The organism is Streptomyces sp. NPDC028298 (assembly GCF_055565895.1).
In genome coordinates, this window is the sequence record NZ_JBVHTL010000002.1 from 153236 (window position 1) to 208624 (window position 55389).

Below are 55389 nucleotides of genomic sequence, written 5' to 3' on the forward strand. Positions count from 1 at the left end.
AGGGGGGGGGAGGGGGGGAGGGAGGAGGGGGGGGGGAGGGGGGGGGGGGGGGGGGGGGGGGGGGGGGGGGGGGGAGGGGACCCCCCCCCCCCCCCCCCCCGCCGCGTCGTTCCCCTCCGGTCCTTCGACTACCCGGCCCGGCTCGCGCTACCCCTGGGTCCCCTCGCCCTGCAACCGGCCCAACTGGCTCTGGAACCAGTCGAGTCGGGCCTGGAGGAGAGCGGCCTCCGCGACCAGCTCGGGCACCCCGAGACCGGCCGCGGCGCCCGCGAGGCCGACCGCCGCACCCCCGGGACCGGCCAGGACGTCCCCGGGACCGGCCGCGACTCCCCCGGGGCCTTCGACGCCGGCCACGGGAGCGCCGCCGGCCCGGACCCGCAGACCCTCACCGGCCAGCCGCGCGAAGGAGGCGAGCGAGAGCGACGTACGACCGCGCACGCAGCCCGCGCACGCGGCACTCAGGGCGCGCCAGCCCGGACGTCCCCAGCCCGCGTCCGCCAGCGCCGCGGCCGGGGCGCCGCAGCCGCAGGGGCCGACGGTGGCGCCGCGGACCCGCTGGCGGGCGTAGCGGAATCCCCGCTCGAAGCGGATGTAGGCGCCGAGGACGGAGACTTCCAGGAGCACGGCGGCCCGGTGTTCGGCGGTGCACAGCATCGCCTCGGCGACGGCGGACTCGTGCACGCAGTGGAAGCCGCAGTCGCAGCGGCGGTTCGGGGCGCGGTGCCGCCGTCCGTAGACACAGCGCGCGTCGTCGAGTACTCCGTACGGCAGCGCGCCGCCCAGCGATACGCCGGTGAACCCGGCCCGGATGCCGTCCTGGGACAGCACCGGGTGGGCGATCTTGTATCCGGTCGGCGGCTCCGTCGGGCGTTCCTCGGGGAGCCGCAGCCTCATCGTCCGGCCGGAACCTCTTCGACCGGGGCCGCCTCCGACTCCTCGACCAGGTCGGGGAGTTCGGCGATCCCCGAGGTCTCCTCGTGGGTGCGAACCTGTTCCTCCGCCACTCCGGTGGCGAGTGCCTTGCCGAGCCTCATGACGCCTCCCGCGGTACCGACGAATGCCGTTCAGGTCATGGTGACCCATGACGCCCCGGTTTGGCACCAGTGCCTCGTTCATCCCCGCACCCGAACTATGTAGCACTCGTTGACGACATCTCGTAGAAGATTTAAGTGGAGCTTCACAATGGAGTGGCCGACACTACGTTCATGACCGCTCCGAGGACCGCTCCCGCGACCGCCGCCTCCGCCGCCCCGCCCGGCAGGCCCCTCCCCGCGACCCGGCCCGCCGCCCCCTTCGGCCGCGCCCTGTGCGCGATGGTCACGCCGTTCACCCGGGCGGGCGAGCTGGACGTCGACGGGGCGCGGCGGCTCGCCGCCCGGCTGGTGGCCGAGGGCTGCGACGGGCTGGTGCTGTCCGGGACGACGGGTGAGTCGCCGACCACGTCGGACGCCGAGAAGGAGACGCTGGTGCGGGCGGTGCGGGAGGCCGTGGGCGACGACGTGTCCATCGTCGCGGGGGTCGGGACGGCCGACACCCGGCACACCGTGGAACTGGCCGCGGCGGCCGAAAAGGCCGGAGCGGACGGGCTGTTGGTCGTCGCGCCGTACTACAGCAGGCCTCCGCAGGACGCGGTCGAGGCGCACTTCCGGGAGATCGCGGACGCCTCGGGGCTGCCGCTCATGCTGTACGACATCCCGGGGCGCACCGGGACACGGATCGAGCCGGAGACGATGATCCGGCTCGCGGGGCATCAGCGGATCGTGGCCGTGAAGGACTGCGCGTACGACCTGCTCGGCACCCAAAAGGTTTTGGCCGACACGGAGTTGGCGTACTACGCGGGCTGCGACGAGTACGTCCTCGCGCTGTACGCGATCGGCGCGGCCGGGTACGTCAGCACGGTGGCGAACGTCGTGCCGGGCCTGATGCGGGCCGTGCTCGACGCGTTCGACGGCGGCGACACGGCGGCGGCCGGGCTGATGCGGCGGGCCCTGCCGCTGATCGAGGCGATGATGGCGGCCGGCCTGCCGGGCACGGTCACCGCGAAGGCGCTGCTGGCCGCGCTCGGGCTGCCGGCGGGCCCGGTCCGGGCACCGCTGCGGCCCGCCGACCGGGAGACGGCCGACGGGCTGCGGGCGGTGCTCGCCCGGGTCACGGACGATGCCGTCGTGGCCTAGGGCGTGTCGGACGAGGGTGTCGGACAAGCCCCGCGGAGCGGACCACCGATGTCGACTCAGCGCTCGGCAAAGAGGGGCTCCCAGCGCCCCACCGTGCCGTCTGTGCCCTTGAGGAAGCCGCTGAGAGGCACCTCCTTGTCGCTGCCGATGGTGACCAGCACCAGCCGATTGTGGAACTCGTTCTTGTCCCCCTTGGCGATGTCCCAGGCGATCAGGGACCTGTCGTCGGCCCAGGCGAGGAGCTGCTGGCCACGGACCTCGGCCAGGTGCTTGCCGGTGCGCGGGTCGAGGATCCACGAAGAGGTGTGCCACTTCTCGCCCGCGAACTCCCCGGCGAGCCGGGTGCCGTCCGGCGAGAGTCCGGCCCCCATGAACCAGGGGCGGTACCGCTCCGCGTCGGGCACGCTCACCTCCCGGCCGGACATGTCGTAGAAGCGGTCGCCGGGCGTGACCGACTGACGGCCCGTGACGGTCTTCCCGTCGCGGCAGAACCCGAAGTCCTGGCGTGCCTGGATGTCGTTGCCCTGGTTGTCCCGGACGATGCCCACATCGGCCCAGGAGCCCTTTCCCGACGCCACGCCGAAGACGTAGAACCCGGTGCGGGAGGGCTTCACCGACACGGGGATCCTGTCGATGTTGTCCATCTTGATCTGCCGGTCGGGATCATCCCCGTACGTCGTCGCCACGAGCCTCGTGCCGTCGTGGGAGAACTCCAGCCCGCCCACCGGGTGGTCGACCGGAATCCACCGCGCGACCTCGCCGCTCGTGAGATCGAGCAGCCCGATCCGGTGCACCGGCAGATGCCGCTCCAGTACGGCGGCGGTCCGCAGACCCGGGGCCACGGCAACCCACGACCACCGGCTGTCCTTCTTGTAATGGCCGGACTTCGGATCGAGCAGCCAGTACGTGCGCACCCTGACGCCCTTGTGGATGCCGTCGTGGACGCTCCGCCAGTCCGTCTTCTGGGTGTAGTACGCGGCCAGCGCCGTTCTCCCGGCCGCGACCAGCGAGCGCACCGGTGACTGTGCCGGGTGCGCCGAGGGCGTCGGGTGCGTGGCGGCCGGTGTGGGGTCCACCGTGCCCGAGGGCCGTACGTCCTGTCTGCCGGGGTCCAGGCCCGGCACCGCGATCAGGGCGGTGAGCACCGCGGCCGCGGCGACAGCGACCGATGCCAGGCGCCGGGTCCGTCGGCGCCGGCGGACGGCGAACACGCGGTCGGCGAATCCCGGCGGTGTGCGCTGGTCGTCCTCGGCCTGCTCCCGGAACGTGTCGCGCAGAAGTTCTTCGACGTTCACCGGTGTACCTCCACGGGCGAGAAGTCACGGGCCGGCGGCTGCGGTTCGTTCCCGGGGCCGAGCGCGGCCAGTTCGGGGGCGAGCGTCCGCAGCCGGGCGAGCGAGCGATGGGTCGTGGAGCGCACGGTTCCGACGGAGCAGCCGAGGAGCCGTGCCACCTCGGCCTCGGGCAGGTCCTCGAAGTAGCGCAGGACGAGCACCGTGCGCTGCCGCGCGGTGAGCCGGGCCAGCGCACCCCGCATGACGATCCGCAGTTCGGCGGCCGCCGAGGCGTCCGTGGCGGGGGTCGCGGGGCCGGACGTCTCGGGCGGTTCGGCGACGCTCAGCTCCCGTCGCGGCCACTTCAGCCGCCAGCGGCTCACCTGCTGCCGGTACAGGATCCGCCGTACGTACGCCTCGGGTTCGTCGATCCGGTTCCAGCGGCCCGCCACCTTGATCAGCGCGTTCTGCAGCAGGTCCTCGGCCGCGTGCCGGTCTCCCCCGCTGAGGAGCACCGCCGTCTTCAGCAGCGCGGACGACCTGTTCGCCACGAAGTCCCGGAAGGTCTCATCCGCTTCGGCATCCATCGTCACCTTCTCGTCCCCGGTGGCCCCTTGTGACCCACCCCTGTGATCCTGGTGACGCGCGCCGCCACCCCCCGCTATGTCTCCGGGACGAGAAAATCACGCCCGCCCCCGCCGCCCGCGTCCTCTACGGTGACCGGATGAGCCGACCGCTGCTGTTCCTCGACGTGGACGGCCCGCTGAATCCGTACGCGGCCCAGAAGGAACGCAGGCCCGCCGGGTACACGACGATCCGCGTGGCGTTGCACCCCGGACGGCCGCTGCGGGTCTGGCTCCACCCCGGCCACGGCCGCACCCTCCTCGCCCTCGGCTACGAGCTGTGCTGGGCCACCACGTGGATGGACGCGGCGAACCGCTGGATCGCCCCGGTGATCGGCCTGCCCGAACTGCCCTGGGTCGACTTCACCGGCGCCCTGTTCACCGAGCGGCCCGACGGCGTCCACTGGAAGACGGAACGCATCGTGTCCTACGCCGCGGGCCGCCCGTTCGCCTGGGTCGACGACGAACAGACCCCGCCCGACGAACGGTTCGTGACCGCCCACCACCCGGCCCCGGCCCTCCTGCACCATGTGAACCCCCGCGTCGGCCTGAGCGAACCGGACTTCGAGGCACTGAGTGAGTTCGCGTCCGGGCTGTGAGACCACCGGCGTTCGGCCGCGGGCGCCGGACCGTGCGCCGGTGGGCCGTGCGCCGGCGGGTCCGGTGCGGGGTCCGTTCGGTCCGGCCGGGGCCGCTTGTCGTGCACGGTCCCTGGACGGGGCTCACACGGTGAGGTGCCGCTCGGCTCCGGGGCCGTCGGCGGTCGCCGGCTCGGCTGTGATGCCGTGCTGCTCGTCTTCGGGGCGGCCCTTCTTGGGCAGCAGGAAGGTGATCGCGAGGAAGACCACCAGCAGGCATGCCTGGACGATCAGCGCGCGGTGGAAGCCGCCGGTGAAGTCACCGGTCCTGGCCCGGGCGAAGAACACCGAGCCGAAGACCGCGACGCCGATGGAACCGCCGACCGCCTGGACCGCCGACAGGACGCCGGAGGCGGATCCGATCTCGTCGTCGTCGACCGCGGCCAGGATGAAGCCGAACAGCGCGGCGATCACCATGCCGGCGCCGACGCCCGCCACCGCCACGCCGGGAACGATGTCCCCCACCGAGAACGCGGCGGCATCGAGGCCGTCGAGCTCGAACCACAGCACGGCCGCGCCGACGAGCTGGACCAGCGGTCCGATCTGCAGCACCTTGCGGCCGATCCTGTCCGCGAGGAACGCGCCGCTGACCGCGCCGCCGATCGCGGTTCCCACCGCGAGCGGCAGGTTGCCCAGTCCCGCTTCACCGGCGGTGAAGTGCCGGCCGATCTGGAGGAACAGGGTCAGCACGAGCTGGGTGCCGATGAGCCCGCCGAAGAACAGGGCGATGCCGCCGAGGCCGACGGTGAAGGCCGGCTTGCGCAGCAGGCCCGGGGTCACCAGCGGCTCGCGGCCCGCGGCGGCCGTGCGGCGCTGCTGAAGGGCGAAGAGGGCGAACCCGGTCACCGAGGCGGCCATGGACAGCCACGTCCACAGTGGCCAGGCGTCCTCCTGCCCCTGGTTCAGCGGCAGCACCAGCAGAGCGCAGGAGATCACGACCAGGGCGGTGCCGGTCATGTCGACCCGTACCGTGCGGTCGCCCGCTCTCCTGGGCACGAACCTCGCGGCGACGATCAGTGCCGCGATGCCGATGGGCAGGTTGACCAGGAACACCGACCGCCAGCCCAGGCCGAGGAAGTCGCCCTCGATGAGGAAGCCGCCCAGGACCGGGCCGACGATGCCGCCGAGGCCGAGGACGGGTCCGAAGATCGCGAAGACCTTGGTGAGTTCGGGCCCGGAGAAGTTCTCCCGCAGCAGGCCCAGGCCTTGGGGCAGCAGCATCGCTCCGGCGACGCCCTGCAGCAGGCGGAAGGCGATCAGCGACGCGATGTCCGGCGCGACCGCGCACAGCAGCGAGGCCGCGGTGAAGGCCGCGAGTCCTGCCAGGAACATCCGGCGCCGACCGTAGCGGTCGCCGAGCCGCCCGCCGAGCACCAGACCGGCGCCCAGGGTGAGGGCGTAGCCGCCGATCACCCACTGCAGTCCGACGGAACCGGCGCCGAGGGACTGCTCCAGGTCCGGCCCGGCGACGTTGACGATCGAGGCGTCCAGGAGATCCATGATCTCCGCGACGATCATCACCGCCAGGATCAGCCACCGCCGGCGGTAGGGCTCGGTCGTCTCGTCGGGAGTGGGGGACGGGTCACGCACGCCAGATACCTCCATGGTGAAGTAATTCCATCATGAAGGTAAAGTGGTGCCGGTAGGTTGTCAAAGCGGGACGGCCGTGCGGACCGCGTGACAGGAGGGAAGGGCGGAGGCGTGGAGGAAGCAGTGCGTGACGGTGTCGCGGAGCAGCGTGAACGGCTGATGGAGTCGCTGAGGATCTACGGCGGCCACTACGCCGAGCTCAGCCGGCGCTTCGCCGCCTGGCTGGGCCTGCACTCCACGGACGCGACCGCGGTCCTGGAGATCGCCGCCGCCGAGGAGCGCGGCACTCCCCTGTCACCGGCGCGGTTGAGCGAGCGGATCTCCCTGTCCACGGGCGCCACCACCGCGCTGCTGAACCGCCTCGAAACGGCGGGGCACATCACGCGGGCCCGCGAGCACTCCGACCGGCGCATCGTCACGCTGCGCAGCGGCGGGCACATCCAGGAGCGGGCGGACGAGTTCTTCGGCCCCCTCGCCCACCGCCTCGACGCCGCGATGTCGCCCTACCCGCCCCGGTTCCTGGAACAGGTCGAAGCGTTCATGACCACCCTGAACACCACGATGGACGCCCACCTGACAGAACAGGACGCGGCCACAGCACGCTCCCGCCACACCCCTCACGACCGAACTCCCTGACCGACTGGCTCCCTCACCAAAACTGCTGTCACGAGGCGCCCTCGACAGCGGTCGGGACCTCGTCGACGCTGATAGGCATGGAGGACAGCGCGGTGTGGGCCGCGGCCTTGGTTCGGGATGAAGAGGTCATGTCGAGAGCCATAGTTGGAGAACGTGTTGATCTCCGGCTGCAGTTGCGGTTGCGGTTGCACCAGGAGCATGGCTGGCTGAGGCAGCTAAGTTGAGACTGTGGAAGAAGTGGACGCGATCACCATCAGACTCACGCGCGATCAAGCGTTCGTACTGTCTGACTGGCTCTACCAGGCGATGCTCAAGTCCGATGACCTTGCGGGGATCATCCACGACCGAGCCGTCTGGTCACCGGTCTATGCGATCTCGGGCACGTTGGACACCACGCTGAGCGAGCTCTTCATGGCCGACTACGGCGCACGACTGGAAGCAGCCAAAGCCCGTCTCCGCGGCGACCTGTATGGCGGGGACAGCGAGTCGACGTCGCCAGGCGAGGGCGGCTGAGGCAGGCGCCCGAAGCCCCCGCCCGCTGCCGCACCACTCGCGCACCAGATCGGGCGGGGAACCGCGGGGACTCATGGTGAAGAGAGGCCGGTCCGCGGGTTCCTTGCTCTGAGTGTTCGCCCAGGTCAGTGGTCGAACCGACCGCAAGGACTAGGTCTGGGACGGAGCCGGACGCTCAAACCCAAGGGGGCCGAGCCAACGATCGAAGCACTGGGCCTCGTCTTCTCGATCACCCTCGACGGTCAGTCACTCACAGGCAGCAGCGATCATGTGCGCGTCGGCCTGGCGAAGCACCGCTATCCAGCACGGCTGTGGTGCCCGCCCTGACCGCTGCGCCCAACTCGCCCGTACGCCCCTTGCCAGTCGCGGGCTTGGTCTGCTGGAAAATATCTGCTCCGAACCCTTGCCAATCGACGGTCATGGCGTCCTGTGTCAGCCCGTACACCCGCCCCACAGTCCGGTCGGTATTGCCGTCATCGCACTTGACCCTGATGACGTGCAGTCCGTCCTCTTTGGAGGCTTTGCCTCGACAGTGGTGTTTGCCGACCAGTTCAACTCGCCGGCCATCGATGAGGAGCCTGACGAAGCCTCCGCGGTCGAGGTAGACCCAGTTGCCGGTGAGCGCCGGATCGACTTCGTCATTGGTCCCCGAAGCGCCGCCACGCCCTGACATCAGCGGCTGACACCAACAAGCACGAACAACGGCGGTCGCGACCGGACCTCAGCGGCTGATCGGTCGAGGCGCACAGGCGGTTGGCTGACGCTGGTAGGGCCCTGTGATCGACCTGACAATGATGAGGCTCCAGTCCCAAGCCCAACAGATGATGTCCCCGTGGATCACCTTCCTGTAGACGTACGCGCAGCACTGCGCCTCTTCGCCTTCTACATCGCGAATGGCACCCTCGACGTGGATCTCTTGGAGGGCATCGACTACCGGCCTCAGCTCATGGCGTTCGGCTCTCCGTTGGAGCAGGTCTTTGCGATCTTCGCCAATGTCCTGCAGGTGGACGAAAACGGAGAAGTCCTGAACGAAGGGGACGCCCAGTACCGTGCTGCGCAATGGGTCCGCTCGTACTGCGATCCGAGCTACCGAGTGGAGCCACCGTTCGAGCGTTGGGAGACCGAGCTGCACGGGCCGTGACGGCAGTACCGCAGCGAAGTACCGCAACCACAGCACCCGACCACGACCGGACTCGGACTTCGCTTTGAGCTACGGGATGGGAAGTGCCTGGTGGATCGCGGGACCCATCAGGTGCGGAACTGAGTACCCGTACTCATGCTCCGCCTTACGCGCGTGGGCAAGGTGGCGCCTATGGAATTACCCGTCGCCCCTCCAGCCTTCGATGCCACCACCGGCTCCAGACAGCGGCGCCGTGTGGACCGGGGTGCCGACATCGCAGCCGGCTGCGGTCTGGTGCTCTTGGAACTGATCGCCCTGGCGGTGATCTTCGGGCTCTGGTTCCTGTCCGGCTTCAATCTCGACCCGGAGAAGACCGTCGCGAACGATCCCTTGTGGGGCTATCTGGTCGCCGCCGGCGGAGTCGGAGTCCTCGCCATCGCGGCGGCCGTGACAGCCGCCTGGGTCGACGCCGTCGTGACGGTGGCCACCCAAGCTGCTATGGCCGTCTTGATCTTCACCGTCTTCTTGGGCGGAAGTGAAGTCCAGTCTCACCAGGATCAGTTGTGCCACGACGTGCCGTCAGCGGCCAGTTGCGAGGGCCGTGGCTGAGACCGTGTGCCGCCGTCTCGGTATCCGTCTCATTCAGCAACTTCCGGAGCGGCCCAGTTCGCATCGGACTGCGCGTGAACTGGCAGACGCCGCCTGCGGGCTGGGACGGTCGGCTGCAGGGTGTTCGGCAGGCGCTCTGGGGCGACCCTCTAAGATCATGGCCCCAACGTCGTTCTACAGCAGGCAAGTTCACGGACTGCCCGATTCGGCGGAAGCTCAGGGATCATGATCACTCTCCCCGAAGCCGCCCCGCCGACCTTCGCCTTCATCACCGGGAGACTGTGTGAGACGCGTTTCGACAGCCGTCCTGGCTCTGGCCCTGGCTGCCCTGCTCGCAGGGTGTGCGCAGATGGGACCCAAGCCGGCGCACACCAGGTCGCCGGGGGAAGCGGCCTGGTACGAGAGCACCAAGAAGCAGCAGCGGGAGTACTGCGCCGCATACCGGGCTCACGACCCACAACACCCCATCCACGTCCCCTCGTTCGCCTCGGCCATGTCCGAGGACGAGTTCGCCGACGACTTCTACAGCGCGGTGAAGAAGAAGTGCACGCCGACCTGACGGAGCACATGCGCTGTGCGGTGGTGGGACGTGCAGCAACCACCCCGGTCTCTTGCCGTCCCGCCAGGGCCTCGCAGCGACCGGTTTGACCGTCGCTGACCGCACTGGCCGGGGCTACGGATCAGAAGGCCGCTGACGTCCACGGCGCGGGACGGGCGTCACCTCCCCCCGGTCAGGGGGAGGTGGGGGCGCGGGTGCGGGCCGTAGGGATAGAGCCACGGGCTCCAGTCGCCTTCCTGGAGGCAGGAGATCGCGATGAGTGCGTCAGTGGCGTTCTTGCAGCGTGGGTTGCGTGCCGCGAAGGACGCGATACGGGGTCGCTGCGTGAGCAGCCAGTCGGCGACGGTTCGAGGGTCGCCGTCGTACCACCACACGAAATTGAACTCCTCCCACAGGAAGGCCGTCCCCCAGCCCAGTGACAGTCGGACGAGGCCGGCGTCCGCGGCGGGGCCGGAGAGGCCGGCGATGTGGTCCAGCCACGGCTGCAGGCCGACCGTGGCGTGGGCGACGCCTTCCACGAGGTCGCTGATGTCCTCCGGGGACCGGCCGTCGGTGAGGGCGAGGGCGAGCAGTGCCCGGAACGCCTGCTCGACCGCGGTGCGCTCGGCGGCCGGCCAGCCGATCAGGTCGGCCCCGTAGCGGCCGAGACCGCTCAGTTCACGGGCCGGGTCGGCACCATGGCCTTCCGGGCCCCAGTGACGCAAGGCGCGCGGCATGAGGCGGCGCCACAGGACCCGGTACTGGTCCGCGTCCCAGTGATCGACGACCTTGCCTATGAAGCCTTCGAGGACGTCATCCGGCACATCCCGCGGATCACCGCCGAGGAGGCGCAGTTCCGCTTCCGTGAAGCAACGGGTGCACCCCGCCACCGGCCGGTCGAGCTCCGGAGGGGAGGCGAAGATCCGGTCCACCTCGGCGAGGGCGCTCCGCCACATCGTGTACGGGTCGGGGACAGACTGATCGAGCATGGCGGCTACCTACCGGGACTCCGCACCGTGCGCCGGGCGAAGAGCGTGACGTTACACGGGTTCCCGCCCGGCGGGAACCCGTTTCCCGGCGGGGGCGAGGTCAAGATCCGCAACGCCAGGCCGACCGCCCGACGCACGAGTGCCCGGGTGGGGCCGGCACGTTCAAGGCGGCCGTCTCCCTCGACGCACGAGCGCCCTCCCGGGCCGTCCTGGGTCTGGACGTTCAGGGACGTCTGAGATACCGCCAAAACGTCCCTACGTCCCTCCGAGACGACACCTCATGGCGAACGAGCGTCTGCGAGCAGCCAATTCGACGAAGGGCGAGACCGTTCAGTCCACTGCTGATCGCGTCGGAGTGGACCCGACGAGCGTCGAGCGGTGGATCACCACGAACCGCACCCCACACCGTAGCCACAGCTGGAAGGCCGCAGCCGTTCTAGGCGTCGATGAGGTCTATCTCCGGCCGACAGTGGAGAAGCTGGCCGAGACCGCCAGCACTTCCGAGTTGGTCACGTACTACCCGCAGCGCGGCGCCGTTCCAGCTTCCCTGTGGTCGTCGCTGATCGAGGGGCGAAGGATCAGTCGAAATCCTCGTATACGCGGAGCTGTTCCTCTTCGACAATCACCCCGACCTCCCCGACCAGCTCGCAGAGACAGCAACGGCCGACACCCAGGTGCGTGTCCTCCTGGGCGACCCGGAATCGCAGATGATCCGCCAGCCGGGCGAAAAGGAAGGCATCGGCGACGACCTTGCGCCCGCGCCCTGATAACCCGCCGCTACCTCGAACCGGCAGCCAAGACGCGCGGCGTGGCTTGGAGATCAGAGTGCACGACAGTCAGCAACGGCCATCTGCACGGGTGCAGCCTGTCGTCACCGTTCTGTCACGAGTAGTCGCCGCACGGAACCCTGCCGCTCTCCCGCCCTATCTGCACTCACGCACCACGACCACGCGTACCGCGGGGCAACAACCGACGACCGAAACCCGCGGACGAGACGACTCAGGGGGACGACAACATGCGTCACAGCAACGGCATTCGCAGGGCGGCTCTGGCGACGACGGCGGTCACGGCCGTCGCGGCGGCGGTGACCGGCATCCTGACCGGCACCGCCATGGCGGCGAGCACCACCACCTCTACCCCGCCGCCCGCCTGCTCGGCCTCCGCCCTCCAGGTCAGCGCCCGGCAGGCCGCCCACCCGCCCGTCGGGACCGGGACCGGGGCGGCGGTCGTGCAGTTCACCAACGTCTCTCGGAAGACGTGCGTCCTGAAGGGCCATCCGACGGTCGCGGGCGCCGGCAACGGCTCCCCCGCCCACAACACCCCGCTCAAGGTCACCCCCACCGGCAGGGCGGCCACCGTGACGGTCCGGCCGCACGGCAAGGCGTGGGTGAAGCTGACCTTCGTCCAGGTCCAGGGGGAGGGCGACGGCTACTGCGTGTCGGGCAAGACCCCGGCGGCGTATCCGACGATGGTCATCGGGCTGCCGCACTCCGGGAAGCACCAGGTCGCCCTGAACGACGGGTGGTGGGCCGAGTGCGACAACAAGGTGACCGTCACCCCGGTCTCGGCGGTCAAGCCTTCCTGACCCCCGTCCCCACACATCGCGCAGCCTGCATGACGATCGCAGGGCTCTGACCTACACGTTTACGAGGAACTGCACATAAGTGCAGGTCAGCGACTCAATGTACCTTCGGTGCGCTGAGTCGCTGACCTGCGGTGATCAAACTCCGATGACACAAACTCGCGTCCGTCGAAGTCCGATGGCAAACGGTCGAGATCCAGTGGCACAGGACAACCCAGACCGTTCACGGACGTTCAGACGAGACCACAAGTCCACTCCCCCAAGCCGACCAGCCGCGCATGAACGCAGGTGAACGTCCCCGAACGCGGCCCAAGACCCCATCAACACAGTTGGAAAGCGTGCCCTTCATGCCGAGGTACCTTCTGGTCATGTCGATCAAGCGCGTCTGTCCACGCTGTGAGCAGGACTGGGTCCATCAGTACCGCTTCAAAGCCGATGGGTCCCACTTCTGGTTGTGCACTGAGTGCGACTCGCTGTGGTGGCCCGACGACACGGTGGAGATCGCCCGGGCGCACTTCCTCGATGACGTTGTCGCAACACGCCTGGGTGTGGAGGACAACCCGTGGACCGACCGCGTATGGGCCGACGTCATCGAGCCCGTAGCCGAGGGCCGCACCACTGGCGCACCAGATGGAGCGGGAAACAGCGGGGAGTCACGGTGAATGCGGCCGAGACGGACGAGCCATCACCCCAGGTATTCGCCCAGCTCAGCGCCTGAACTCGCCGCAAATGCCCTCAGCTTCCCAAGCTGATAGCCCGACAGGTCAGTACGGCCGCGGAATCTCGTGCTCGCGCAACGCTGCCTCGTACCGCACCAGAAGAGCATCCAGGTTCTCCAGGAGGAGGCCGGCGGAGTCCCGAGCTCCATCCAGGTCGCCTCGCTCACATGCTTCCGCCACCTCGGCTGCCTCGCTGCGGAGGATGTGAAGGGAGTCGCCTTGCACCAGTACCCCCGGAAATCTTCTGCCAGGCGTGCGAACCACAGCGCCGTTGCCACCGTCTGTGAACAGCTCGGCTTCTATACGCTCCATCAGGCCATCCAACCTGACGTCACTGTCTGACATCAACGACGGTGGACGTAGGTGGTCTTGAGCAATCGCCCAGGCTCGGCCCGCAGCACTGCGACGGCGCTATGGGAGCCACAGGACCGCTTGACAAGGCCCATGCCTTCCTCAACGCACGAGCGCCCTCCCGGGCCGTCCTGGGGCCGTGGAAGGGCGCTCGATGGTGACCGACGTCGACGACTGCCGACAGCTCAGCGGCAGGTCGGAGCGGTGATCGACTAGGCGGCCACAGGTCACGGCCGCCGAAGGTCAGTTGTGGCTGTGCAGGATCTCGTTCAGGCCGCCCCAGACCGCGTTGTTCGGGCGGGCCTCGACCGTGCCGGTGACCGAGTTGCGGCGGAACAGGATGTTCGAAGCGCCGGACAGGTCACGGGCCTTGACGATCTCGCCGTCGGGCATCGTCACCCGCGTGCCGGCGGTGACGTACAGCCCCGCCTCGACCACGCACTCGTCGCCGAGAGCGATGCCGACGCCCGCCTCCGCGCCGACGAGGCAGCGCTCGCCGATGGTGATGCGGACGTTGCCGCCGCCGGAGAGGGTGCCCATGGTGGACGCGCCGCCGCCGATGTCCGAGCCGTCGCCGACGACGACACCGGCCGAGATGCGGCCCTCGACCATGGAGGTGCCGAGCGTGCCCGCGTTGAAGTTCACGAAGCCCTCGTGCATGACGGTCGTGCCCTCGGCGAGGTGCGCGCCGAGGCGGACCCGGTCGGCGTCGGCGATGCGGACGCCCTTGGGCGCGACGTAGTCCGTCATGCGCGGGAACTTGTCGATGGAGGTCACCTGGAGGTGCAGGCCCGCGGCGCGCGCGTTCAGCCGGACCTTCTCGACGTCGTCGACGGCGACCGGACCGAGCGAGGTCCAGGCGACGTTGGCGAGCAGCCCGAACACGCCGTCCAGGTTCTGGCCGTGCGGCTTGACCAGGCGGTGCGAGAGGAGGTGCAGGCGCAGGTACGCGTCGTGCGCGTCGAGCGGCTTGTCGTCCAGCGAGGCGATGACCGTACGGACCGCGACCACCTCGACGCCGCGGCGGGCGTCCGGGCCGACGGCCTGCGCGGCTCCCTCGCCGAGGAGTTCCACGGCCCGCTCGGCGGACAGCCGCTCGGTGCCGGCCGGGCCGGGCTCGGCGGACAGTTCGGGGGCGGGGAACCAGGTGTCGAGAACAGTGCCGTCGGCGGTGAGGGTGGCGAGCCCGGCGGCGACGGCGCCGGTGGTACGAGAAGCAGTCGTGTCGGTCATGAGTGCAACCTAACTTGAGGGGGGCCGCGCGGGCGAACCGGTACGCGGGGCGTCTCGGTGAGCGGGCGTCCGGTCACCGCCCCGGCCCCTCGCCGGCCCCCTCTCCGCTCCGCAGGACCCGCGCCAACACCTCCCGCGCGTACTCCTCGTCGTAGGACGTACCGGTCAGCAGCACCTGGAGGCAGATCCCGTCGAGCAGGGCGACGAGGGCCCGCGCGGTGACCGGGTCCGTGCGGAGGCTCAGGGGGCCGACGAGGCTGTCGATCCACTCGGCGGCCACCGGGCGCAGCGCGGGTCGGCGCAGGGCGGCGAGGTACAGCTCGTACTCCAGCTCCACACCGGTGCGGTCGCCGGCCAGCCATTCGCCGATCAGTCCGGCGAGTTCGGCGGCGAGGTCCGCGCGGGTGTCCTCCAGGGTGCCGCGCGCGGCGAGGACCTTGGCGAAGCCCTCGTTCGCCTGGCGCAGGGCGGCGACCATGAGTTCGTCGAGGGTCTTGAAGTGGTACGTCGTGGAGCCGAGCGGCACATCGGCCTCGGCCGCGACGGAGCGGTGGCTGAGACCGGCGATGCCCTGGGCGCCGACGACACGGATCGCCGCGTCGATGATCCGCTGCCGCCGCTCGGGGTCGTACCGCCGCGCCATCAGCGGGGGCCGTCCGCCGGGCCCGCCCCGGCCATCAGTGCGCCCCGCCCAGGTTCAGCAGGACGACCCCGCCGATGATCAGCACGATCCCGCCGGCCTTCGCGGGCGTGAGTCCCTCGCCGAGGAACAGCGTGCCGATCACGGCGATGGCGGCGGTGCCGACGCCGGCCCAGATCGCGTACGCCGTACCGACCGACACGGTCTTGAGGGTCTGCGCCAGCAGCGCGAAGGCGACGACGTACCCGAGGACGGTCGCCAGGGACGGCCACAGCCTGCTGAAGCCCTCGGTGTACTTCATCGCGGTCGTCGCCCCGACCTCCGCCGCGATGGCACCGGCGAGCAGCACGTATCCCATGCGTACGACTGTACACATGGACCGCACCGGATGTGTACAGGTGTACGCATCAAGTGTCCGTCGCGTCAGGCGTACGGATCCCGTATATGCCGTGGGCACCATGCGCCCCAGCAGCTATCGTTCGCGATCACAAGGGGGCCGGAGTCGAACAGATTCCCAACAACACGTGGAGCGCGAGGGGCATGTCGGACAGTTCAGGGTGGGGACCGTCAGGGCCGTCGGGGCCGTACTGGGGTGCCCCGGGCGGCTGGGGCTGGCTGCCTCCGCCACCGCCCAAGCCGGGTGTGATCCCGCTGGCCCCGCTCGGCGTGGACCACATCCTCGGCGGCGCCTTCGGCACCATGCGCCGGTACGCGAAGCCGCTGTTCGGGCTGACCTTCGCGAGCATCGTGGTCCTGGCGTCCCTGACCCTCGGTCTCGAGTACGCGGCCTACCGCTCGACGAAGAGTCAGCTCGACCGGATGACCGTCGCGCCCCGGTCCATCGAATGGACCGACCTGCGCACCGTCCTGATCGCGTTCGGCGCCGCGTGGCTGGTGAGCATGGTGGTCTCGCTGGTGGCCAGTGCCTTCATCCAGGCCTCGACCGCGGCGACGCTGCACGACGCCGTGCTCGGGCGCCGGGCCCGCGTCGGCGCGGTGTGGAAGCGTGCCTGGTCGCGCACCCCGTCCGTGCTCGGGGTGACGCTGCTGATGGGTCTGCTCATCGCGATTCCGGTCGCGCTGTTCATGATGATGATCTTCGCGATGATGGCGGCCGCGGTCGTGAACGGCGAGCCGTTCGTCCCGCTCGGCATCGCCTTCCTGCTCCTGCTGCTCTCCGTGCCGCTGATGGTCTGGCTGTTCGTCCGGTTCAGCTTCGCCCCGGCCGCCGCCGTCCTGGAGGGCGCGGGCCCCGTGACGGCGATGCGCCGGTCGGCGCGCCTGGTCCGCGGCACGTGGTGGCGTACGTTCGGCATCCTGCTGCTGGGCGGCGTGATCACGTTCGTCGTCTCCATCGTGATCGACGTGCCGTTCCGGTTCGCGGCGCCGACCCCGCAGCCGTACGACCTGTCCTCGGCGCAGGAACCCGTGAGCGTGACCGAGATCTACGCGCGGATGCTGCCCGACATGGGGCGCTCCCTGGTGTTCTCGACGATCGCGGGCGTCTTCGTCCAGCTCTTCTCCCTGGTGTTCATGCCGCTCGTGACCAGCCTGCTGTACATCGACCAGCGCATCCGCCGGGAAGGCCTGGCGGACGTGCTGTTCCGCGCGTCCGCCGTGGCGGAGGCGCCCGGCGGGCCCGGGACACCCGGCGGGCCCGGGACACCCGGCGGGCCCGGGACGCCCGGCTCAGTCGAGTAGCGACTTCTTCGGCCGCAGCACGCAGAACTCGTTGCCCTCGGGGTCGGCGAGGACGGTCCAGGTGACGTCCTCGCCCTGTCCCACGTCGACCCGGCGCGCCCCGAGGGCGAGGATGCGCTCGACCTCGGCGGCCCGGTCGTCCGGCGTGAGATCGATGTGCAGCCGGTTCTTGACGGTCTTGCGCTCGCCGACCGGCACGAAGCAGATTCCCGGGAGCGCGTGCGCGTCGGAGCCGATGACGATCTCGTCGTCCTCCTCGAACAGGACGCGCCAGTCGAGGACTTGGCACCAGAAGCGGGCGAGCGCCGGCAGGTCGTGGGCGTCGATGACCAGTTGGTACAGGGAGACAGCCATGAACGGCAGTCTCCCCCGGCGACGAAGGCCCGGCCAACAGGCACACCGGTGACCCCCCGGCCATCAGGCACACCGGTGACCCCCGCCACCGCGGGGACGCTCCCCGGCGAGGAACCCTGTGGCGACGACCCTGCGCCGACGCACCCTGCCTCGACGAACGTGGTGTCCACACCCGGCAGGCCGCTCCGCCGCGGCCGCTCCCGTCCGACCGCCCCTCACCCCTCAGCTCGCCGCCCTCGCCCCGCGACCCGCGGCCCTCGCACCTCGCCCGGGGGGCGCCGACCTGGCCCAACTCCCCATCCTCTGTAGGCGATTGCCCGAAAAGAGCCGCACGTAAATACCTGCACGGCCACGGGAAACGACCGCTCGGTAGTCACCGGCTCCACTACTGTTTCACCAGCCGCACACCGGGTCTCCATGACCGCCCCGCCTCGTGTGCCGCGCCCTCCGCACCCCGCTTCGCCCCTCGCGCTCGCCCTCCCCCTCTAGGAACGCGCATGCCTGAAGTGCCGCCCGGATCCGGTTCCGACGGGTCAGTCCCCTCCAGGGAGATCGTGCCCTGGCGCCCCACCGCGCACGGCACGCCCTACCCGGTGTCAGCCGATCTCGTGCCCGTGCCCCGGGCCCCTTGGGAGGCGGTCCGGGCGGAGGACGAGGAGAAGCTGCCGGGCATGCGCCGGCTGTGGCTGGCCGCGGGGCTCGCGGTCACCGTCACCGTCGCCGCCATAGCCGTGGTCTCCGTACAGGCGGCGTCCTCCGACGCCTCGTCGAACGGGGCGCGGAACAGGACCGTGTCCGACACGACGAACCCCTTCCTGCTCGGCGCCCCGGCCCCGGGGGGAACGACCACCGCTCCCGCGGGCAAGAACGCGCTGTCCTCGGCGGGGACTTCACGCTCCGCCTCCCCGGACTCCGCGTCGAGCGCCTCCGTGTCGCCGGGGCCCTCGGACGGGAGTTCCGGGGGGTCGCCCGGCGCGGGAAGGACGCCCGGCGCGTCCGGCACCGCCTCCGCACCCCGCCCGGCCTCGGGGCTGAAGTCCGTCGAGGCGGTCAACTACCCGGACCGGTACTGGCATCTGAGCGACGGTCAGGTCCGTCTCGACCCGGTGAACTCGGGCAGTTCGGCGGCGACCCGGCGGGCCGCCAGCTTCAAGGTGGTGCCCGGGCTGGCGAAGTCCTCCTGCTACTCCTTCGCCACCGTCGACGGCTCCTACCTGCGCCACCGCGACTTCGTCCTGCGCTCCGACCGCGACGACGGCTCCGCCCTCTTCCGGGAGGACGCCACGTTCTGTCCCCGGGCCTCCTCCCGCTCGGGCGCCGTCATGCTGGAAGCGGTCAACTACCCGGGCCGTTTCCTGCGGCACCGCAACTTCCAACTCGTCCTCGGGCGTTACGAGCGCGACAGGCTCTACGGGGAGGACTCGGCGTTCCGTCTGGTGCGGGGCTGGGCCTGAGACCGACGCCGGTGGGCCCCCGGCCCGGGCACCGGACACTCAGCGGGGAAACGCGACGGGGCGGCACCCGAACGTGCCGCCCCGTGCCGCTCGGGAGCCGAGGCCCCGGAGCGAAGAGATCAGACGTTGAAGCCGAGCGCGCGAAGCTGCTCGCGACCGTCGTCCGTGATCTTGTCCGGGCCCCACGGCGGCATCCAGACCCAGTTGATGCGCAGTTCGTTGACGAGGCCGTCCGTGGCGGACTTGGCCTGGTCCTCGATGACGTCGGTGAGCGGGCAGGCCGCGGACGTCAGCGTCATGTCGATCGTCGCGATGTTCGCGTCGTCGATGTGGATGCCGTAGATGAGGCCGAGGTTGACGACGTCGATGCCCAGCTCGGGATCGACGACATCGTAGAGAGCCTCACGGACCTCTTCCTCCGACGCCGGCTTCGCCGTCAGGCTCGTACCCGGTGCCGCGGTGGCCGCGGCCTCCGCGACCACGGACTCGTCCGAGGTCACAGCGGTCTCGTCCGATGTCACAGTGTTCTCGCTCATGCCGTCTTCCTCTCGGCGCTCTCGCCCAGAGCCTGGGCCGTCGCGTCCTTCCACGCCATCCAGCTCAGGAGGGCGCACTTGACCCGGGCCGGGTACTTGGAGACACCGGCGAACGCGACCGCGTCCTCCAGCACCTCCTCCATCGCGTCGTCGGGCTCGATCCGGCCCTTGGACTGCATCAGTTCCAGGAAGGTCTCCTGGATCTTCTGCGCGTCGGACACGTCCTTGCCGACCAGGAGGTCGTTCAGTACGGAGGCCGAGGCCTGGCTGATCGAGCAGCCCTGACCCTCGTACGAGATGTCCTCGATCCGCTCGCCGTCGTACTTCACCCGCAGGGTGATCTCGTCACCGCACGTGGGGTTGACGTGGTGCACCTCGGCGTCGCCGTCCCTCAGACCGCGCCCGTGCGGGTGCTTGTAGTGGTCCAGGATGACTTCCTGGTACATCGAATCCAGCTTCACGTTCCCAGCCAGCCCCTCAGCCGAAGAAGTTCCGTACGTGCTCCAGGCCGTCGACCAGAGCGTCGATCTCCGACGGCGTGGAATACAGATAGAACGACGCTCGCGTGGTCGCAGGAATTCCGTAGCGCAGGCAGACCGGACGGGCGCAGTGGTGGCCGACCCGGACCGCGATGCCCTGCTCGTCGAGAACCTGGCCCACGTCGTGCGGGTGGATGTCGCCGAGCGTGAACGAGATCGCCGCGCCGCGGTCCTCGGCCGTGGTGGGGCCGATGATCCTGAGGTCGGGGACCTCCGCGAGCCGCTTCACCGCGTACTCGGTGAGCGCGTGCTCGTGGGCGAGGATCTTGTCCATGCCGATCGAGGACAGGTAGTCGATCGCCGCGCCGAGGCCGACCGCCTGGGCGATCGGCGGGGTGCCCGCCTCGAACTTGTGCGGCGCCGGAGCGTACGTCGACGAGTGCATCGACACGGTCTCGATCATCTCGCCGCCGCCGAGGAACGGCGGGAGGTCCTCCAGGAGTTCCTGGCGGCCCCACAGGACGCCGATACCCGTCGGACCGCACATCTTGTGGCCGGTGAAGGCCACGAAGTCGGCCTGGAGGGCCTGCACGTCGAGCGGCATGTGCGGCGCGGCCTGGGACGCGTCGATCAGGACCAGGGCGCCGACCTCCTGGGCGCGGCGCACTATCGCCTCGACCGGGTTCACGGTGCCCAGGATGTTCGACACCAGCACGAAGGAGACGATCTTCGTCTTCTCCGTGATGATCTCGTCGATGTTCGACAGGTCGAGACGGCCGTCGTCGGTGAGGCCGAACCACTTCAGCTTCGCACCCGTGCGCTGCGACAGGAGCTGCCACGGAACGATGTTGGAGTGGTGCTCCATCTCGGTGATGACGATCTCGGTCTCGTGGTCCACGCGGTAGGGCTCATCGGCCCAACCGAGCATGTTGGCCACGAGGTTGAGCGACTCGGAGGCGTTCTTGGTGAAGATCACCTCGTCGCGGCTCGGCGCGTTGATGAAGGCGGCGACCTTGTCCCGCGCGCCTTCGTACAGTGCCGTGGCCTCCTCGGCGAGCACATGCACACCGCGGTGGACGTTGGCGTTGTAGCGCTCGTAGTACTCGTTCAGGGCGTCCAGGACCTGGCGCGGCTTCTGCGAGGTCGCCGCGTTGTCCAGGTACACCAGCTTCTTACCGTCGTGGATCTGGCGATCCAGGATGGGGAAGTCCTTGCGGATCGCCTCGGTGTCGAGGAGGCCCGGCAGCTGCGTCACGCGGATACGCCACCCTTCGCGTCGAGTGCGTACGACTCGTAACCCTCGTTCTCCAGCTTGTCGGCGAGCTCGGCGCCGCCGGACTCGACGATGCGGCCGCCGGAGAAGACGTGGACGAAGTCGGGCTTGATGTAGCGCAGGATGCGCGTGTAGTGCGTGATGAGCAGGGTGCCCACCTCGCCGGTCTCGCGGACGCGGTTGACGCCCTCGGAGACGATGCGCAGGGCGTCGACGTCCAGACCGGAGTCGGTCTCGTCGAGGACCGCGATCTTCGGCTTGAGCAGTTCGAGCTGAAGGATCTCGTGGCGCTTCTTCTCACCGCCGGAGAAGCCCTCGTTGACGTTGCGCTCGGCGAAGGAGGGGTCCATGGAGAGGCGCTCCATGGTCTCCTTGACCTCCTTCACCCAGGTGCGCAGCTTGGGGGCCTCGCCACGCACGGCGGTGGCGGAGGTGCGCAGGAAGTTGGAGACCGAGACGCCGGGGATCTCGACCGGGTACTGCATCGCGAGGAACAGGCCGGCGCGGGCGCGCTCGTCGACGGACATCTCCAGGACGTCCTCGCCGTCGAGGGTGACGGTGCCGCCGGTGATCGTGTACTTCGGGTGGCCCGCGAGCGAGTAGGCGAGGGTCGACTTGCCGGAGCCGTTGGGGCCCATGATGGCGTGCGTCTCGCCCTGCTTCACGGTCAGGTCGACGCCCTTGAGGATCTCCTTCGTGGCGTTGTCGGCCTCGACGGTGACGTGCAGGTCGTGGATTTCAAGCGTTGCCATGGATTGCCTCAGGACTCCTGGTTGAGGGAGACGAGCACGTCGTCCCCTTCGATCTGAACGGGGTATACGGGGACGGGGCGCGTCGCGGGAAGGCCGGACGGCTTGCCGGTGCGGAGGTCGAACGCGGAGCCGTGCAGCCAGCATTCGATCTGGCAGTCCTCCACCTCGCCCTCGGAGAGCGAGACGTTCGCGTGCGAGCAGATGTCGTTGATCGCGAACACCTCCCCCTCGGTCTTCACGACCGAGACCGGCGTGCCGTCGAGTTCCACCCGCTTCGGGGTGTTCTCCTCCAGCTCGCTCAGCCCACAGGCGCGCACGAAGGTGCCGGGCATCAGAGCGACGCCTCCAGCTCCTCGTCGATCTTCACGAGAAGACGTTCTTCGATGTCGTCGACACCGATCTGCTGGACCAGTTCGGCGAAGAAGCCGCGCACCACCAGACGGCGGGCCTCGTCGGCCGGGATGCCGCGTGCCATCAGGTAGAAGAGCTGCTCGTCGTCGAAGCGGCCGGTCGCGGAGGCGTGGCCGGCGCCGACGATCTCACCGGTCTCGATCTCCAGGTTCGGCACGGAGTCGACGCGGGCACCGTCGGTCAGAACCAGGTTGCGGTTCATCTCGTAGGTGTCCGTGCCCTCGGCCTTGGCCTCGATGAGGACGTCGCCGATCCAGACGGCGTGCGCCCCCTCGCCCTGCAGCGCGCCCTTGTACATGACGTTGGACTTGCAGTGCGGGGTGTTGTGGTCGACCAGGAGGCGGTGCTCCTGGTGCTGGCCGGCGTCCGTGAAGTACAGGCCGAACAGCTCGGCCTCGCCGCCGGTGCCCGCGTACGCGATGCGGGGGTGGAGGCGTACGACGTCGCCGCCGAAGGTGACCACGAAGGACTTGAAGGTGGCGTCGCGGCCGATCAGCGCGTTGTGCTGGCCGACGTGGACGGCCGTGTCGTCCCAGTCCTGGACGGAGACGACGGTCAGCTTGGCACCGTCGCCGAGGACGTAGTCGACGTTGGCGGCCAGGACCGCGTCACCGGTGTGGTCGATGACGACGACGGCCTCGGCGAAGGCTCCCAGCTCGATGACCTGGTGGCCGTAGGCGACACCGCCCTCGCCGTGCACGGCGATCCGGATGGGCTCGGTGAGCACCGTCTCCTTGGGGACGGTGACGACGCCGGCCTTCTCGAAGGCCGAGAACGCCTGGGCGGCGACACGGTCCACGGGGGTGCCGGCCCGGCCGATCCGCGCGTCGTCACGGGCGACCGTCTCGACGGTGACGCCCTCGGGGGCGTGCACGTCGACCCGTACGCCTTCGCCGGTCGCGACGGCGGTGCCGTCGTGCAGCCCGCGCAGGCGCTCCAGCGGGGTGAACCGCCATTCCTCCTCGCGGCCGTGGGGGACGGGGAAGTCCGCCACGTCGAAGGACGGGGGCGCGCTCATGCGCGTGGCGACGGTCGACTCGGCGGCCACCGCGATCTGGCCCGCGGTGGTGGAGCCCACGGGGATGTTCTGAGCCTCAGCCATGGCTGTCGGTCTGCTCGCTTTCTTACGTGAGTGGCTTGACGGGGGTGGCGTTCGGCGTCAGCCGACCGCGCCCTCCATCTGGAGCTCGATCAGCCGGTTGAGCTCGAGGGCGTATTCCATGGGCAGTTCCTTGGCGATCGGCTCGACGAAGCCGCGCACGATCATGGCCATCGCCTCGAACTCGGTCAGACCGCGGCTCATCAGGTAGAAGAGCTGGTCCTCGGAGACCTTGGAGACGGTCGCCTCGTGGCCCATGGACACGTCGTCCTCGCGGACGTCCACGTACGGGTACGTGTCCGAGCGGGAGATGGTGTCGACGAGCAGCGCGTCGCACAGGACGTTCGACTTGGAGCCGTGGGCGCCCTCGCCGATCTCGACGAGACCGCGGTAGGACGTACGGCCGCCACCGCGCGCCACCGACTTCGACACGATGTTCGAGGAGGTGTTCGGCGCCATGTGGACCATCTTGGAGCCGGCGTCCTGGTGCTGGCCCTCGCCCGCGAAGGCGATGGACAGGGTCTCGCCCTTGGCGTGCTCGCCCATCAGGTAGACGGCCGGGTACTTCATGGTGACCTTGGAGCCGATGTTGCCGTCGATCCACTCCATGGTCGCGCCCTCGTACGCCACGGCGCGCTTGGTGACCAGGTTGTAGACGTTGTTCGACCAGTTCTGGATGGTCGTGTAACGGCAGCGGGCGCCCTTCTTCACGATGATCTCGACGACCGCGGAGTGCAGGGAGTCCGACTTGTAGATCGGCGCCGTGCAGCCCTCGACGTAGTGGACGTAGGCGTCCTCGTCGACGATGATCAGCGTCCGCTCGAACTGGCCCATGTTCTCCGTGTTGATACGGAAGTAGGCCTGGAGCGGGATCTCGACGTGCACGCCCTTCGGCACGTAGATGAAGGAGCCGCCGGACCACACCGCGGTGTTCAGCGACGCGAACTTGTTGTCGCCGACCGGGATGACCGTGCCGAAGTACTCCTTGAAGAGCTCCGGGTGCTCCTTGAGGGCGGTGTCGGTGTCCAGGAAGATGACGCCCTGCTCCTCCAGGTCCTCACGGATCTGGTGGTAGACGACCTCGGACTCGTACTGGGCCGCGACACCGGCGACGAGGCGCTGCTTCTCCGCCTCGGGGATGCCGAGCTTGTCGTACGTGTTCTTGATGTCCTCGGGCAGGTCCTCCCAGGACTCCGCCTGCTTCTCCGTGGAGCGCACGAAGTACTTGATGTTGTCGAAGTCGATGCCCGACAGGTCGGAACCCCAGTTGGGCATGGGCTTCTTCTCGAAGAGGCGCAGGCCCTTCAGGCGGAGCTTGGTCATCCACTCCGGCTCGCTCTTCTTCGCGGAGATGTCGCGGACGACGCCCTCGTTGATGCCGCGCTTGGCGGAGGCACCGGCCACGTCGGAGTCGGCCCAGCCGTATTCGTACGTGCCCAGACCCTCGAGCTCAGGGTGGGCAGTCTCCTCGATGGGGAGCGTCATGCGGGGTTCCTCCCGGCGGTGCTTGCGGATGCGTTATGAGTGTCGTGCGAAATCTTGGGGATGAACGTCGTGCACACCCCGTCGCCGTGGGCGATGGTGGCCAGTCGCTGGACATGTGTGCCGAGAAGCTGGGAGAAGAACTCCGTCTCCGCCTCGCAGAGCTGCGGGAACCGCTCGGCGACATGCGCGACCGGGCAGTGGTGCTGGCAGAGCTGCTCGCCGACCGGTGCGCTGCGCGCCGTGGCAGCGTACCCGTCCTTGCTGAGGGCCTTCGCCAGGGCTTCCGTGCGTTCCTCGGGGGTCGCGGCCTCGACGGCCTCGCGGTACGCCCCGGCCTGAGCGGCGATCCGGGCACGGGCGAAGGACAGGATCGCCTCGTCCCCGCCCTCGCGCTCGGCGATCCAGCGCAGGGCGTCCTCGGCGAGCTTGTCGTAGGACTGGTCGAAGGCGTCCCGGCCGCAGTCGGTCAGGGCGAACACCTTGGCGGGGCGGCCGCGCGTGCGCGCTCCGTAGACCCGCTGCTCACGTGCTTCCACGACGTCGTCGGCGACCAGCGCGTCCAGATGGCGGCGCACGGCGGCCTGGGTCAGGCCCAGTCGGCCCGCCAGGTCGGCGACGGTCGACGGGCCGTGGTCCAGGATGGAGCGCACGACCCGGTTGCGCGTCGAGCGCTCACCGGTCGCGAGTTCCTCCTGCGGGGCCCCCGTGGGGGTCTCCCGAGCCTCGCCAACGTTTTTCACAACACCATTGTTGCGTAATTCCTCAGGGCCTGACAAGCCGCGCCCTCCGGAGCGGGCGGTGCGCTGCATCACTTAGGTATACCTAAGGTGACCTGGGCAAACGATCTTTGATCGATCAATTCGGTGGCGTCGGCGCGGTCTCTCGGCAAGACTCCCGGACCATGCCGACACCCCCTCCGACCGGCCCACTCGTGACCCGCGGCACCCTCGCCGCGGACCTGCGTACGCTCGGCGTGCGACCAGGGGAAACACTGCTCGTGCACTCCTCGCTCAGTGCCCTCGGCTGGGTCAACGGAGGCGCCGTGGCCGTCGTCCAGGGACTGCTCGACGTGCTCGGTCCCGAGGGCACTCTGGTGGTCCCGACCCAGTCCGGCGACCTCTCCGACCCCGCGCTGTGGAGCCGCCCTCCGGTTCCCGAGGAGTGGTGGTCGGCCATCCGGGCGACCATGCCCGCCTACGACCCCCGCGTGACGCCCTCCCGCGGCGTCGGCGTGATACCCGAGACCGTCCGCACCTGGCCCGGCGCCCTGCGCAGCGCGCACCCGGAGACCTCGTTCGCGGCGCTGGGCCCGGCCGCGGCCGCGGTCGTCGGCGGGCACGCGCCGGACTGCCGGCTCGGTGAGCGCAGCCCGCTGGCGCGGCTGGAGGCCGGCGGCGCCCGCGTCCTGCTGCTCGGCGCCGGGTACGACGCGTGCACCAGCTTCCACCTGGCCGAGTACCGCGTCCCCTCGCCCGTCGTGGAGGTCGGACGGCCCTCCCCCACGGGCTGGGAGACGGTCCGGGAGGTGTCGATCACCTCCGACATGTTCGAGGAGCTGGGCTCCGACTTCGAGCGGGACCGTCCCGTCGTACGGGGGACGGTGGGCGCGGCCCGGGCGCGGCTCTTCCCGGTGGCCGACGCGGTGGCGTACGCGGAGCGGTGGCTTCCCATGCACCGGCCCCGGGACCTGGCCGTGGAGACCGCCGCCGCCCCCGGCGGTTCCGGGCCGCCGAGACGTCCCTAGACTTGCTCCTCATGCGAAGCGAGCCCGTGGTCCAGGTCCAGGCCCTGGTGAAGCGGTACGGAACGAAGACCGCGGTGGACGGCCTCGACCTGGTGGCCGCGGCGGGCATCACCGCCGTACTGGGACCCAACGGCGCCGGCAAGACGACCACGGTCGAGACCTGCGAGGGATACCGGAAGCCGGACTCCGGCACGGTGCGCGTCCTCGGCCTCGACCCGGCGAGACAGTCCGGCGAGCTGCACACCCGCATCGGCGTGATGCTCCAGTCCGGCGGCGTCTACTCGGGCGCCCGCGCGGACGAGATGCTCCGCCATGTCGCGAAGCTGCACGCCCATCCCCTGGACGTGGACGCGCTGATCGAGCGGCTCGGCCTGGAGGGCTGCGGCCGCACGACCTACCGGCGGCTCTCGGGCGGCCAGCAGCAGCGCCTCGCGCTCGCCATGGCGGTCGTCGGCCGCCCCGAGCTGGTCTTCCTGGACGAGCCGACCGCCGGCCTCGACCCGCAGGCCCGGCACGCGACCTGGGACCTGGTCCGCGACCTGCGCGCCGACGGTGTCTCCGTGATCCTCACCACCCACCACATGGACGAGGCCGAGCAGCTCGCCGACGACGTCGCGATCATCGACGCCGGCCGGGTCGTCGCCCAGGGCTCCCCCGAGGAGCTGTGCCGCGGCGGCGCCGAGAACACCCTGCGCTTCACCGGCCGCCCGGGCCTGGACGTGGCCTCCCTGCTCAAGGCCCTGCCCGCGGACTGCACCGCGGCCGAGCTGACGCCCGGGGCCTACCGGATCGGCGGCAAGGTCGATCCGCAACTGCTGGCGACCGTGACGTCCTGGTGCGCCCAGCACGGCGTGATGCCGGAGAAGATCTCGGTCGAACGCCACACCCTCGAAGACGTCTTCCTCGAATTGACCGGCAAGGAGCTGCGTTCATGAGCCAGGCACAGCTTGGAGCCGACCGGCAGGGGGCCGTTTCCGCGACCGCCGCCGGCACGTACAGCCCGAGGCCCGGCGCCGCCCCGCTGCGGCGCATGATCGGCGCGCAGGCCGCGCTGGAGACGAGGATGCTGCTCCGCAACGGCGAGCAGCTCCTCCTCACGGTCGTGATCCCGACGCTGCTGCTGGTCCTGTTCAGCTCGGCCGACATCATCGACACGGGTCCGGGCGAGGCGGTCGACTTCCTGGCGCCCGGCATCCTGGCGCTGGCCGTGATGTCGACGGCGTTCACCGGCCAGGCCATCGCCACCGGCTTCGAGCGCCGCTACGGCGTCCTCAAGCGGCTCGCGGCCTCCCCGCTCCCCCGCTGGGGGCTGATGACCGCGAAGACGCTGTCGGTCCTGGTCACCGAGATCCTTCAGGTGATCCTGCTCACCGCGATCGCGTTCGCGCTGGGCTGGTCGCCGCACGGCAACCCGTTCGCCGTGCTGCTCCTGCTGGTCCTCGGCACGGCCGCCTTCTCCGGGCTCGGGCTGCTCATGGCGGGCACGCTCAAGGCCGAGGCCACGCTGGCCGCCGCCAACCTCGTCTTCCTGCTGCTCCTGGTCGGCGGCGGGGTGATCGTGCCGCTGGACAAGTTCCCCGCGGGTGTCCAGGACGTGCTCGGTCTGCTGCCCATCACGGCGCTCTCGGACGGGCTGCGCGACGTCCTCCAGCACGGTGCCCAGATGCCCTGGGGCGATCTGGGGATCCTGGCGGTCTGGACGGTCGTGGGCCTCGGCGCGGCCGGCCGGTTCTTCCGCTGGGAGTGACGGAATCCTCCCCTCCAGGGGCCGACCCTCGTGAAAGCGTGCACAAGCGGGCCCCTACGATGGTGCGCGTGCAGAACCTGACCCGAGCCGACGCCCTCAGCGCGGTGCGCAACCCGCTCGCCTTCATCGCCGAACGCTGGACCCCGACCTCGCGGACGGTGCAGCGCGCGGCCCTCTCCGCGCTCGTCATGGCGGTGGTCATCGTGGTCACCGGCGGTGCCGTGCGGCTCACCGGCTCCGGCCTCGGCTGCCCGACCTGGCCCAAGTGCACCGACGACTCGCTCACGGCGACGAGCGCGATGGGCTTCCACGGCGCCATCGAGTTCGGCAACCGCATGCTGACGTACGTGCTGTGCGCCGCCGTCGGCTGGGCGATCATCGCGGCGCGCTCGCGGAAGCCGTGGCGGCGCGGTCTCACCCGGCTCGGCTGGGCCCAGTTCTGGATCGTCATGAGCAACGCGGTCCTCGGCGGGATCGTCGTGCTGGTCGGCCTCAACCCGTACACGGTCGCCGCCCACTTCCTGCTCTCCACGGCGCTCATCACCGTCGCCGCGCTCATGTGGCAGCGCACCCGCGAGGGTGACGGGGCCCCGCGTCCGCTGGTCGGCAAGTCGGTGCAGCAGCTCGTGTGGTTCCTGGTCGCCGCCTCGGTCCTGCTGATCGCGGTGGGGACGGTCGTCACCGGTGCCGGGCCGCACGCGGGTGATTCGAGCGAGGTCGAGCGCATCCCCGTGAGCTGGGAGAACATCGCCAAGCTGCACGCGGTGCTGGCCTGGATCGTCGTGACGCTGACCTTCGCCCTGTGGTTCGTCCTGAAGGCGGTGGACGCCCCCCAGGGTCCGCTGCGGCGCACCCGCGACCTGTTCCTGATCCTCCTGTCCCAGGGCGTCCTCGGCTACGTCCAGTACTTCACGGACCTGCCCGAGGCCCTGGTCGCCCTGCACATGCTCGGCTCCTGCCTGGTGTGGATCGGGGTCCTGCGCGTGCTGCTGTCCCTGCGTGAGCGCCCGGAGGCCGTGACCGATCTGCCGGGTCCCGCGACGACGTCGGCCCTCACCCGCGCGTAGCCCTTCCCGGGCCGCCATCGGCGCGCGGCGTCCAGCAGGGAGCACTGGGCGCCCCCGCGCTCACTCCAGCCCGTACACCCGCCGGGCGTTGCCCGCCGCGATCAGGGCCGCGACCCGCTGCGCGTCCGCCAACGACCAGGCCCCTTCGGCGACCCAGTTGCCGAGCACCCGTGCCAGCGCCTCGCGGAAGAGGCGTGCCCCGACCACATGGAGTTCGGGGAGTCCCTGCGCTCCGCTGGAGAAGAGGAGCTTGCCGAAGGGGGCCAGCTCCAGGATCTCGGCGAGGACGGCGGCCGACCGGGCCCCGGTGCGCACCAGGGCGGCGCCCAGATCGGCGTAGACGTGCGGGAAGACCCCCGCGAGATGGGCCGCGTGCCGCTGGTAGGGATAGCCGTGCAGCAGGACCAGGTCGGTGCCGAGGCCGGCCGTGGCGCGGGCGAAGTCGGTGAGCAGCACGGGGTCGGTGCGGTCGATGCGCTGTCCGGGGTCGCCGAGTCCCGCGTGCAGTTGCAGGGGCAGGCCCGAGGCGACCGCGATCCACAGCAGATGGCGGAGCAGGACGGGGTCGGTGAGCGTGCCGCCCACCCGGCGGCCGGCGAGCCAGCGGCCCGCCGCGCCCCGTACCTCGCCGGGTCCGGGCGGTTCGGGCGCGAGGGCCAGCCCGTGCCGCACGCCCGCCACGGAGGTGAAGGCCACGGCGGTCGCGGCGGCCCCGTGGACGGATTCGGCGAGATTGGCGAGAAAGGCCTCGACGGTTCCCGAGGTGTCGGCGACCTGTTCGGCGAGGAGCTCCAGACGGACGATCTCGTGGGCCCTGGCTCCTCCCGTGGAGGCCATCTCGCCGGGCCCGGTCAGATCGCCGGGCAGCCCGGTGTCGACGAGATACGTGGTGATGCCGCTGCCGCGCAGCAGTCTGCGGCCCGTCTCCAGGACGCCGAGTTCGCGGCGCCGGGCCAGATAGCGGGCGGGCGTGCAGTGCGGTTCGAGTCCGAGCAGGGGCGGGCACCAGCGTCGTACCGCGAAGCCGGTCTGGGTGTCGAAGAGGGTGGTGCCCGCGGCCGGCGGCCCCTCGGTCCTGGCGAGGTGGGCCTCGAACGTGCCGAGGCCCAGCTCCGTGCGCAGTACGCCGTGGCAGTACTGGTCCACCAGGGACGGCGTTTCGATCATCCGGACTCCCCGCGAATGGACCGTGGCTTTTCAGGTCCTAACGGCTGAGCCGGGTGTCAGGTGTTGGTCGCGCACACCCCGTGCGAACAGCCGACGATTGTCGGCCGTCCGTGCGACGGGTGACGTGTCAGTCGTTCGCCCGGCCGCCGAGCTGGATGCCGGCCATGCGCTTCCACTCGTACGGACCCGTCTTGACCTTGGCCGCGAACTCGCCGTCGAACGCCTCGTGGACGGTGACGCCGGCCTTCGTCACGGCCTTCTCGGCGATCTCGTAGCTCGTCGCCACGAGGTCGCCCCAGCCGCCGTCCTCGCCGACGAGGACGATGCGGGCGCCGCGCTCTCCGATGTACGCCACCTGGGCCTCGACCCCGCCGTGTGCCTTGGAGAAGGCGGTGATGCGCTGCGCGAGCTTCGCGGCGGCGCGTTCGGCCTTCGGGTCCTGGACGGTGCCGGGGGTCTCGTCGATCTGCTGGGTGTCTGCCATGGCCAGGATGCTACCGACGGGTAGATCGAACGGCGACGGGAGGGGTGCGTGGCCTTGACCACGCACCCCTCCCGTTCACGTCTCCGGGCAGCTCCAGCGCGCCCTAGCGCAGGAAGGGGTCCACCGCGACGGCCACGAAGAGGATCGACACGTAGGTGATCGACCAGTGGAACAGCCGCATCTCCTTGAGCTTGCCGCCCGTGACCTCGGCCTTGGCACGGTTCTGCAGGCCGTGCGCCTCCCACAGCCAGAACCCGCCCGCGGCGAGCGCGACGGCGGTGTAGAACCAGCCCGTGTACCCGAGCGGGGTGAGCAGCAGCGAGACCGCGACCATCACCCAGCTGTAGATGACGATCTGGCGGGCGACCACCTTGTTGCTCGCGACGACCGGCAGCATCGGCACGCCCACGCGCGCGTAGTCCTCGCGCACCTTCATGGACAGCGGCCAGTAGTGCGGCGGCGTCCAGAAGAACATGACGAGGAAGAGGATGACCGGCGCCCACGACATGGAGTTCGTGACGGACGACCAGCCGATGAGCACGGGCAGACAGCCGGCGATGCCGCCCCACACGATGTTCTGCGAGGTACGCCGTTTGAGGATCATCGTGTAGACGACGACGTAGAAGAGGAGCGCCCCGAGCGACAGCCAGGCGGACAGCCAGTTGACGGCCAGACCGAACAGCAGGGTCGACACGACCGCCAGCGTGATGCCGAAGGCGAGGCACTCACGGGGGCTGACCATCCCCGTGACGAGCGGACGCTGCGAGGTGCGCTCCATGAGGGCGTCGATGTCGCGGTCGATGTACATGTTGAGCGCGTTGGCGCCGCCCGCGGACAGATAACCGCCCAGGCAGGTGAGGAGCACCAGCTTCAGATCGGGCACACCCTGCTGGGCCAGAAACATCACCGGAACGGTGGTGATCAGCAGCAGCTCGATGATCCGCGGCTTGGTCAGCGCCACGAACGCCTTGAGACGGGCCCCGAACGGCCGCTGGCCTCGGCTGCTGCTCGTCCCGAGAACACCCGCAGGACGGGATTCGACGGCCGTCACGCACACCCCTGACAGAGACATCCCAGCGAGCCCCCGGATGAAATCCCCGTAAAGGCCCGCGCGTACCACGCCACTGTAGACGTTGCCCAGACCCCGGCATTCGCGGGGGTGGGCCCGTGTTGAGGAGTGCGGCTGGAAGAGCTGACCGAGACTCGATTGAGCACTCGGACGAGCGGCTCCGTATTCATGTGCCGAACACGGAACGACCCAGTCGGGAGGCGGATCCCGGCGAGTCCCGGCAGTCTGGAATGACTCGAAAAAACGCGCGTACTCACGGGGGTAGGCTCGACAACGGCCGGGGCGCCCAGTGCACCGGCATTTCGACATGTGTGACATGTGGAGAGGAGCCCTGACCCAGGGTGAGCACCAAGCCGACCACCACAGACCTCGAGTGGACCGAGCTGGACCAGCGGGCCGTGGACACCGCCCGCGTCCTGGCCGCCGATGCCGTACAGAAGGTCGGCAACGGCCATCCCGGTACGGCCATGAGCCTGGCGCCCGCCGCCTACACCCTCTTCCAGAAGGTGATGCGGCACGACCCGGCGGACACCGACTGGGTAGGACGCGACCGCTTCGTGCTGTCCGCCGGCCATTCGTCCCTGACCCTCTACACCCAGCTCTACCTGGCCGGCTTCGGCCTGGAGCTGGACGACCTGGAGTCCTTCAGGACCTGGGGCAGCAGGACCCCCGGACACCCCGAGTACGGGCACACCCCAGGCGTGGAGACCACGACCGGTCCGCTCGGCCAGGGTGTCGCCAACGCGGTGGGCATGGCGATGGCCGCCCGCTACGAGCGTGGTCTGTTCGACCCCGAGGCGCCGCAGGGCGAGTCGCCGTTCGACCACTTCATCTACGCGATCGCCGGTGACGGCTGCCTCCAGGAGGGCATCTCCGCGGAGGCCTCCTCCATGGCCGGGCACCAGCAGCTCGGCAACCTGATCCTGCTGTGGGACGACAACCACATCTCGATCGAGGGCGACACCGAGACGGCGGTCTCCGAGGACACGGTCAAGCGCTACGAGGCGTACGGCTGGCACGTGCAGCGGATCGCCCCGAAGCCGGACGGCGACCTCGACCCGCACGCCATCTACAACGCGATCGAGGCCGCGAAGAAGGTGACGGACAAGCCGTCCTTCATCGCGATGCGCTCGATCATCGCCTGGCCCGCCCCCAACGCGCAGAACACCGAGGCCGCCCACGGCTCGGCGCTCGGCGACGACGAGGTCGCGGCCACCAAGCGCGTCCTCGGCTTCGACCCGGAGAAGTCCTTCGACGTCGCCGCCGAGGTGCTGGCCCACACCCGTCAGGCCCTGGACCGGGGTGTCCAGGCCAAGGCCGAGTGGGACAAGGGCTACGCCGCCTGGCGTACCGCCAACCCGGAGCGCGCGGCGGAGTACGACCGCATCGCGGCGACCGAGCTGCCGAGCGGCTGGGAGGAGAAGCTCCCCGTCTTCGAGGCGGGCACGGGTGTCGCCACGCGCGCCGCGTCCGGCAAGGTGCTGCAGGCCCTCGGCGCGGTCATCCCCGAGCTGTGGGGCGGCTCCGCCGACCTCGCCGGCTCGAACAACACGACGATCGACAAGACGTCGTCCTTCCTCCCGGCGGACAACCCGCTGCCGGAGGCGAACCCGTACGGCCGCACGATCCACTTCGGCATCCGCGAGCACTCCATGGCCGCGGAGATGAACGGCATCGCGCTGCACGGCAACACGCGCATCTACGGCGGCACCTTCCTGGTGTTCTCCGACTACATGCGCAACTCGGTCCGCCTGTCGGCGCTGATGCACCTGCCGGTGACGTACGTGTGGACGCACGACTCGATCGGCCTCGGCGAGGACGGTCCGACGCACCAGCCGGTCGAGCACCTGGCCTCGCTGCGCGCCATCCCGGGCCTGAACGTCGTCCGTCCCGCGGACGCCAACGAGACGGCCATCGCCTGGCGCGAGATCCTCAAGCGCTACACCAAGGTGTTCGGCAAGGGCGCCCCGCACGGTCTCGCGCTCACCCGTCAGGGTGTGCCGACGTACGAGGCGAACGAGGACGCCGCCAAGGGCGGTTACGTGCTGTTCGAGGCCGAGGGCGGCGCGCCCGAGGTCATCCTGATCGGCACCGGCTCCGAGGTGCACGTGGCCGTCGAGGCGCGTGAGCAGCTCCAGGCCGCGGGCATCCCCACGCGGGTCGTGTCCATGCCGTGTGTGGAGTGGTTCGACGAGCAGGACCAGGGGTACCGGGACAGCGTCCTGCCGCCGTCGGTGAAGGCCCGTGTCTCGGTCGAGGCCGGAATCGGTCTCACCTGGCACCGGTTCGTCGGGGACGCCGGACGCATTGTTTCGCTGGAGCACTTCGGTGCTTCGGCCGACGGCAAGGTGCTCTTCCGCGAATTCGGTTTCACTGCCGAGAACGTCGCGGAAGCCGCCCGGGAATCGATCGCCGCAGCCCAGCGCTGACGCCGACATACGACACGTAGGAGATGCAATTTCCATGACAGACGCACTCAAGCGCCTCTCCGAGGAAGGCGTCGCGATCTGGCTGGACGACCTGTCGCGCAAGCGGATCACGTCCGGCAACCTTGCCGAGCTGATCGACCAGCAGCACGTCGTGGGCGTCACCACCAACCCGTCGATCTTCCAGAAGGCGATCAGCAGCGGAGACGGCTACGAGCAGCAGGTCACCGAGCTGGCGGCCCGCAAGGTCACGGTCGAAGAGGCCCTGCGCATGATCACCACGGCGGACGTCCGCGACGCCGCCGACATCCTGCGCCCCGTCTTCGACGCCACCGAGGGCCAGGACGGCCGTGTGTCGATCGAGGTCGACCCGCGTCTGGCGCACAACACCGAGGCGACCATCGCCGAGGCCAAGCAGCTCGCCTGGCTGGTCGACCGCCCCAACACCCTCATCAAGATCCCGGCCACCAAGGCGGGTCTGCCGGCGATCACCGAGGTCATCGGCCTCGGCATCAGCGTCAACGTCACGCTGATCTTCTCGCTGGAGCGCTACCGCGAGGTCATGGAGGCGTTCCTCGCCGGCCTGGAGAAGGCCAAGGAGCGCGGCCTGGACCTCTCGAAGATCCACTCCGTGGCGTCCTTCTTCGTGTCCCGTGTGGACACCGAGATCGACAAGCGGCTCGACGCCCTGGGCACCCCCGAGGCCAAGGCCGCCCGCGGCAAGGCGGGCGTCGCCAACGCCCGGCTCGCGTACCAGGCGTACGAAGAGGTCTTCTCCGGCGACCGCTGGGGCGTCCTCGACCGGGCGCAGGCCAACAAGCAGCGCCCGCTGTGGGCCTCGACCGGCGTCAAGGACCCGGCGTACAAGGACACCCTGTACGTCGACGAGCTGGTCGCGCCGAACACCGTGAACACCATGCCGGAGGCCACCCTGGAGGCCACCGAGGACCACGGGCAGATCACCGGCAACACCATCGCCGGCACGTACGAGCGCTCCCGCGCCGAGCTCGACGCCGTCGAGAAGCTCGGGATCTCCTACGACGACGTGGTCCAGCTCCTCGAGGACGAGGGCGTCGAGAAGTTCGAGTCCGCCTGGAACGACCTGCTCAAGTCGACCGAGGCGGAGCTCCAGCGCCTCGCCCCTTCGGAGGGCTGAAACCTTGTCGAGCAGCAACCCGCTGCGTGACCCCGCAGACCGACGGCTCCCGCGTATCGCGGGGCCGTCGGGCCTGGTCATCTTCGGCGTCACGGGCGATTTGTCACGTAAAAAGCTGATGCCCGCGGTGTACGACCTCGCCAACCGGGGTCTCCTTCCGCCGGGCTTCTCGCTCGTCGGGTTCGCCCGCCGCGAGTGGGCCCACGAGGACTTCGCCCAGGAGGTCCACGACGCGGTCAAGGAGCACGCCCGCACGCCCTTCCGCGAGGAGGTCTGGCAGCAGCTCGTCCAGGGCATGCGCTTCGTCCAGGGCACCTTCGACGACGACGACGCCTTCGACCGGCTGCGCTCCACCATCGAGGAGCTGGACAAGGCCCAGGGCACGGGCGGCAACTTCGCCTTCTACCTGTCCGTGCCGCCGTCCGCGTTCCCGGTGGTCATCCAGCAGCTCAAGAAGCACAAGCTGGCGGACCAGTCGGGCGGCTCCTGGCGCCGCGCGGTCATCGAGAAGCCCTTCGGCCACGACCTCAAGTCGGCCGAGGAGCTCAACGCGATCGTGCACGAGGTCTTCGCCCCGGACCAGGTCTTCCGCATCGACCACTACCTGGGCAAGGAGACCGTCCAGAACATCCTGGCGCTGCGCTTCGCCAACACGATGTTCGAGCCGATCTGGAACCGGTCGTTCGTCGACCACGTCCAGATCACGATGGCCGAGGACATCGGCATCGGCGGCCGCGCCGGCTACTACGACGGCATCGGCGCCGCCCGTGACGTCATCCAGAACCACCTGCTCCAGCTCATGGCGCTGACCGCGATGGAGGAGCCCTCCTCCTTCGACGCGGACGCGCTCGCGGCGGAGAAGACCAAGGTGCTCGGCGCGACCAGGCTGCCGAAGGACCTGGGCAAGAGCACGGTCCGCGGCCAGTACGCGGCGGGGTGGCAGGGCGGCGAGAAGGTCGTCGGCTACCTCCAGGAGGACGGTATCGACCCCAAGTCGAAGACCGACACCTTCGCCGCGATCAAGGTGGAGGTGGACAACCGCCGCTGGGCGGGCGTCCCGTTCTACCTGCGCACCGGCAAGCGGCTCGGCCGCCGCGTCACCGAGATCGCGGTCGTCTTCCAGCGCGCCCCGCACTCCCCCTTCGACCACACGGCGACGGAGGAGCTGGGCCAGAACGCGATCGTGTTCCGCGTCCAGCCCGACGAGGGCGTCACAGTCCGCTTCGGTTCCAAGGTGCCCGGCACCTCCATGGAGATCCGGGACGTCTCGATGGACTTCGCCTACGGCGAGTCCTTCACGGAGTCGAGCCCGGAGGCGTACGAGCGTCTGATCCTCGACGTGCTGCTCGGTGACTCGAACCTCTTCCCGCGCACCGAGGAGGTCGAGCTGTCCTGGAAGATCCTCGACCCGATCGAGCAGTACTGGGACAAGCACGGCAAGCCCGCGCAGTACCCCTCGGGCACCTGGGGACCCGTCGAGGCCGACGAGATGCTCGAACGAGACGGACGGAGCTGGCGTCGCCCATGAAGACCGATCTCACGGACACCACGGCCAGCAAGGTCAACAAGGCCCTCGTCCAGGGCCGCCGCGCCATCGGCACGCCCGCCGTCGGCATGGTGCTCACCCTCGTCATCGTCACCGACGAGGAGAACGCCTACGACGCCCTGAAGGCCGCGAACGAGGCCTCGCGCGAGCACCCCTCGCGCACCCTCGTGGTCATCAAGCGCGTCTCCCGCTCCCCCCGCGACCGCACGACGTCGCGGCTCGACGCCGAGGTGCGGCTCGGGGCGGAGGCGGGCACCGGCGAGACGGTGGTGCTGCGCCTGTACGGCGAGGTCATCAACCACGCCCAGTCGGTCGTCCTGCCGCTGCTGCTGCCCGACGCGCCCGTCGTCGTCTGGTGGCCGGTGAACGCGCCGCTCGACCCGGCGAAGGACCCGCTCGGCGCCCTCGCGCAGCGCCGGGTGACCGACACCTACGCCGCCGAGGCCCCGGTACGGGAGCTCAACGCCCGCGCCGAGGCCTACACCCCGGGCGACACGGACCTGTCGTGGACCCGCATCACGCCCTGGCGCTCGATGCTGGCCGCGGCCCTGGACCAGGTCGCCTGCGACGTGGACGCGGTCGAGGTGGAGGGCGAGGAGTTCAACCCGAGCTGCGAGCTGCTCGCGATGTGGCTCGCGGACCGCCTCGAGGTCCCCGTCAAGCGGTCGCTGTCCTCGGGCCCCGGCCTCACCGCGGTCCGGCTGGACACGAGCTGCGGCCCGATCGTCCTGGACCGCGCGGACGGCACCCTCGCCACGCTGTCCATCCAGGGTCAGCCCGACCGCGCCGTGGCGCTCAAGCGCCGGGACACGGCCGAGCTGATGGCGGAGGAGCTGCGCCGCCTCGACCCGGACGACACCTACGCCTCGGCGCTGCGCTTCGGCGTGGACCGGCTGAACGCCCCGGCGGACACCGCCGGGTCCGGGTCCTCGGGCGGTACCGCGACCGCCACGAAGGCGGCCCCGGTCGCCAAGGACTCCCCCGCCGGGGTGGCCGAGACGCTCGCCAAGAAGGCGGCGGACAAGGCGGCCGCCGAGTGAACACTCCGCAGCTCGTCGTCCACCGCGACAAGGAACTGATGGCCCAGGCCGCGGCGGCACGGCTGATCACGAAGATCGTGGACGCGCAGGCCTCGCGCGGCTCCGCCTCGATCGTGCTCACCGGCGGGCGCAACGGCAACGGGCTCCTCGCGGCGCTCGCGTCCGCGCCCGCCCGGGACGCCGTCGACTGGGCGCGTCTGGACCTGTGGTGGGGCGACGAGCGGTACCTCCCCGAGGGCGACCCCGACCGCAACGACACGCAGGCCCGCGCGGCCCTGCTCGACGCGGTGCCGCTGGACCCGGCGCGGGTGCACACGATGCCCGCGTCCGACGGGCCCTACGGCGCCGACGTCGAGGCGGCGGCGGAGTCGTACGCGGCGGAGCTCGCGAAGGCCGCCGGGCCGGAGAACCACGGCCCGGTCCCCGCCTTCGACGTGCTCATGCTGGGGGTCGGCCCCGACACCCACGTGGCCTCGCTCTTCCCGGAGCTGCCCGCGGTGCGGGAGACGGAGCGGACGGTGGTCGGCGTGCACGGCGCGCCCAAGCCGCCGCCGACCCGGATCTCGCTGACCCTGCCCGCGATCCGCTCCGCCCGCGAGGTGTGGCTGCTCGCGGCGGGCGAGGACAAGGCCGAGGCGGCCGCCATCGCCCTGTCCGGCGCGGGCGAGATCCAGGCCCCCGCCGCCGGCGCGTACGGCCGCTCCCGCACCCTGTGGCTCCTGGACGCCCCGGCGGCGTCCCAGCTGCCACGCTCGCTGTACCCACCGGCGTCCGCCTGACGACGGACGGCCCGAACGGCTGAACGGGGGCGACAGGGTCCATGGACCTTGCCGCCCCCGTTTCGTACACGGTCCCGCCCGCCGACCGAGCCCTCACGAACTCGGCCCGGCCCGGCCGGAGGACGCGTCCCTCAGCGGGCCGAGCTGATGCGGTCCCGGCCGCCCTCCAGCCGACCCTGCCGGCGCAGTTCCGTGATGTCGGCCGCCAGGCAGTCGCGGATGTCCTTGCCCGTACGGCGCCAGCCGAAGAACTCGCAGGCCTGCTTGATCAGTTCGTCCTCCGTCATCCCGGGACACTCGGCGGCCAGCTCGCACAGCGCCACGTACCGCTCGGCGGGGGCGATGTGCAGGATCTTGCGGACCGTGTCGCCGTCCTCCGGACAACGGGCGCCGACGACGTCGTGGCCCTGCCGGTCGAAGAACGCCCCGTCCACGGCGACGAGCCCCGAGGAGACGAGCGTGCGCGCCACCGCCCGTACGTTGTCCCGGATGCGGCTGCCCGCCCTGGCGACGCCCCAGGCCTCGCGGGCCCGCTGCACCAGCAGGTCCTCGTGGATGGGCCCCTCGATCTCGATGACCTGTGCCAGCAGCCTGCGCAGCGCCGGACGGGCCTCCGTCGTGTGCAGCTCGTGGCCCGGCCGCACCACGACCGCCGCGGTCCGGTACGGGGTGCTCCACTCGCGTTCGGCGCCACCGATCGGCACCCGTTCGTACGCCGGCTCCGCGCGTTCCGGCGTCCGCGGCCGGGGCGGCGCGGCCGCCCGTGCCCCCGTGCCGTCGGCCGCCTCACGCGCGTGCGGTACGTCGGTCCGTTCCCCGGCGGACGGCCCTTCCCCGGAGGACGAGGACGGTGCGGCCGGCACCGGGAGGGACGACGGGGCGAGTGGCCCCTGGGCGATCGCCTGCTCGACCGCCTCCCGCAACCGCAGTTCAGCGGCCGCGCGACCCCGGTACCAGTCGGTGCCCCAGATGCGGTGGAGCCGCCAGCCGAGCCCGTTCAGGACCTGCTCACGCAGCCGGTCCCGGTCCCGGGCCGCCTTGGACGAGTGGTACATGGCGCCGTCGCACTCGATGCCGAGCGCGTAGGCACCCGGCAGTTCGGGGTGGCGCAGGCCGAGGTCGATGCGGTAGCCCGCGACGCCGACCTGCGGCTGGACCTGGTGGCCCCAGTCGCGCAGGACGGCCAGAACGGACTCCTCGAACGGGCTCTCCGGCTCGGCGTCGGCCTGGACGAGGTCACGGGCGAGGACGGACGGCCCGTTCTCGGCGTACTCGAGATAGCGCTTCAGGTACTGCACGCTCTCGTTGGGGCTGTCGGACAGGCTGGTGCCGCGGAAGGACGAGACGACCTCCATACGGTGACGGGCCCGGGTCACCGCCACGTTCAGGCGGCGCCAGCCACCGCCCTTGTTGATCGGGCCGAAGTTCAGCCCCAGCTTGCCGTGTTCGTCGGGGCCGTAGCCCACGGACATGATCATCACGTCGCGCTCGTCGCCCTGGACGGACTCCAGGTTCTTGATGAAGAAGCCGTCGAGACGGTCCTCGGTGAAGCAGTGGTCGAGGTCGGGCCGGGCCGATCTCGCCTGTTGCACGGCCTGGTCGATCGCCGACGCCTGCGCCTGGGAGAGCGCGACGACGCCGAGGGTTCTGCCGGGGCGGGTGTCGAAGTGGTGGAGGACGCGCCGGGCGACGAAGTCCGCTTCGAGGCGGTTGTCGCGCCGCCCGCCCCTGTCGTACACGCCGTCGGCCTGGAGAAAGGCGACACCGACGTCGTTGCCCTCGTCCAGCGCACCCGGGAACGTCACCATCGAGTTGCCGTAGAACTCGCGGTTGCTGAAGGTGATCAGGTTCTCGTGACGGCTGCGGTAGTGCCAGGTCAGCGGCAGCTCGCGCATGGCGCCGGCCTTGCAGGCATGCAGCAGCGACTCGAAGGAGTCCGGCACGTCCTGCGCGTACTCGTCCGAGTCGTCGTCGACCGAGGAGTCGAAGAACGAGGTCGGCGGCAACTGCTTGTCGTCACCGGCCACGATCAACGTGCGTCCCCGGTAGACACAGTTGACCGCGTCGCTCGGGCGGACCTGGGAGGCCTCGTCGAAGACCACCACGTCGAAGTGGAAGTCCGGCGGCAGGAACTGGCTGACCGTCAGGGGACTCATCATGAAGCACGGCTTGATCGACTGAACGACGTCGCGGGTCCTGCCGAGCAGTTCCCGAACCGGCATGTGGCGGGTCTTCTTCTCCGCCTCCCTGACGATGACGGCGCCCGCTCCCCCGGCGAAACGGCGCGGGCGCCGCTTGTTGCAGGCCTCGATGACGGCGCCGCCCGCGGCGGCGATCAGCCGGCGGTCGGCTTCCTGGAAGTCGGTCACCCGCGCGTCGAGGTCCTCGGAGCGGGACCTGCGCAGGCGTATGTCCGTGGCGAGGACACCGTCGGCCCAGGCCCGCAGCAGCGCCTGTTCGACGACATCGGCCAGCCGGCCGGGTTCGACGCCCCGCTCGGCCGCGCTCGTCACGAGGTCGTCCGCGCCGTGCCGGGCGAGTACGGCGACGCCGTCGACGTAGGCGTGCCAGATCTCCGGGCCCTGTTCGTCGTCTTGGAGGACCGCGATCGACCGGTGGGCCTGGTCGAAGAGACCCAGCAGGCCGGGCGAGAGCTGGGTGCGGCGCGCGGTGTCGAACAGATCGAGCAGGGCCTCGACGGAACGGGTCCACCGGTCGGTCCGAGCGCTCACCGTGGCGCACCAGGTGGCGAGCGAGTGCCGGATGTTCTCGGCGAGCAGCTCCGGCAGCCGGTCCGTGTCGGCGTCGCAGGCGAGCCGTCCGGCGAGCAGTTCGCGGCGGTCGGCGTCCTGGCTCAGCACGGCGATGCGGTCGGCCGTGGCCAGCGCCAGGTCGAGGTCCGCCATGGCCTCCCGGGTGCGCGGGACGTACCGGCCGAGCAGCGCGGCGTGAACGTCGACGAGCCGGTTTCGCTCGGCGGCGGCCTCCTGCCACGCGAGCGCCTGCTCCAGCCGGCCCGGCAGCGACTTGTCCCAGGCGCCGCCGCGGGTGAGGGCGGTCACGGCCGCGCGGTCGGCCTTGTACTGGCCCGAGAAGCGCCCCATCAGACCACCGTGCCGAGCGGCGAACCGGGCGACCAGCTCCGGCAGTTCGGTGCAGGAGAGCACCTGTTCGCCGAAGGCGTCCGCGGCCTCGCCGCGGGCCGAGGCCTCGGCGTCGTGGGCACGGCGCAGCTCCGCGGTCGCCGCGTGCGCGCGGCGCAGGACGTCGGCGTCGAACCATCCACGCGGCGGCCGGTGGCCGCCGCTCGTCAGGTCGGCGAGCTCGCACAGCGCGAACGCGGTCTCGGCGCGGTCCGCCTTCGGCAGGCCGAACAGGTCCGCGAGCTGGGCCACTTGCGCCGACACGTCGTCGGGCAGGCCTCCGTCCGCCTGGGCCGCCCCCGCCGGCGAGGTCTCCTGGTCCGGGAGCCCGTCCCTCAGTGAGCGCACGGTCTGCCGGACCTCGCGCACCGACCGGGGTTCGTCCTGCGTCGCCGCGAAGGGGCGCCGGGCCGTGGCGGTCATCAGGGCGTCGAGGGCTTCCGCGGCCTCGGAGACCACCTGGTGCGGTGAGGTGCCGGTCAGTCCGCGCCAGGCGAAGGACTCCCCTTCGGCCGCCGGGCGCCAGGCACGGCCGATCGTCCGGGAGGCGGCGGCCAGTTCCTGCAGCGCGCCCGCGGTCAGGCCCCGCACGACCTTGCCGTTCTCCGCGGCCAGCGGCAGTTTCGGGGTGCCGGCCTGCTCCAGCAAGACCAAGCGCCCGAGCACGTCGTGCAGCGTGCGTTGCAGGGGAGCACGGGTCTCGTTCATGGCGGCGGCGTACGCGGACAGTTCCTCGCGCAGCCCTCGGGCCCGCTCCAGTTCGTGCTCGGCGGCACCGGTGACGCGGACCTCGGTGGTGAGCACCCGCGCGAGTTCGGTGGCCACCGCCTTCTTGCTCGTGTCACCGCTGTGCAGCGCCATCACGAAGTCTCCGAGGCCCACGCCGCGCAGCCGGTTGCGTACGACGTCGAGCGCCGCGGCCTTCTCGCTGACGAACAGCACGCTGCGCCCGGCGTGCATGAGCGCGGCGATCATGTTGGTGATGGTCTGGCTCTTGCCGGTGCCGGGCGGGCCGCTCATCACGAACGACCGCTGGTCGAGGGCGGCGGCGATGCACTGCCGCTGCGAGGCGTCGGCGTCGAGGACCAGCGGGGTCCGCTCGGGGAGCTGGACCTCGTCGATGCGGTCCAGGTCCGCCGGTTCGAACCCGATGAGGTCGTCGGGCAGACCGGCGTCGGGGCCGAGGGCGACGGCCCGTACGAGCGGATGGCCGAGGACCTGTTCCTCGTTCTGCTGGAGGTCCTGGTACATGGCCTCCCGGTGCGAGGCGAACAGTCCGAGCACCACCCGCTCGTCCACCGACCAGCCCTTCTGGCCGGCCGCCGCCGACCGGGCGGCCGAGATCACGGCGGGCAGGTCCGTCACGTCCGCGGCGGTGACCCGGCTCCAGTCCACACCGAGCCGCTCCAGCTTCACGGCGAGCGCGGGATTGTGGATGCGGTCCTGGTCGTCGGCCAGGTGGAGGCGGGTGCGCCGGTTGCCGTCCCTGCGCAGTTCGACCGGCACGAGGAGCAGCGGAGCCGCGCTGCCCTGGTCGGCGCCGGCCTCTCTCCAGTCGAGCATGCCGACACCGAGCCACAGCACCCACAGACCGTAGTCGTTGTACATCTGGCCGGACTTCTGCCGCAGTTGGTACAGCGAGCTGTCCAGGGAGGCCTGAGTGGCCTTCTGTGTGACCAGCCCGGTCCTCGGCCGCCGGTCCGCGGCGACGGCTCCCGCGCCGCCGGTGGACCCGCCCTTCGCCAGATCGAGTTTCACCGGTTCCGCGTCCGCCGGCTCGACGACGGGGGCGAAGTCCCAGCCCTTGGCGAGGTCGGAGAGCAGAACACCGGCGGACGGCGTGGTGATCTCCAGCGTCGCCGTTCTGGTGTGCCGGAAGTTCAGCAGCCGGTTGCGCCCGCCCATGTCCAGCAGGGAGTTGCGCCAGCCGTCCAGAACGGCCTTCAGCCGGTCGAGGCCGGGATCGCTGACCGTGGCGGACACGGTTCGGGACTGATCGGGCATACGGTGAGTACCTCCTGGGCGCCATGCGCAGGGGTGGCCACCCTCTCAGGCCCCCCTGGAACTCCCTCCCTATCAGCTCGGTTGTTCCGGCACACCGAAGATCACCGACAAGATATGCGCTTGTTGTGAAGAAATCGAACACAAGTCGTGAGGGTGAACGTGGTGGCACCCGCTTCGACTTGACAGGCTCGGGCTTCACCCTCCGGTATACGGGCCCCGGGGGATGCCGTGGGGATACGGGGCGTACGGGTTCGCCGGCGGGAACGGCGTCCCCTGCGGCGGAAGCAGGGGCCGGGGGAGCGGCAGGGTCGCTGGGTGGGCGCGGAGTCTGATTCCGTGGTGGCGGCGGAGTCGGTTCATCTCCAGGGCCGCGATGGCGGAGACCGTCACCGGGGCGCCCAGGATGAAGACGACGCCCATCGTGAGGCTGAGGCCGTGCAGGTCGCCGGTGACCAGGTCGGGAATGGCCATGAGCCAGGTCGTCACGGCGGCCAGCAGCGGTGGCAGACAGCGGTGCACGGCCGCCGAACCGAAGTAGTTCCCGGACAACTGCACCGCCCCGTAGGCGACGACGCCGATCAGCCAGAGCGCCACGAAACCCAGCGGAACCAGCGCGACGCCTCCGACAGCGGTCGCGAGCTGCATGAGGAGTACGGCGGTCACGGCCATGCCGATGAACAGCAGCAGCAGTTTGAGCGAGCCGAGGAGCGGGCGCCGCAACTGCCGGACGGTGCCGGTGCGCCGCCATACGAGGAGCATCGCGCCCACGGTCAGCGGCGTGATGAACAGCAGGACCACGGCCGCTGTCAGGACGTTTCCCAGGATCTCCGTGGTGTCGAACTTGTGCTGCACGAAGGTATAGACACCGAACGCCGCGACCGCTCCGGCGACGACCCGCACGCGCTTGAGGCGCTCCACCGACGGATCGACGGGCTCGGGAATCCACGCCGGATGGAACAGCGCCCTCGCCATCCGTCTCGGTTTGAGGAAGGTCCGGACCGTCAGTCTTTCCCTCGTCCACCGCTCACGTGATCCGGCCACTTCCGCTCCCCCGAACGATCGCCATCGTGATCACCAGGGATGCTACGGGAAGCGGGCGGACTCCCGCCGCCCGCTTCCCCTCAATCAGGCTCAACGACCCCGCAGGGTGCGGTACTTCGCGACCAGGGCCTTGGTCGACTCGTCCAGTCCGGGGACGTCGGCGCCCTCGGTCAGGGCGGGTTCGACGCGCTTGGCGAGCACCTTGCCGAGCTCGACGCCCCACTGGTCGAAGGAGTCGATGTTCCAGACCGCGCCCTGGACGAACACCTTGTGCTCGTAGAGGGCGATCAACTGGCCCAGGACGGACGGGGTCAGCTCCTTCGCCAGGATCGTGGTGGTCGGGTGGTTGCCCTCGAACGTCTTGTGCGGCACCAGCTCTTCCGGCACGCCCTCGGCGCGGACCTCGTCCGGGGTCTTGCCGAACGCCAGCGCCTGCGTCTGCGCGAAGAAGTTCGCCATCAGCAGGTCGTGCTGGGCGACCAGACCCGGCAGCAGGTCGGCCACGGGCTCGGCGAAGCCGATGAAGTCGGCGGGGATCAGCTTGGTGCCCTGGTGGATCAACTGGTAATAGGCGTGCTGGCCGTTGGTGCCGGGCGTGCCCCACACCACCGGTCCGGTCTGCCACTCCACCGGGTTGCCGTCACGGTCCACGGACTTGCCGTTGGACTCCATGTCGAGCTGCTGGAGATAGGCCGTGAACCTCGACAGGTAGTGCGAGTACGGCAGCACGGCGTGCGACTGGGCGTCGTGGAAGTTGCCGTACCAGATACCCAGCAGACCCATCAGCAGCGGGACGTTGGCCTCCGGCGGAGCCGTACGGAAGTGCTCGTCGACCAGGTGGAACCCGTCCAGCATCCCGCGGAAGCGGTCCGGGCCGATCGCGATCATCAGCGACAGGCCGATGGCCGAGTCGAACGAGTAGCGGCCGCCGACCCAGTCCCAGAACTCGAACATGTTCGCCGTGTCGATGCCGAAGTCCGACACCTTCTCCGCGTTCGTCGACAGCGCCACGAAGTGCTTGGCGACCGCTTCCTGACCCGCCTTCAGACCGGTCAGGAGCCAGTCACGCGCGGAGGTGGCGTTGGTGATCGTCTCGATCGTGGTGAACGTCTTGGAGGCGATGATGAACAGCGTCTCGGCCGGGTCCAGGTCCCGCACGGCCTCGTGCAGGTCGGCGCCGTCCACGTTCGACACGAACCGCACCGTCAGCGAGCGGTCGGTGAACGGGCGCAGCACCTCGTAGGCCATCGCGGGGCCGAGGTCGGAGCCGCCGATACCGACGTTCACGACGTTCTTGATGCGCTTGCCGGTGTGCCCGGTCCACTCGCCCGAGCGGACCCGGCCGGCGAAGTCCGCCATCTTGTCCAGGACCGCGTGCACGGCCGGCACGACGTTCTCCCCGTCGACCTCGACCACCGCGTCCCGCGGCGCCCGCAGCGCGGTGTGCAGCACCGCCCGGTCCTCGGTCGTGTTGATCCGATCGCCCCGGAACATCGCGTCCCGCAGCCCGGACACGTCCGTGGCGGCGGCCAGCTCGCGCAGCAGCCGGAGCGTCTCGTCCGTGACGAGGTGCTTGGAGTAGTCGACGTGCAGATCGCCGACCTGGAGCGAATAGCCGGAGCCGCGTCCGGCGTCGGCCGCGAACAGGTCGCGCAGATGGGTGCCGGCGAGCTCCTCGCGGTGCTTGGCCAGAGCGGTCCACTCGGGTGTCTGGTTGAGCCTGGTACGGCTTTCTGCGTTCATCTCGGACTTCCGCCTTCTTTCCTGCCTGTGCTGCTGCGTACCTTGCCCCGCTGCCGGTCCCAACCTAATTGATCAGGGCTGGACACGAGCTGTCGTAGTGCGTCCACCGGCTCAACAACAGATACGTCCGGCCGGCCCCCAGGTGTCAGCGAGGTGACACGGAAAGGGAGCCGCCGGGCTCGCCTCGCAGAGCGGGGCAGGGGCGGGGCAGGGCGCACCACGTGGCTCGGCGGCCGGGTCCGTACGGGAGCACGGCCATCCGCGGCCGGCACGAATTCCGGCCCGCACTGCTGCATCGGCGTGACCCGCCGACCGCTCCCCCGCTTCAGCGGGCCTCCGCACGGCAGGGCGTGGCACGGCTCAGCTCGGCCCGGGCATGCGAACGAGGGACAGGGAAGCCCCGCCAGGGAGGTCCGCCCGCACCGCGGGCATCCGGACATGGCCGACACGGCAGGCGCCGGCCACGGCAGACACGACAGACAGACACACACACGATGACCCGGCGACAGGCCGGATCCGGTGTCGGCGTCGTCGTGAAACCGTTCCGGCCAGACACCCATGGGATGCCCGGCCGGTTCTCAACTCCTAGATCTCGCCCCGCAGTTTGGCGAGCGCCTCGGCGAGGATCGCCTCGCCGTCCGCGTCGCTGCGCCGCTCCCGCACGTACGCGAGGTGCGTCTTGTAGGGCTCGGTGCGCGGCGGGTCCGGCGGGTTGTCCCGGTCCTGTCCGGCGGGGAAGCCGCAGCGCGGGCAGTCCCAGGTGTCGGGAACCTGCGCGTCGCTGGCGAAGCTGGGCTGCGTCTCGTGCCCGTTGGAGCACCAGAAGGAGATGCGCAGCCGCGGCGCGGACTCGCCGCGCTCGGCCTCGCCCATCGGCCCCGCCCCGACCCGGCTTCCTCGGATCGCGTTGCCACTTGCCACGGTGTAACTCCCTGCGTGATGGTGCCGCGAAGCGAGTCGGCGTGTCGCTTCGTTGCGAGCGCCTCAGTCTACGTAAGGCCCAACGCGCGTCCAGTGATTGGAGTTACATCCCCACCCCTAGACGCAAGCCCCATGATAGGCGGCGCCTGGAGGCGCGTACCGGACATGGGGCCTTACGTGCGGAATGTGCTTGCGAGATGTGCAGTTGTGCTGTCGTACCGATGTCGATCGGCGATCAGTTGTTGATCTTCATCAGGACACCCAGCACGACGATGCACACGAACCAGAGCAGGCCGAGCACCACGGTGATGCGGTCGAGGTTGCGCTCGGCGACCGAGGAGCCACCGACGGACGACTGCATGCCGCCACCGAACATGTCGGAAAGGCCGCCGCCCTTCCCCTTGTGCATCAGCACGAGCAGCATCAGCAGCAGGCTGAAGACGATCAGGGCGATCGAGAACCCCAAAACCACGGCTGGACCAACTTCCTCGGAACTGGATGGACTGCGGGGGCCCGGTGCGAGTGCACCAGACCCCCGCAAGGGTACGACGAATCGCCGCTACCGCATACTTACTGGTCGCGGAACCGGACGATCTTGACGAACTCGTCGGCGTCCAGCGACGCGCCGCCGACCAGAGCGCCGTCGATGTCGGGCTTCGCCATGATCTCGGCGACGTTGCCGGACTTCACGGAGCCTCCGTACTGGATGCGGACCTTGTCGGCCAGCTCCTGGGAGTACAGCTCGGCGAGCTTGGCGCGGATGGCGGCGCAGACCTCCTGCGCGTCGTCGGCGCCGCAGACCTTGCCGGTGCCGATGGCCCACACGGGCTCGTACGCGATCACGACGGACTCGGCCTGCTCGGCGGGGAGGTCCTTCAGACCGCCTTCGACCTGGGCGAGGGTGTGGGAGACGTGGTTGCCCGCCTCGCGGACGTCCAGCTCCTCGCCCACGCACAGGATCGGGGTCAGGCCGTGCTTGTAGGCGGCCTTGACCTTGGCGTTCACGATCTCGTCGGTCTCGTTGTGGTACTGGCGGCGCTCGGAGTGACCGACGGCCACGTACGTGCACTTCAGCTTGGCCAGCATCGAGCCGGAGATCTCGCCGGTGTAGGCGCCGGAGTCCTGCGCGGACAGGTCCTGGGCCCCGTACTTGATCTTGAGCTTGTCGCCGTCGACCAGGGTCTGCACGGAGCGCAGGTCGGTGAAGGGCGGCAGGACGGCGACCTCGCAGGCCTCGTAGTCCTTGTCGGCCAGGGCGAAGGCGAGTTTCTGGACGTGCGCGATGGCCTCGAGGTGGTTGAGGTTCATCTTCCAGTTGCCCGCCATCAGCGGCGTGCGCGTGCTCATCTAGGTCAGTCCTCCAGTGCGGCGAGGCCGGGGAGCGTCTTGCCCTCGAGGTATTCGAGGGAGGCGCCGCCACCGGTCGAGATGTGGCCGAATGCGTTCTCGTCGAAACCGAGGGTGCGCACCGCGGCGGCGGAGTCTCCGCCGCCGACGACGGTGAAGCCCTTGGAGTCGACGAGGGCCTGGGCGACCGCCTTGGTGCCCTCGGCGTAGTCGGGGTGCTCGAAGACGCCCATGGGACCGTTCCAGAACACGGTCTCGGCGTCGGCGAGCTTGGCTGCGTAGAGGGCACCGGTCTTCGGGCCGATGTCCAGGCCGAGCTGGCCCTCGGGCATCTTGTCCGCGTCGACGGCGGTGTGCTCGGTGGGCGCCTTGGCCTTGAGGTCCGGGAACCCGGGGGCGACGACGACGTCGACCGGGAGCACCAGCTCGACGCCCAGCTTGTCGGCGCGCTCCATGTACTCGGTGACGGCCGGGATCTGGTCCTCCTGCAGCAGGGAGGAGCCGACCTCGTAGCCCTTGGCCTTGAGGAAGGTGAAGGCCATGCCGCCGCCGATCAGGATGCGGTCGGCCTTGCCGAGGAGCTGGTCGATCACGGCGAGCTTGTCGGAGACCTTGGAGCCGCCGAGCGCGACGACGTAGGGCCGTGCGACGTCCTCGGTGAGCTTCTTCAGGACGCCGACCTCGGTGGCGATGAGGTAGCCGGCGTAGTGCGGCAGCCGGGCCGGAAGGTCGTACACGGAGGCGTGCTTGCGGTGCACGGCGCCGAAGCCGTCACCCACGTAGACGTCGGCCAGGGCGGCGAGCCGGTCGGCGAACTCGCCGCGCTCGGCGTCGTCCTTGGACGTCTCGCCCGCGTTGAAGCGGAGGTTCTCGATGACCGCCACCTGGCCGGGCTCCAGGCCGTCGACCGCTTCGTGGGCGGCGGGGCCGACGGTGTCCTGCGCGAACGCGACGGGCGCGCCGAGCAGTTCACCGAGTCGCTCGGCGGGCTGGAGGAGGGAGAACGCCGGGTCCGGGGCGCCCTTGGGGCGGCCCAGGTGCGAGGCGACGATGACCTTGGCGCCCGCGTCGGCCAGTGCCTTGACGGTGGGCAGGACGGCGCGGATGCGGCCGTCGTCGGTGATGAGGCCGTTCGCCAGCGGCACGTTGAGGTCGGCGCGGACGAATACCCGCTTGCCGGCCACGCCTTCGGCGAGCAGCTCGTCGATCGTCTTCATGAAAGGGACTCCTGGGGAAGGCTCTTCAGATCCGCGAGAGGTGACCGATCCGGGCGGTCGGTCACTACGTGGCGCAGGGCCCGGACAGCGCGGCGTCGCGCTGCCCGAGCCCTGGCTCACATCGAGGTGCCTGCTCTGGAAACTAGAGCTGGTCGCCGACGAAGACCGTGAGGTCGACGAGGCGGTTGGAGTAGCCCCACTCGTTGTCGTACCAGCCGAGGATCTTCACCGTGTTGCCCTCCTGGACCATGGTCAGGGAGGAGTCGAAGGTGCAGGAGGCCGGGTCGCTGACGATGTCCGAGGAGACGATCGGGTCCTCGGTGTACGCCAGGAAGCCCTTGAGCGCGCCGTCCTCGGAGGCCTTCTTGAACGCGGCGTTGACCTCGTCCTTGGTGACCTCGCGCTGGAGCGTCACGACCAGGTCGGTGGCCGAGCCGGTCGGGACCGGGACGCGCATGGCGATGCCGTCCAGCTTGCCCTTGAGCTGCGGGAGGACCAGGGCGGTGGCCTTCGCGGCACCGGTCGTGGTCGGGATGATGTTCTCGGCGGCGGCGCGGGCGCGGCGCAGGTCCGAGTGCGGGAAGTCCAGGATGCGCTGGTCGTTCGTGTACGCGTGAACCGTCGTCATCAGGCCCTTGACGATGCCGAAGTTCTCGTCGAGAACCTTGGCCATCGGCGCCACACAGTTGGTGGTGCAGGAGGCGTTGGAGATGATGTTGTGGTTCGCCGGGTCGTACTGGTCCTGGTTGACACCCATCACGATGGTGATGTCCTCGTCCTTGGCCGGAGCCGAGATGAGGACCTTCTTGGCGCCGCCGGCGATGTGCTTCTCGGCGTCGGCCTTCTTCGTGAAGATGCCGGTCGACTCGATGACGATGTCGACGCCCAGCTCGCCCCACGGGATGTCGGCGGGGTTGCGCTCGGACAGGACCTTGATGGTGTGTCCGTCGACGGTGATCGTGTCGGCGGTGTGCGACACCTCGGCCTTGAGGCGGCCCAGAATGGTGTCGTACTTCAGAAGGTGGGCGGTGGTCGCGGTGTCACCCAGGTCGTTGACAGCCACGATCTCGATGTCAGCACCCTGCTCCAGCAGCGCGCGGAAGTAGTTACGACCGATGCGGCCAAAGCCGTTGATGCCTACGCGGATCGTCACGAACCGATCTCCTCGTTAGGTACGCCGACTCAAGTGTCGGCGAGTTGTATGGGATGTCCCCGACCGCCTCCGACCCTACCTCCCCCAAGGCCCCGGAGTGACATCGAGCACGGCCATACACGGCAGGGCGATCCGTACCCGCCAGTAGGGGTACGGATCGCCCGTGTCGATCATGCGATTGTCACGGACCGTCAGTCCTCAAGTGCCGAGAGTGCCTTTCCGATGAGGGCCGCGCGGTCGGCCGCGGTGGCGACGTGCTCCAGGCCGAAGCCCAGCAGCACGGTGTCGTCCGTGGTGACCGCTCCATATGTCTTGAAGAGTTCGCCGGTGCGGGCCCAGTCCCGCAGAACGGCGGGGCTGCCCGCGGGCGGACCGGCGACGGTCCAGGGGCCGAGGGAGGTCTCGAAGCCCTCGGTCCCGGTGCTGGTGCCGCCGACCGTGAGGGCGGTGTTGTCGACGAGGACACCGTGGCCGCCCGTGCTCGGGTCGGTGATGTAGCCGATCGACACCTCGATCGACCTGCCGGCGTACGCGCTCAGGTCGAAGGCGACCGGCTGCCAGCCGCTGGACGCGCCGGTGAGGCTGTTCCACCGGCCGCTGGAGCCGGTGGCGGTGCAGCCGGCCGCGCTCACGGTCAGGTAGTGCTTGATCCAGGGGTGTTCCCGGGCGAGGAAGCCGGCCTCGCACTCGGCCGGGACCGCGGCCGAACTGGCGCCGCCCGCCTCGGGGAGGGTGGTCCAGTCGTCGGCCCCGGTCGTGTGGACCTCGACGACCGCGTGGTCGTAGCCGGGCTCGGTGTCCCACAGCATCTGGGAGCGCAGCGTCGGCCGGTCTGCGGCGGTGACGCCGGTGAGGTCGATGGTGCGGGTCAGCCGCTTGTAGGCGTCGTCGGTGTGCACCGCGGCGGCCATGTAGGACCCCTCGTAGGGCCCGTACGGGTTGACGGTCCCGCTGAACTGTCCCGCTCCCGCGCTGGAGGCGAACTGCGGGTAGCGCGCCGCGGAGAGCGAGTCCGAGGTGACGCCGTAGGTGCCGGCCGCGTTCAGCGGGTTGCCGGGCGCGTCTCCGAGGGTCCCGCCGGCTCCGCCGAGCCCGCCGGAGCCGGTGAAGCCCTTGGCGCCGGGGGTGGACGTACGGGAGTAGGCGCCGAGGTAGTACTGGCTGAAGTCGTTCGAGAGGGTGCCGCCGCCGAGGTCGACGCTGCCGCCGGCCAGTTCGCCCGCCTCGACCAGCTTGCCGCCCTCGTTGAGGTAGGCGCGGAGCTGGAGCTGGGTGGCGTTGCCGGGCCGCGGGGCGCCGGTGTAGTGGACGACCGTGCCGAAGTGGCCGAGCACGGCGAGCGCGTCGGGCGCGCCCTGGGTGGCGACGTCCCAGACGAGGGCCTTCTTCCCGTCGGCCTTCAGCGCGTCGACGTAGGTCTGCGCCTGTGTGGCGGCCGCGCCCTCCTCGGCGACCACGAGCACGTCGGCGCGCGGCCGCTGGGCCACGGTGTACGTGAAGTGGGTGCTGGAGGTGGGCTTCCCGCTCCGGGTCTCGCCGGTGAACCAGACCTCGACCGTGTCGCCGGGCTCCGCGTCCTCGACCTTGGCGCGGTACTCGTCGAAGTAGAGGTTGTCCGTGCCGCCGTAGGTCTCGCCGCCCCGCCAGGGCCTGAGCGAGGTGGCGTGCGTACGGCCGCCGTCGACGCGGTACTTGAGCTTCTTGTCGCGTACGGACTTGCGGACGACGACCGAGACCTTCTGGTCCGCGCCGCGGGCGTACGACGTCGTGAAGGCGGAGGGGGTGAAGTCGGGCGCGTCGAGGCCGACCGAGGAGGAGGGCCGGTCGGGGTGGGCCGCGGTCTCGGCGACGGAGAGCGCGAACGGCACGTTCTTCTCGAATTCCTGCTCGATCAGCTTCTCGTCGTCCGGGAAGGTGAAGACCGAGGCGCAGTCCGCGGCGTTCCAGCCGTCGTTCGGGTCGAGGTCCGAGGCGGTCTCACACGTCGACATCTCGGGGGTGAACATCGCCATGCCGTTGACGTTGCCCGCGTGGCCGTCCGCCTCGCCGTTGGTGGTGTAGAGCTCCGAGGAGACCTGCGGGTGGTAGCCCGGGATCGCGGACTTCTCGGGAGTTCCGGCGAGCGCCTTGTAGAGCACGTCGTCGGGGGTCGGCGTCGCCACCTGCCAGCCGACCCCGTAGAGCAGCAGTTCGGCGGCGGAGTGGTAGTTGATCCCGTACGTGAAGCCGACGCGCTTCTCGAAGGCGTCGAGCGCCTTGGTCTCGGGCTCGGACCCGGGAGTCGCGCCCCGGTAGGTCTCGCTGGTGGGGTTGGGGGACGAGCCCTCGTCGTCGTAGCCCCACTTGTAGGCGAAGTTGCGGTTCAGGTCGACGCCGTCACCGGTGGAGATGACGCCGTCGCCGTTCACGTCCCGCAGGTTCTTGCGCCACTGGCGGGTGTCGGCGTCCTTGAAGGTGTAGTCGTAGCCGTCGGGGTTGGCCGACAGGACGAACCACAGCTCGGTGGAGTCGACGATCTTCTTGACGCGCTTGTCCGTGGAGTAGTTGTCCAGGTAGTAGTGCATCAGCCGCCGGGTCATCTCGGGCGTGATCCACTCGCGCGCGTGCTGGTTGGACATGTACAGCACCGACGGCTTGGAGCCGTCCTTGGTCTTCCTGGCGCCCTTGGTCAGCTTCAGCGCGAGGATGTCCTGGCCGTTCAGGGTCTTGCCGATGGAGACGACCTTCGTCAGGCCGGGGTTCGCCCGGCCGGCCTCGACGATCTCCTCCTGGAGGTTGCCCTTCCCGCTGTACGGGCGGAACACCCCCTGAGCGGCGTCCGCGACGCGGTTCTCCGCCTTGGCGGAGAGGGTCTGTTCGGTGAGGTCGACGCCCTGCTTCTCCAGCTTCCGGGCCTGCTGGTCGGTGACGTAGACCTCGACGGTGCTCTTGCCGTTCTTCCAGGTCGTGTCGCCGAGTTCGTGACTGTCCTGGCCGGCCGCGAGCAGCAGGGGTACCTGCTGTTTCGTGACCTCCGCGCGGAACACCTTCACGGCGTTCGCGTCGGGCTTGGGTGAACTGCCGTCCTGCGCGCGGGCGACCGGCGCCACGGCCGCACCGCCCAGCAGGAGCGCGCCGGTAGCGAGGATCGCGCTCGCTCTTCGTCTCATGAGTCCCCCTTGCACGGGTCCGCCACAGCAGCGAACGGATGCCAGGCTCATGACACTTCAAGGTCAAGTCAAGGGTGCCTCGCGGGCCGACACGAGCCGGTGCCGACCTCCCAAGTGGGCGTCGGCACCGGCATATTGAGCTTCTGTCAGATCATCCGGCAGGCAGATCACGTCCTGCGCGCACGTCCGGACCTCGCACACGTCTCTCACGTCGCCCCGCGATCCGGGTCAGCCGGCGAGGTTGTCCGCCATCTCCTCGGACAGGCTCGACTCCGTCCCGGGGATCCCGAGGTCCTGCGCCCGCTTGTCGGCCATCGCCAGCAGCCGGCGGATACGGCCCGCGACCGCGTCCTTCGTCAGCGGCGGGTCGGCGAGCGCGCCCAGCTCCTCCAGGGAGGCCTGCTTGTGCTCCATGCGCAGCCGTCCGGCGGCGGCCAGGTGCTCCGGCACCTCGTCCGCGAGGATCTCCAGGGCGCGCTGGACACGGGCTCCGGCGGCGACGGCGGCGCGCGCCGAGCGGCGCAGGTTGGCGTCGTCGAAGTTGGCGAGCCGGTTCGCCGTGGCGCGGACCTCGCGGCGCATCCGCCGCTCCTCCCAGGCCAGCACCGACTCGTGGGCGCCGAGACGGGTCAGCAGCGCGCCGATCGCGTCGCCGTCGCGGACGACGACCCGG

At 70.1% G+C, this 55389-nt stretch carries 53 protein-coding genes (1 of these 53 running past the window's edge); 20 read left to right on the forward strand and 33 right to left on the reverse strand.

Features of this window, described 5'->3' with window-relative positions; all coding sequences use genetic code 11:
- Nucleotides 1-147 precede the first annotated feature (147 nt).
- Nucleotides 148-894, reverse strand: coding sequence for a hypothetical protein (locus ACZ4TO_RS09240; protein ID WP_468023871.1), 747 nt, complete (start codon nucleotides 892-894; stop codon nucleotides 148-150).
- Entirely contained in the window at nucleotides 891-1034 is a 144-nt protein-coding gene (locus ACZ4TO_RS09245) for a hypothetical protein (protein WP_468023872.1), read from the reverse strand. Before ACZ4TO_RS09245 ends, ACZ4TO_RS09240 begins: the two co-directional genes overlap by 4 nt.
- Before the next feature lie 171 nt (nucleotides 1035-1205).
- On the opposite strand from ACZ4TO_RS09245, the gene dapA reads away from it, so the two are divergent.
- Entirely contained in the window at nucleotides 1206-2174 is a 969-nt protein-coding gene (gene dapA / locus ACZ4TO_RS09250) for a 4-hydroxy-tetrahydrodipicolinate synthase (protein ID WP_468023873.1), read from the forward strand.
- A gap of 56 nt (nucleotides 2175-2230) precedes the next feature.
- Here the strand turns inward: dapA and ACZ4TO_RS09255 are convergent, their stop codons facing one another.
- Both ACZ4TO_RS09255 and ACZ4TO_RS09260 read right to left on the reverse strand, forming a co-directional pair.
- Nucleotides 2231-3469 (reverse strand): WD40 repeat domain-containing protein, encoded by a 1239-nt coding sequence (locus ACZ4TO_RS09255; protein ID WP_468023874.1) that lies wholly within the window; start codon nucleotides 3467-3469, stop codon nucleotides 2231-2233.
- Nucleotides 3466-4035 (reverse strand): SigE family RNA polymerase sigma factor, encoded by a 570-nt coding sequence (locus tag ACZ4TO_RS09260; RefSeq protein ID WP_385044347.1) that lies wholly within the window; start codon nucleotides 4033-4035, stop codon nucleotides 3466-3468. Before ACZ4TO_RS09260 ends, ACZ4TO_RS09255 begins: the two co-directional genes overlap by 4 nt.
- 137 nt (nucleotides 4036-4172) lie before the next feature.
- Between ACZ4TO_RS09260 and ACZ4TO_RS09265 the strand changes: the two genes are divergently transcribed.
- The gene (locus ACZ4TO_RS09265) at nucleotides 4173-4670 is read left to right on the forward strand and encodes an HAD domain-containing protein (RefSeq protein ID WP_468023875.1); all 498 of its coding nucleotides are present in this window, start codon (nucleotides 4173-4175) and stop codon (nucleotides 4668-4670) included.
- Nucleotides 4671-4793: 123 nt separating this feature from the next.
- On the opposite strand, the gene ACZ4TO_RS09270 is transcribed toward ACZ4TO_RS09265, so the two are convergent.
- A complete protein-coding gene (locus tag ACZ4TO_RS09270; RefSeq protein WP_468023876.1) occupies nucleotides 4794-6299 on the reverse strand; it encodes an MFS transporter in 1506 nt (501 codons plus the stop codon).
- A 159-nt stretch (nucleotides 6300-6458) separates the two neighbouring features.
- Between ACZ4TO_RS09270 and ACZ4TO_RS09275 the strand changes: the two genes are divergently transcribed.
- Nucleotides 6459-6935, forward strand: coding sequence for a MarR family winged helix-turn-helix transcriptional regulator (locus tag ACZ4TO_RS09275; RefSeq protein ID WP_468024353.1), 477 nt, complete (start codon nucleotides 6459-6461; stop codon nucleotides 6933-6935).
- Nucleotides 6936-7163: 228 nt separating this feature from the next.
- Nucleotides 7164-7448 (forward strand): hypothetical protein, encoded by a 285-nt coding sequence (locus ACZ4TO_RS09280; protein WP_468023877.1) that lies wholly within the window; start codon nucleotides 7164-7166, stop codon nucleotides 7446-7448.
- Nucleotides 7449-7698: 250 nt separating this feature from the next.
- Here ACZ4TO_RS09280 and ACZ4TO_RS09285 read toward each other — a convergent pair whose 3' ends face one another.
- Nucleotides 7699-8121 carry a hypothetical protein gene (locus tag ACZ4TO_RS09285; RefSeq protein WP_468023878.1) on the reverse strand — a complete coding sequence of 141 codons (423 nt, stop codon included), beginning with the start codon at nucleotides 8119-8121 and terminating at the stop codon, nucleotides 7699-7701.
- A gap of 159 nt (nucleotides 8122-8280) precedes the next feature.
- Here ACZ4TO_RS09285 and ACZ4TO_RS09290 point away from each other — a divergent pair, with 159 nt between their 5' ends.
- The 3 genes from ACZ4TO_RS09290 (at nucleotide 8281) to ACZ4TO_RS09300 (ending at nucleotide 9736) form a co-directional block, all read left to right on the forward strand.
- On the forward strand, nucleotides 8281-8589 hold the full coding sequence (locus ACZ4TO_RS09290; protein ID WP_468023879.1) for a DUF7677 family protein: 309 nt from the start codon (nucleotides 8281-8283) through the stop codon (nucleotides 8587-8589).
- A gap of 171 nt (nucleotides 8590-8760) precedes the next feature.
- A complete protein-coding gene (locus tag ACZ4TO_RS09295; RefSeq protein WP_468023880.1) occupies nucleotides 8761-9177 on the forward strand; it encodes a DUF6234 family protein in 417 nt (138 codons plus the stop codon).
- A 349-nt stretch (nucleotides 9178-9526) separates the two neighbouring features.
- On the forward strand, nucleotides 9527-9736 hold the full coding sequence (locus ACZ4TO_RS09300; protein WP_468023881.1) for a hypothetical protein: 210 nt from the start codon (nucleotides 9527-9529) through the stop codon (nucleotides 9734-9736).
- Nucleotides 9737-9894: 158 nt separating this feature from the next.
- On the opposite strand, the gene ACZ4TO_RS09305 is transcribed toward ACZ4TO_RS09300, so the two are convergent.
- A complete protein-coding gene (locus tag ACZ4TO_RS09305) occupies nucleotides 9895-10704 on the reverse strand; it encodes a hypothetical protein (protein ID WP_468023882.1) in 810 nt (269 codons plus the stop codon).
- Nucleotides 10705-11719: 1015 nt separating this feature from the next.
- Here ACZ4TO_RS09305 and ACZ4TO_RS09310 point away from each other — a divergent pair.
- Together ACZ4TO_RS09310 and ACZ4TO_RS09315 are read left to right on the forward strand one after the other, a co-directional pair.
- A complete protein-coding gene (locus ACZ4TO_RS09310) occupies nucleotides 11720-12289 on the forward strand; it encodes a DUF4232 domain-containing protein (RefSeq protein WP_468023883.1) in 570 nt (189 codons plus the stop codon).
- Between the two features lie 365 nt (nucleotides 12290-12654).
- Nucleotides 12655-12948 carry a hypothetical protein gene (locus tag ACZ4TO_RS09315; RefSeq protein ID WP_468023884.1) on the forward strand — a complete coding sequence of 98 codons (294 nt, stop codon included), beginning with the start codon at nucleotides 12655-12657 and terminating at the stop codon, nucleotides 12946-12948.
- 102 nt (nucleotides 12949-13050) lie between these two features.
- On the opposite strand, the gene ACZ4TO_RS09320 is transcribed toward ACZ4TO_RS09315, so the two are convergent.
- The 4 genes from ACZ4TO_RS09320 to ACZ4TO_RS09335 form a co-directional block, all read right to left on the reverse strand.
- Nucleotides 13051-13350: a DUF6959 family protein gene (locus ACZ4TO_RS09320; RefSeq protein ID WP_468023885.1), complete on the reverse strand. Its 300-nt coding sequence runs from the start codon at nucleotides 13348-13350 to the stop codon at nucleotides 13051-13053.
- A gap of 249 nt (nucleotides 13351-13599) precedes the next feature.
- Nucleotides 13600-14589 (reverse strand): 2,3,4,5-tetrahydropyridine-2,6-dicarboxylate N-succinyltransferase, encoded by a 990-nt coding sequence (gene dapD, locus ACZ4TO_RS09325; RefSeq protein WP_468023886.1) that lies wholly within the window; start codon nucleotides 14587-14589, stop codon nucleotides 13600-13602.
- A gap of 73 nt (nucleotides 14590-14662) precedes the next feature.
- Nucleotides 14663-15232, reverse strand: a complete 570-nt coding sequence (locus ACZ4TO_RS09330) for a TetR/AcrR family transcriptional regulator (protein ID WP_382795941.1) — start codon at nucleotides 15230-15232, stop codon at nucleotides 14663-14665.
- Between the two features lie 34 nt (nucleotides 15233-15266).
- On the reverse strand, nucleotides 15267-15587 hold the full coding sequence (locus tag ACZ4TO_RS09335; protein WP_382795939.1) for a DMT family transporter: 321 nt from the start codon (nucleotides 15585-15587) through the stop codon (nucleotides 15267-15269).
- 182 nt (nucleotides 15588-15769) lie between these two features.
- Between ACZ4TO_RS09335 and ACZ4TO_RS09340 the strand changes: the two genes are divergently transcribed.
- Nucleotides 15770-16930, forward strand: a complete 1161-nt coding sequence (locus ACZ4TO_RS09340; RefSeq protein WP_468023887.1) for a DUF7847 domain-containing protein — start codon at nucleotides 15770-15772, stop codon at nucleotides 16928-16930.
- On the opposite strand, the gene ACZ4TO_RS09345 is transcribed toward ACZ4TO_RS09340, so the two are convergent.
- Nucleotides 16919-17284, reverse strand: a complete 366-nt coding sequence (locus tag ACZ4TO_RS09345; protein ID WP_382795934.1) for a VOC family protein — start codon at nucleotides 17282-17284, stop codon at nucleotides 16919-16921. The two genes, ACZ4TO_RS09340 and ACZ4TO_RS09345, sit on opposite strands and share 12 nt — an antisense overlap.
- A gap of 497 nt (nucleotides 17285-17781) precedes the next feature.
- Between ACZ4TO_RS09345 and ACZ4TO_RS09350 the strand changes: the two genes are divergently transcribed.
- Nucleotides 17782-18738 carry an AbfB domain-containing protein gene (locus ACZ4TO_RS09350; RefSeq protein ID WP_468023888.1) on the forward strand — a complete coding sequence of 319 codons (957 nt, stop codon included), beginning with the start codon at nucleotides 17782-17784 and terminating at the stop codon, nucleotides 18736-18738.
- A 119-nt stretch (nucleotides 18739-18857) separates the two neighbouring features.
- On the opposite strand, the gene ACZ4TO_RS09355 is transcribed toward ACZ4TO_RS09350, so the two are convergent.
- From ACZ4TO_RS09355 to ACZ4TO_RS09390, 8 genes are read right to left on the reverse strand one after another with little or no spacing between them, the layout of a single operon-like run.
- The gene (locus ACZ4TO_RS09355) at nucleotides 18858-19220 is read right to left on the reverse strand and encodes a metal-sulfur cluster assembly factor (protein WP_382796005.1); all 363 of its coding nucleotides are present in this window, start codon (nucleotides 19218-19220) and stop codon (nucleotides 18858-18860) included.
- Between the two features lie 50 nt (nucleotides 19221-19270).
- Nucleotides 19271-19735, reverse strand: a complete 465-nt coding sequence (gene sufU / locus ACZ4TO_RS09360) for a Fe-S cluster assembly sulfur transfer protein SufU (RefSeq protein WP_151470345.1) — start codon at nucleotides 19733-19735, stop codon at nucleotides 19271-19273.
- A gap of 16 nt (nucleotides 19736-19751) precedes the next feature.
- On the reverse strand, nucleotides 19752-21008 hold the full coding sequence (locus ACZ4TO_RS09365) for a cysteine desulfurase (protein ID WP_382795927.1): 1257 nt from the start codon (nucleotides 21006-21008) through the stop codon (nucleotides 19752-19754).
- Entirely contained in the window at nucleotides 21005-21778 is a 774-nt protein-coding gene (gene sufC / locus ACZ4TO_RS09370; protein WP_382795924.1) for a Fe-S cluster assembly ATPase SufC, read from the reverse strand. The genes ACZ4TO_RS09365 and sufC overlap by 4 nt, the downstream gene beginning before the upstream one ends.
- An 8-nt stretch (nucleotides 21779-21786) precedes the next feature.
- Nucleotides 21787-22110, reverse strand: coding sequence for a bifunctional 3-phenylpropionate/cinnamic acid dioxygenase ferredoxin subunit (locus tag ACZ4TO_RS09375; protein ID WP_339128658.1), 324 nt, complete (start codon nucleotides 22108-22110; stop codon nucleotides 21787-21789).
- On the reverse strand, nucleotides 22110-23291 hold the full coding sequence (gene sufD, locus ACZ4TO_RS09380; RefSeq protein ID WP_382795921.1) for a Fe-S cluster assembly protein SufD: 1182 nt from the start codon (nucleotides 23289-23291) through the stop codon (nucleotides 22110-22112). The genes ACZ4TO_RS09375 and sufD overlap by 1 nt, the downstream gene beginning before the upstream one ends.
- A 57-nt stretch (nucleotides 23292-23348) precedes the next feature.
- Nucleotides 23349-24773 (reverse strand): Fe-S cluster assembly protein SufB, encoded by a 1425-nt coding sequence (gene sufB, locus ACZ4TO_RS09385; protein WP_382795918.1) that lies wholly within the window; start codon nucleotides 24771-24773, stop codon nucleotides 23349-23351.
- On the reverse strand, nucleotides 24770-25513 hold the full coding sequence (locus ACZ4TO_RS09390; RefSeq protein ID WP_385044313.1) for a helix-turn-helix transcriptional regulator: 744 nt from the start codon (nucleotides 25511-25513) through the stop codon (nucleotides 24770-24772). Before ACZ4TO_RS09390 ends, sufB begins: the two co-directional genes overlap by 4 nt.
- 161 nt (nucleotides 25514-25674) lie before the next feature.
- Here ACZ4TO_RS09390 and ACZ4TO_RS09395 point away from each other — a divergent pair, with 161 nt between their 5' ends.
- Genes ACZ4TO_RS09395 through ACZ4TO_RS09410 form a run of 4 tightly spaced genes read left to right on the forward strand, consistent with a single transcriptional unit; the run spans nucleotide 25675 to nucleotide 29331 of the window.
- Complete coding sequence (locus ACZ4TO_RS09395; protein WP_468023889.1) at nucleotides 25675-26517, forward strand: AAC(3) family N-acetyltransferase; 843 nt, start codon at nucleotides 25675-25677, stop codon at nucleotides 26515-26517.
- A gap of 11 nt (nucleotides 26518-26528) precedes the next feature.
- Entirely contained in the window at nucleotides 26529-27452 is a 924-nt protein-coding gene (locus tag ACZ4TO_RS09400; protein WP_382795909.1) for an ABC transporter ATP-binding protein, read from the forward strand.
- A complete protein-coding gene (locus ACZ4TO_RS09405; RefSeq protein ID WP_382795906.1) occupies nucleotides 27449-28264 on the forward strand; it encodes an ABC transporter permease in 816 nt (271 codons plus the stop codon). The genes ACZ4TO_RS09400 and ACZ4TO_RS09405 overlap by 4 nt, the downstream gene beginning before the upstream one ends.
- Before the next feature lie 59 nt (nucleotides 28265-28323).
- Nucleotides 28324-29331 carry a COX15/CtaA family protein gene (locus tag ACZ4TO_RS09410; protein ID WP_382795903.1) on the forward strand — a complete coding sequence of 336 codons (1008 nt, stop codon included), beginning with the start codon at nucleotides 28324-28326 and terminating at the stop codon, nucleotides 29329-29331.
- Between the two features lie 60 nt (nucleotides 29332-29391).
- Here ACZ4TO_RS09410 and ACZ4TO_RS09415 read toward each other — a convergent pair whose 3' ends face one another.
- The 3 genes from ACZ4TO_RS09415 to ACZ4TO_RS09425 all read right to left on the reverse strand — a co-directional run bounded on the left by ACZ4TO_RS09415 (nucleotide 29392) and on the right by ACZ4TO_RS09425 (nucleotide 32039).
- Entirely contained in the window at nucleotides 29392-30498 is a 1107-nt protein-coding gene (locus ACZ4TO_RS09415; protein WP_382795900.1) for an amidohydrolase family protein, read from the reverse strand.
- A gap of 127 nt (nucleotides 30499-30625) precedes the next feature.
- Nucleotides 30626-30982 (reverse strand): hypothetical protein, encoded by a 357-nt coding sequence (locus ACZ4TO_RS09420; RefSeq protein WP_382795898.1) that lies wholly within the window; start codon nucleotides 30980-30982, stop codon nucleotides 30626-30628.
- Nucleotides 30983-31085: 103 nt separating this feature from the next.
- Nucleotides 31086-32039: a heme o synthase gene (locus ACZ4TO_RS09425; RefSeq protein ID WP_382796002.1), complete on the reverse strand. Its 954-nt coding sequence runs from the start codon at nucleotides 32037-32039 to the stop codon at nucleotides 31086-31088.
- A 353-nt stretch (nucleotides 32040-32392) separates the two neighbouring features.
- On the opposite strand from ACZ4TO_RS09425, the gene tkt reads away from it, so the two are divergent.
- The 5 genes from tkt to pgl are packed head-to-tail and all read left to right on the forward strand — an operon-like array spanning nucleotide 32393 to nucleotide 38998.
- On the forward strand, nucleotides 32393-34480 hold the full coding sequence (gene tkt / locus ACZ4TO_RS09430; RefSeq protein WP_385044306.1) for a transketolase: 2088 nt from the start codon (nucleotides 32393-32395) through the stop codon (nucleotides 34478-34480).
- A 34-nt stretch (nucleotides 34481-34514) separates the two neighbouring features.
- A complete protein-coding gene (gene tal, locus ACZ4TO_RS09435; RefSeq protein WP_382795892.1) occupies nucleotides 34515-35633 on the forward strand; it encodes a transaldolase in 1119 nt (372 codons plus the stop codon).
- 4 nt (nucleotides 35634-35637) lie between these two features.
- Complete coding sequence (gene zwf / locus ACZ4TO_RS09440; RefSeq protein WP_369481412.1) at nucleotides 35638-37161, forward strand: glucose-6-phosphate dehydrogenase; 1524 nt, start codon at nucleotides 35638-35640, stop codon at nucleotides 37159-37161.
- Entirely contained in the window at nucleotides 37158-38219 is a 1062-nt protein-coding gene (gene opcA, locus ACZ4TO_RS09445; protein ID WP_382795888.1) for a glucose-6-phosphate dehydrogenase assembly protein OpcA, read from the forward strand. Before zwf ends, opcA begins: the two co-directional genes overlap by 4 nt.
- A complete protein-coding gene (pgl, locus tag ACZ4TO_RS09450; RefSeq protein ID WP_382795885.1) occupies nucleotides 38216-38998 on the forward strand; it encodes a 6-phosphogluconolactonase in 783 nt (260 codons plus the stop codon). Before opcA ends, pgl begins: the two co-directional genes overlap by 4 nt.
- 131 nt (nucleotides 38999-39129) lie before the next feature.
- Here pgl and ACZ4TO_RS09455 read toward each other — a convergent pair whose 3' ends face one another.
- From ACZ4TO_RS09455 to whiA, 10 genes are all read right to left on the reverse strand, one after another.
- The gene (locus ACZ4TO_RS09455; RefSeq protein ID WP_468023890.1) at nucleotides 39130-44145 is read right to left on the reverse strand and encodes a DUF3320 domain-containing protein; all 5016 of its coding nucleotides are present in this window, start codon (nucleotides 44143-44145) and stop codon (nucleotides 39130-39132) included.
- A 195-nt stretch (nucleotides 44146-44340) separates the two neighbouring features.
- Nucleotides 44341-45117, reverse strand: coding sequence for a hypothetical protein (locus ACZ4TO_RS09460; RefSeq protein WP_468023891.1), 777 nt, complete (start codon nucleotides 45115-45117; stop codon nucleotides 44341-44343).
- A 159-nt stretch (nucleotides 45118-45276) separates the two neighbouring features.
- On the reverse strand, nucleotides 45277-46929 hold the full coding sequence (pgi, locus tag ACZ4TO_RS09465; RefSeq protein WP_468023892.1) for a glucose-6-phosphate isomerase: 1653 nt from the start codon (nucleotides 46927-46929) through the stop codon (nucleotides 45277-45279).
- Between the two features lie 585 nt (nucleotides 46930-47514).
- Complete coding sequence (locus tag ACZ4TO_RS09470; RefSeq protein ID WP_004002138.1) at nucleotides 47515-47802, reverse strand: RNA polymerase-binding protein RbpA; 288 nt, start codon at nucleotides 47800-47802, stop codon at nucleotides 47515-47517.
- A 283-nt stretch (nucleotides 47803-48085) separates the two neighbouring features.
- On the reverse strand, nucleotides 48086-48316 hold the full coding sequence (secG, locus tag ACZ4TO_RS09475; RefSeq protein ID WP_451076055.1) for a preprotein translocase subunit SecG: 231 nt from the start codon (nucleotides 48314-48316) through the stop codon (nucleotides 48086-48088).
- Between the two features lie 104 nt (nucleotides 48317-48420).
- Nucleotides 48421-49197, reverse strand: coding sequence for a triose-phosphate isomerase (tpiA, locus tag ACZ4TO_RS09480; protein ID WP_361691161.1), 777 nt, complete (start codon nucleotides 49195-49197; stop codon nucleotides 48421-48423).
- A gap of 5 nt (nucleotides 49198-49202) precedes the next feature.
- The gene (locus ACZ4TO_RS09485) at nucleotides 49203-50414 is read right to left on the reverse strand and encodes a phosphoglycerate kinase (RefSeq protein WP_382795872.1); all 1212 of its coding nucleotides are present in this window, start codon (nucleotides 50412-50414) and stop codon (nucleotides 49203-49205) included.
- A 142-nt stretch (nucleotides 50415-50556) separates the two neighbouring features.
- The gene (gene gap / locus ACZ4TO_RS09490; RefSeq protein ID WP_382795869.1) at nucleotides 50557-51567 is read right to left on the reverse strand and encodes a type I glyceraldehyde-3-phosphate dehydrogenase; all 1011 of its coding nucleotides are present in this window, start codon (nucleotides 51565-51567) and stop codon (nucleotides 50557-50559) included.
- Nucleotides 51568-51758: 191 nt separating this feature from the next.
- The gene (locus tag ACZ4TO_RS09495; RefSeq protein ID WP_468023893.1) at nucleotides 51759-54716 is read right to left on the reverse strand and encodes a M14 family metallopeptidase; all 2958 of its coding nucleotides are present in this window, start codon (nucleotides 54714-54716) and stop codon (nucleotides 51759-51761) included.
- A gap of 228 nt (nucleotides 54717-54944) precedes the next feature.
- On the reverse strand, nucleotides 54945-55389 hold the 3' end of the coding sequence (gene whiA, locus ACZ4TO_RS09500) for a DNA-binding protein WhiA (RefSeq protein WP_037624822.1). It continues 545 nt past the right edge of the window; only the last 445 of its 990 coding nucleotides appear in the window; the start codon falls outside the window, past its right edge — the gene reads right to left on this strand; it ends in the stop codon at nucleotides 54945-54947.

What these genes read in the sequence shown, in the direction of transcription:
- ACZ4TO_RS09240 (WP_468023871.1), bottom strand. Translation starts at nt 894, where the DNA reads ATGAGGCTGCGGCTCCCCGAGGAACGCCCGACGGAGCCGCCGACCGGA.
- ACZ4TO_RS09245 (WP_468023872.1), bottom strand. Translation starts at nt 1,034, where the DNA reads ATGAGGCTCGGCAAGGCACTCGCCACCGGAGTGGCGGAGGAACAGGTT.
- dapA (WP_468023873.1), top strand. Translation starts at nt 1,206, where the DNA reads ATGACCGCTCCGAGGACCGCTCCCGCGACCGCCGCCTCCGCCGCCCCG.
- ACZ4TO_RS09260 (WP_385044347.1), bottom strand. Translation starts at nt 4,035, where the DNA reads ATGGATGCCGAAGCGGATGAGACCTTCCGGGACTTCGTGGCGAACAGG.
- ACZ4TO_RS09265 (WP_468023875.1), top strand. Translation starts at nt 4,173, where the DNA reads ATGAGCCGACCGCTGCTGTTCCTCGACGTGGACGGCCCGCTGAATCCG.
- ACZ4TO_RS09275 (WP_468024353.1), top strand. Translation starts at nt 6,459, where the DNA reads ATGGAGTCGCTGAGGATCTACGGCGGCCACTACGCCGAGCTCAGCCGG.
- ACZ4TO_RS09285 (WP_468023878.1), bottom strand. Translation starts at nt 8,121, where the DNA reads ATGTCAGGGCGTGGCGGCGCTTCGGGGACCAATGACGAAGTCGATCCG.
- ACZ4TO_RS09295 (WP_468023880.1), top strand. Translation starts at nt 8,761, where the DNA reads ATGGAATTACCCGTCGCCCCTCCAGCCTTCGATGCCACCACCGGCTCC.
- ACZ4TO_RS09300 (WP_468023881.1), top strand. Translation starts at nt 9,527, where the DNA reads ATGGGACCCAAGCCGGCGCACACCAGGTCGCCGGGGGAAGCGGCCTGG.
- ACZ4TO_RS09305 (WP_468023882.1), bottom strand. Translation starts at nt 10,704, where the DNA reads ATGCTCGATCAGTCTGTCCCCGACCCGTACACGATGTGGCGGAGCGCC.
- ACZ4TO_RS09310 (WP_468023883.1), top strand. Translation starts at nt 11,720, where the DNA reads ATGCGTCACAGCAACGGCATTCGCAGGGCGGCTCTGGCGACGACGGCG.
- ACZ4TO_RS09315 (WP_468023884.1), top strand. Translation starts at nt 12,655, where the DNA reads ATGTCGATCAAGCGCGTCTGTCCACGCTGTGAGCAGGACTGGGTCCAT.
- ACZ4TO_RS09320 (WP_468023885.1), bottom strand. Translation starts at nt 13,350, where the DNA reads ATGTCAGACAGTGACGTCAGGTTGGATGGCCTGATGGAGCGTATAGAA.
- dapD (WP_468023886.1), bottom strand. Translation starts at nt 14,589, where the DNA reads ATGACCGACACGACTGCTTCTCGTACCACCGGCGCCGTCGCCGCCGGG.
- ACZ4TO_RS09330 (WP_382795941.1), bottom strand. Translation starts at nt 15,232, where the DNA reads ATGGCGCGGCGGTACGACCCCGAGCGGCGGCAGCGGATCATCGACGCG.
- ACZ4TO_RS09335 (WP_382795939.1), bottom strand. Translation starts at nt 15,587, where the DNA reads ATGGGATACGTGCTGCTCGCCGGTGCCATCGCGGCGGAGGTCGGGGCG.
- ACZ4TO_RS09340 (WP_468023887.1), top strand. Translation starts at nt 15,770, where the DNA reads ATGTCGGACAGTTCAGGGTGGGGACCGTCAGGGCCGTCGGGGCCGTAC.
- ACZ4TO_RS09345 (WP_382795934.1), bottom strand. Translation starts at nt 17,284, where the DNA reads ATGGCTGTCTCCCTGTACCAACTGGTCATCGACGCCCACGACCTGCCG.
- ACZ4TO_RS09350 (WP_468023888.1), top strand. Translation starts at nt 17,782, where the DNA reads ATGCCTGAAGTGCCGCCCGGATCCGGTTCCGACGGGTCAGTCCCCTCC.
- sufC (WP_382795924.1), bottom strand. Translation starts at nt 21,778, where the DNA reads ATGGCAACGCTTGAAATCCACGACCTGCACGTCACCGTCGAGGCCGAC.
- ACZ4TO_RS09375 (WP_339128658.1), bottom strand. Translation starts at nt 22,110, where the DNA reads ATGCCCGGCACCTTCGTGCGCGCCTGTGGGCTGAGCGAGCTGGAGGAG.
- sufD (WP_382795921.1), bottom strand. Translation starts at nt 23,291, where the DNA reads ATGGCTGAGGCTCAGAACATCCCCGTGGGCTCCACCACCGCGGGCCAG.
- sufB (WP_382795918.1), bottom strand. Translation starts at nt 24,773, where the DNA reads ATGACGCTCCCCATCGAGGAGACTGCCCACCCTGAGCTCGAGGGTCTG.
- ACZ4TO_RS09395 (WP_468023889.1), top strand. Translation starts at nt 25,675, where the DNA reads ATGCCGACACCCCCTCCGACCGGCCCACTCGTGACCCGCGGCACCCTC.
- ACZ4TO_RS09400 (WP_382795909.1), top strand. Translation starts at nt 26,529, where the DNA reads ATGCGAAGCGAGCCCGTGGTCCAGGTCCAGGCCCTGGTGAAGCGGTAC.
- ACZ4TO_RS09405 (WP_382795906.1), top strand. Translation starts at nt 27,449, where the DNA reads ATGAGCCAGGCACAGCTTGGAGCCGACCGGCAGGGGGCCGTTTCCGCG.
- ACZ4TO_RS09410 (WP_382795903.1), top strand. Translation starts at nt 28,324, where the DNA reads ATGGTGCGCGTGCAGAACCTGACCCGAGCCGACGCCCTCAGCGCGGTG.
- ACZ4TO_RS09415 (WP_382795900.1), bottom strand. Translation starts at nt 30,498, where the DNA reads ATGATCGAAACGCCGTCCCTGGTGGACCAGTACTGCCACGGCGTACTG.
- ACZ4TO_RS09420 (WP_382795898.1), bottom strand. Translation starts at nt 30,982, where the DNA reads ATGGCAGACACCCAGCAGATCGACGAGACCCCCGGCACCGTCCAGGAC.
- tal (WP_382795892.1), top strand. Translation starts at nt 34,515, where the DNA reads ATGACAGACGCACTCAAGCGCCTCTCCGAGGAAGGCGTCGCGATCTGG.
- opcA (WP_382795888.1), top strand. Translation starts at nt 37,158, where the DNA reads ATGAAGACCGATCTCACGGACACCACGGCCAGCAAGGTCAACAAGGCC.
- ACZ4TO_RS09455 (WP_468023890.1), bottom strand. Translation starts at nt 44,145, where the DNA reads ATGCCCGATCAGTCCCGAACCGTGTCCGCCACGGTCAGCGATCCCGGC.
- ACZ4TO_RS09460 (WP_468023891.1), bottom strand. Translation starts at nt 45,117, where the DNA reads ATGGCGAGGGCGCTGTTCCATCCGGCGTGGATTCCCGAGCCCGTCGAT.
- pgi (WP_468023892.1), bottom strand. Translation starts at nt 46,929, where the DNA reads ATGAACGCAGAAAGCCGTACCAGGCTCAACCAGACACCCGAGTGGACC.
- ACZ4TO_RS09470 (WP_004002138.1), bottom strand. Translation starts at nt 47,802, where the DNA reads ATGGGCGAGGCCGAGCGCGGCGAGTCCGCGCCGCGGCTGCGCATCTCC.
- tpiA (WP_361691161.1), bottom strand. Translation starts at nt 49,197, where the DNA reads ATGAGCACGCGCACGCCGCTGATGGCGGGCAACTGGAAGATGAACCTC.
- ACZ4TO_RS09485 (WP_382795872.1), bottom strand. Translation starts at nt 50,414, where the DNA reads ATGAAGACGATCGACGAGCTGCTCGCCGAAGGCGTGGCCGGCAAGCGG.
- ACZ4TO_RS09495 (WP_468023893.1), bottom strand. Translation starts at nt 54,716, where the DNA reads ATGAGACGAAGAGCGAGCGCGATCCTCGCTACCGGCGCGCTCCTGCTG.